Below are 55,558 nucleotides of genomic sequence, written 5' to 3' on the forward strand. Positions count from 1 at the left end.
GCGCAAACCGACGGCATTTCGGTGCATGGCGGTTTCTTCCTCGGGCCGCGCAGTTTTTATGAACGCCTGCGCGAGTTGCCGCAGAGTAAGCGGCTCGAATTCAACATGACGCGCATCAGCTACATCAACGAACTCTACGGACAGGAAGAGCTGAAGCGCTTGCAGCGGCTCGATGCGCGGTTCATCAACACGGCGTTCACCATGACGTTACTCGGCGCTGGCGTGGCCGATCAGCTGGAAGACGGGCGCGTGCTCAGTGGCGTAGGCGGGCAGTACAACTTCGTTGCCCAGGGCCATGCACTGGAAGGGGCGCGATCAGTGTTGCTGCTGCGCAGTTGGCGTGAGTCGGGCGGTGAGGTCAGTTCCAACATCGTCTGGGAGTACGGCCATTGCACGATCCCGCGACACCTGCGGGACATCGTGGTCACCGAATACGGCATCGCCGATCTGCGCGGCAAGACCGATGCGGCGGTGATCGAAGCATTGCTGAACATCAGTGACTCACGCTTCCAGGCGGGACTGATTGAACAGGCGCAGAAGGTCGGCAAGTTGCCGAGGGATTTCCGTCTCGATCCGCGATTCTCGGACAACAGTCCTCAGCGTTTGCAGGCGATTCAAACACGGCACGCGCATTTGTTTGCGGAGTATCCGTTGGGTTGTGATTTCACCGGAGTGGAGCGGGATTTGTTACGGGCGCTGAACTGGCTCAAGAGCAAGTTCAAGCTGAGTGAGGTTCTGGAGTTGGGGAGGGCCGCGCTGGATGCGCCGGAACCTTCGGCCTTTCCTGAGCATCTGGAGCGCATGCGGCTGACGAGCCCTCAAGGGCTGAAAGAAGATCTGTATCAGCGTTTGCTGCTCACCGGCCTCAAGGCCACTGCGCAATAACCAGGAACGACGATCCCCTGTAGGAGCTGGCTTGCCAGCGATGAGGCCATAACATTCAACATGTATGTTGGCAGTTACACCGTCATCGCTGGCAAGCCAGCTCCTACAGGGATCACAGCGTTACTCGATGAAGGTTACAACGCCATCCTTCAGCGACTGCACGCGTGCCAGCGACTCAACGCGATAACCCTGCGCATCCAGCTCCGCACGACCACCCTGGAACGACTTCTCGATCACGATCCCCAAACCGGCCACGGTCGCGCCGGCCTGTTTGATGATCGAAATCAGCGCCTGGGACGCCTTACCGTTAGCCAGGAAGTCATCGATGATCAGCACGCGGTCGCTGCTGGTCAAGTGACGCGGGGAGATGGCCACGGTGCTTTCGGTCTTCTTAGTGAACGAGTAAACGGTCGCCGACAGCAGGTTTTCGGTCAGGGTAAGGGATTGTTGTTTGCGGGCGAAAATCACCGGCACGCCGAGGTTCAGGCCAGTCATGATCGCCGGGGCGATGCCCGAGGCTTCGATGGTGACGATCTTGGTGATGCCCGAATCCTTGAACAGCGCGGCGAATTCGTCACCGATCAGCTTCATCAGGGCCGGGTCGATCTGGTGGTTCAGAAAGGCGTCGACCTTCAGGACCTGATCGGAAAGCACGATGCCTTGTTCGCGGATTTTCTGGTGCAGTGCTTCCATGAAGCTTTCCTCTACTGGCGCGAAATGCGCCTAGCTTGTCAAAGGTTGTTAGTTTGAAAATGCTTTGATTAAAAAGTGCTCAATTCTAGCGCTTTAACATCGCGCGTATATCGGCCAATGCACTATTGCCGCGAACGGCTTTGACTTCGGTCGGGGTGTCGTCGTTGCCTTCCCAGGCCAGGTCGTCCGGCGGCAGTTCATCGAGGAAGCGGCTCGGTGCGCAGTCGATGATCTCGCCGTACTGCTTGCGCTTGGCGGCGAAGGTGAAGGCCAGGGTCTGGCGCGCGCGGGTAATGCCCACGTAGGCCAGGCGGCGTTCTTCTTCGATGGTGTCGGCTTCGATGCTGGAGCGGTGCGGCAGGATTTCCTCTTCCATGCCCATGATGAACACGTAGGGGAATTCCAGGCCCTTGGACGCGTGCAAGGTCATCATCTGCACGCCTTCGGCGCCGTCTTCCTCTTCTTGCTGGCGCTCGAGCATGTCGCGCAGGACGAGTTTGCCGATGGCGTCTTCGACGGTCATCTCGCCTTCTTCGTCCTTCTCCAGGGTGTTTTTCAACGCCTCGATCAGGAACCAGACGTTGCCCATGCGGTAGTCGGCAGCCTTGTCGCTGGAGCTGTTGGTGCGCAGCCAGTTTTCGTAGTCGATGTCCATGACCATGCTGCGCAGCGCCGAAATCGGGTCTTCACCGGCGCACTGCTCGCGGACCTTGTCCATGAAGCGCTTGAAGCGCGACAGGCGATCGGTGAAGCGCGAGTCCAGGTGCTCGCCCAGCCCGATTTCGTCGGTGGCGGCGTACATCGAGATCTTGCGCTCGGTGGCGTAGTTGCCGAGTTTTTCCAGCGTCGTCGAACCGATTTCCCGGCGCGGGACGTTAATCACCCGCAGGAAGGCGTTGTCGTCATCCGGGTTCACGATCAGGCGGAAGTAGGCCATCAGGTCTTTCACTTCCTGGCGGCCGAAGAAGCTGTTGCCGCCAGACAAACGATACGGCACCTGGTGATGTTGCAATTTCAGCTCGATCAACTTGGCCTGGTAGTTGCCGCGATAGAGGATCGCAAAATCGCTGTAGGGCCGGTCTGTGCGCAAGTGCAGGCTGAGGATTTCCACGGCGACGCGCTCGGCTTCGGCGTCTTCGTTGCGGCAGCGGATCACGCGGATCTCATCGCCGTGGCCCATTTCACTCCACAGCTGCTTTTCGAATTCGTGGGGGTTGTTCGAGATCAGCACGTTGGCGCAGCGCAAGATGCGGCTGGTGGAGCGATAGTTCTGCTCCAGCATCACCACTTTCAAGGACGGGTAGTCGTCCTTGAGCAGCATCAGGTTTTCCGGGCGTGCGCCGCGCCAGGCGTAGATCGACTGGTCGTCGTCGCCCACCACGGTGAACTGGTTTCGCTTGCCGATGAGCATTTTCACCAGCAGGTACTGGCTGGCGTTGGTGTCCTGGTATTCGTCGACCAGCAGGTAACGCACCTTGTTCTGCCACTTTTCCAGAATGTCGGCGTGTTCTTCGAACAGTTTTACCGGCAGCAGGATCAAGTCGTCGAAGTCCACCGCGTTGAACGCCTTGAGCGTGCGCTGATAGTGGGTGTAGACGATGGCAGCGGTCTGCTCCTTGGGGTTGCGCGCATTTTCCAGGGCCTGGGCTGGCAGGATCAGGTCGTTTTTCCAGGCCCCGATCATGTTCTTGATCTCGTCGACGCCGTCGTCGCCCGAGTATTCCTTCTGCATGATGTCGGTCATCAGGGCCTTGACGTCGGTCTCGTCGAAAATCGAGAAACCGGGTTTGTAGCCCAGCCGCACGTGCTCCTTGCGGATGATGTTCAGGCCCAGGTTGTGGAAGGTGCAGACCGTCAGCCCGCGGCCTTCACCGGCGCGCAGCAGGGTGCCGACCCGCTCCTTCATCTCCCGCGCAGCTTTGTTGGTGAAGGTCATGGCGACGATGTACTGGGCGCGGATGCCGCAGTTCTGGATCAGGTGGGCAATCTTGCGCGTGATCACGCTGGTCTTGCCGGAGCCTGCACCGGCGAGCACCAAAAGAGGGCCGCCGACGTAGCTCACGGCTTCTTGCTGCCGGGGATTGAGTCGGGACATAGGTAAATTCAGGAGTCAGTCACGAAATGGGCCGGCATTTTAACAGGCTCAGCGAATTGTGCTGCTCTGTCCGACTTGTGACGCACAACGCTATCTATATTTGCCGGTTTTGATACTTTCACGCAGGATGCGCAATGAATTTACGGCAAATGTTCGTAATTCCGGATACAAAGGTCTCGTTTGATAACTGATGTCATTGTCATTAGTTATCGGCACGGCATAATGCCGGTCGCCTACATCTTTGCAGAGTCTAGGGAGCTAGCTTGTCTACGCCTGTCGAACCCTTGCGTTTGCTGCTACTGGCCGAAGAGCCAGCGTGGGCAGCGTTGTTGCGCGAGTGTCTGGCTCCGATGGGGAGCTCGGCCGTGCTCATCAGCGCGCCGAGTTGGGAGTCGGTCAGCAGTCTGTTTGATGACAACCGCAGCGCGGTGTTGTTGACGATCCCGGCCCTTCAGCCGGCGCCGGGCCGTTGCTGCCTGCCAACGGTGTTGTTGCTCGAGCATGAGCCGCAGTTCCCGCCTGACGGTGTGAGCGACTGGCTGGTTCGCGACCACCTCGACCCGGGCATGCTTCGCCGGTGCCTGCGGCATGTGCGTGAGCGCGGCGTGCTGGAAACCACTCTGCAACGCCTGGCCGAGCAAGACCCGCTGACCGGCATCGCCAACCGTCAGGGTTTCCAGACCTTGCTGACCGCGCGGCTGGCAGAAAACGAGGGGCGCGGCCTGGCGCTGGGCCACCTCGATCTCGACAACTTCCGTCACGCCAACGATGCCCTCGGCCACCAGGCCGGTGACCGCTTGATCCTGCAAGTGGTCGCGCGGCTCAAAAGCCAGCTGGAGGCCGGCGATCAACTGGCACGACTGGGCAGCGATGAATTCGCCTTGCTGATCGACACCCGCCGAGCCCCGCAGCGCGCCGAGTGGATGGCCGAACGCATTACCGAAGCGCTGGCCGAGCCTTATTGGGTCGATGGGGAAAGTCTGTTGATCGGCTCCAGCCTCGGCATTGCCCACGCCCGTGCCCAGGCTGGCGCCGATCCGTTGATGTGGCACGCGCACATCGCCATGCAGCAAGCCAAGAGCACCCAGGGTTGCACCTTTCACATCTTCAACGAACGCATCAACCGCAATGCCCGTAGCATCGCCGATCTTGAAACCGAGCTGCGCCGGGCGTTACGCCGCGATGAGCTGGAGCTGCATTACCAGCCACGCCTGAACCTTGAGGACGGGCAAATCGTCGGCCTCGAAGCCTTGGTGCGCTGGCGTCACAGCGAGCGCGGCTTGCTGCCGCCAAGCGAATTCGTGCCGCTGGCCGAACAAAGCGGCTTGATCGTGCCGCTCGGCTACTGGGTGATTTCCCGAGCCTTGCGCGACATGCAGGCGCTGCGCGAACGCGGTCTGCCGCCGTTGCACATGGCGATCAACCTGTCGTTCCGGCAGTTTCAGGACAGCCAGTTGCTCTCGACCCTGAGCCGGCTGATTGCCGAACGGGGCGTGGAAGCGCAGTGGCTGGAATTCGAACTGACCGAAACCGCGGTCATGCGCCGCAGTGATCTGGTCAAGCAGACCATGGACGCCCTCGGGCGCCTGGGCGTGCGCTTCTCTCTCGATGACTTCGGTACCGGGTTCTCATCGTTCGTGCACCTCAACAGCCTGCCGATCACCTTGCTGAAGATCGACAAAAGCTTTGTCGGCGGCATGGAGCAACGCGAAGAGAATCGCAAGCTGGTCCACGCGATGATCAACCTGGCGCACAACCTCAATCTTGAAGTTGTCGCCGAAGGGGTGGAAACACCGGAGCAGTTGGATCTGCTGCGCGGGTTTGACTGCGATCAGGTGCAGGGTTACCTGATCAGCAAACCGTTGCCGTTGGCGGAATTGGTGGAATACCTGACGTTTGGCAGCAGTCAGCAGCCAGCGCTGGAAATCGTCGGCTAAGCCCCGCAAACCACCTGTAGGAGCCGGCTTGCTGGCGATGATGGCCTGACAGCCAGCAATGATGTGACGGTCAGGTCGCTATCGCTGGCAAGCCAGCTCCTACAAGGACTTCATTGAGGCCGAATGGCTTCGAATCGGCCTGACGCCGGCTCTCGCCGAATCATCCGCTTCATCTTCCATTCAAACGCCAACGTCAGGCTCACCGCCGCGAAGGCCAACCCCAGTGCCAAACCCCACCAGACGCCTGTCGGCCCCCAGTTCAAATGGAACGCCATCCACCACGCCGCTGGCGCGCCAATCAGCCAATAGCAACCCAGACCAACCAGGAACGTGGTCTTGGCGTCCTTGAGTCCGCGAATGCAGCCCATGGCGATGGTTTGCGTGCCGTCGAACAGCTCGAACCATGCCGCCACCGCCAGCAGGCTCACCGCCAGGTTGATGACCTCGCGAAACGCCGGATCATCGTGATCGAGGAACAAGCCGATCAACTGATTGGGCAGCAGCCAGAACACCATGGCAAAGCACAGCATCGCGGCCGCGCCGAAGGCGATGCCGACACGTCCGGCCAGCCGCGCGTCCAGCAGTTGCCCGGCGCCGTAGTGCTGGCCGATGCGCATGGTGATCGCGTAGGAAATGCCCGCCGGGACCATGAACGCCACTGAGACGATTTGCAGGGCGATCTGATGTGCCGCCAGTTGCGTACTGCCCATGGTGCCCATGCACAGCGCCGCGAACGCAAACAGCCCGACCTCCACCGCGTAAGTGCCGCCGATCGGCAAGCCCAGGCGCCACAACTCCTTCAGGTATTGCCGGTTAGGTCGCGACAGGCCCTTACGCAGCGGATAGGCGTCATAGGCGGGATGCCGACGAATGTGCCACGCCAGCGCCAGTGCCATGAGATTGGCCACGATCGCCGTGACCAGGCCGATGCCCATCAAACCGAGCTTAGGCAGGCCGAACATGCCGGTGATCAACGCATAGTTGAGCAGGAAATTGGCCACCGTACCGCCCAGGCTGATGACCATCACCGGTGTCGCGCGACCGATGGCGCTGGTGAAACCACGCAAGGCCATGAAGCTCAGGTAGCCGGGCAGGGCGAACGGCAGGAAGATCAGGAACTGTCCGGCCGATTGCACGTTGCTCTCGGTCTGGCCGAACAGCAGCAACACCGGTTTCAGATTCCACAACAGCAAACCGGCCACCAGCGCCATTAACCACGCCAGCCACAGTCCGGCCTGGGTTAACCGGGTCGCGCCGACAATGTCGCCCGCGCCCTGACGGATCGCCACCAATGTGCCGACCGCAGCAATCACGCCGATGCAGAAAATCGACACGAACGAATACGTCGCCGCGCCGAGTCCACCGCCAGCCAAGGCTTCGGGACTCAGGCGCGCCATCATCAAAGTGTCGGTGAGGACCATCAACATGTGCGCCAACTGCGAGGCAATCAACGGCCCCGCCAGCCGCAGGATGGCCCAGAGTTCAATACGCGCTGGATGCTGCATGATCATCACGCTCGAATGTCAGAGAGAACAGGAAAGCGTCGATTCTCGGCGCTCTGCGGGGTTTGCACAAAGGGATAAAAAGGATAGGTGGCATGAGTCAAACTCATGCTGGCGAGATTCTGCTAGGGTGACGCCATTGCGCTATAGGAACTTTCCCAATGTCACGTCGGCTTCCTCCCTTATATGCCCTTCGCGCATTCGAAGCGGCGGCGCGGCACAGTTCATTCACGCGCGCCGCCGAAGAGCTGTCGATCACGCAAAGTGCGGTCAGTCGACATATTCGTACACTCGAAGAGCATTTTGCCTGCCGCTTGTTTCATCGCAGTGGCCGCAATCTGCAACTGACCGAGTCGGCCCGGATGTTGTTGCCGGGCATTCGTGAGGGCTTCACCGCGCTGGAGCGGGCTTGTAATACCTTGCGCGCCGAAGACGACATCCTGCGCATGAAAGCCCCGTCGACCCTGACCATGCGCTGGCTGCTTGCGCGCCTCAGTCGCTTCCGTCATTTGCAGCCGGGCAATGAAGTGCAATTGACCAGCGCCTGGATGGATGTCGATTCGGTGGATTTCAATGATGAGCCGTTCGACTGCGCGGTGTTGTTGAGCAACGGACATTTCCCGCCCGACTGGGAGGCGAGTTACCTGTTCCCCGAGGAGTTGATCCCGGTGGGTGCGCCCAATCTGCTGAACGATCAGCCTTGGGACGTGGCGCGTCTGGTGAACACCGAACTGCTGCACCCGACTCCGGACCGCCGTGACTGGCGCAACTGGCTGGAGCGCATGGGGCTGGCCGAGCAGGTGTCGCTCAAGGGTGGGCAGGTGTTCGACACGCTTGAATTGGGGATGATCGCCGCGGCCCGAGGCTACGGCGTGTCCATGGGGGATTTGCTGATGGTGGCGGAGGATGTGGCACAGGGGCGTCTGAGTTTGCCGTGGCCGACCGCCGTTGCCAGCGGTGAGAAATATTACCTGGTCTGGCCGAAAACCCGTCCTGGCGGTGAGCGGATGCGCCGCCTTAGCGACTTCCTGCAAAACGAAGTGAGGGCCATGGAATTGCCCGATGTCGAGCGCTTGAGCTGAAACGATGAACCCGCCGCAGTAGCGGCCTTGAGCCATATCCCGGTTAAATGCTCAAGTATTCCCGCCAGCCGCCGAATATCTGCACATGGAACCTTCGTGCAGGTTCGACGTTTTCCCATTATTAGAAAATTAATGCTGAGTGTGCGCTGAGATCAGGATGATCCGGTTGCTCGGCCAGGAGCTGTCATGTCTCAACCTCGTGCCCGGATCGCTTCACAGCTAGGTCTTGCGCTTGCCGTGATACTGGCGATCGTCATCAGCGGCAGTACCTTGTTCGCCCTGCGCTCGCTGGACACGGCCAATCTGGCCACTCGCGAAGAGCATCTGGCCAGTGAGGCCCGGTTGTTGGCCGATCAATTGAGCACCTTTCACGGCACCCTGCGTGAAAGCACCCAGCGCCTGGCCGGGCTGTTTGAAAAGCGCTTCAGTGCCGGTTTGAGTGTGCACCCGGAAGAGCCGGTGGCTGTCGCGGGTACGCAGACCCCGGGTCTGCACCTGGGCAGCGAAGTGCTGAACAACAATTTCAACGAAGTGGACCAGTTCAAGCAGATGACCGCCGGTGTGGCCACGGTGTTCGTGCGCAGCGGTGAGGATTTCATCCGGGTCAGCACCAACGTCACCAAGCAAGACGGCAGTCGTGCCATCGGCACTGTGCTCGATCATGCGAATCCGGCCTACGCCCGATTGATGGCGGGGCAGAGTTACGTGGGTCGGTCCCTGTTGTTCGAACGCTTCTACATGTCGCAGTACACCCCGGTGCGTGACAGCAGCGGCAAAGTCTTTGCGGTGCTGTACGTAGGTTTCGATTACACCGACGCGCAGAATGCCCAGTTCGAAAACCTCAAGCGCTTCCGCATCGGCCAGACCGGCTCTCTGGCGTTGCTGGATGAGCAAAATAAATGGCTGGTCCCGATTGCTGGTGTGCAGGCGCTGGATCAAGCGGTCCCGGCCGTTGTGGCGCTTGCGAAGACCCCGGGCAAGGGCAGTTTCTGGAGCGACACGTCGCAAGACTTCTACAGCATTGCCGTGCCGTTCGAAGGCGGGCCGTGGTCGGTGGTGGCAAGCATGCCGAAGACCGAAATCAGCGCTGTGACCTGGAGCGTCGGCATTCAGCTGGCCATCGGCAGTCTGTTGGCGATGTTGATCGCGGTCGGTTCTGCGGTCTGGCTGCTGCGCAGCAAATTGGCACCGCTGGGTGATCTGGTGCGTCAGGCCGAAGCCTTGGGCGCCGGTGATTTGAGCGTACGCCTGAGCGTGTCGAGCAATGATGAAATCGGCCAGTTGGCCCGAGCCTTCAACCAGATGAGCCAGGCGTTGTCGACCATGGTCGAGCACATCCGTACCGCTTCGATGGAGGTCAATAGCCGCGCCCAGGCCTTGTCCGGTTTGTCAGGCGGCGCTTATGAAGGGATGGAGCAGCAATCCGGCGAAATCACCAGCATGGCGGGCGCTGTGGAAGAGTTCAGCGCGACTTCCCTGAACATCGCCGACAACATGGGCAGCACCCAGCGTCTGGCCCAGGAAAACGCCCAACAAACCCAGATCGGTCGTACCTCTATGGACGAAGCATCTTCGTCGCTGGAGCAAATTGCCGGGGCGTTGAACAGCACGGCGACGGTGATCAACACCTTGGGGCAGCGCTCCCAGGAAATCGGCGGCATCGTCGGCGTGATCACCTCGATTGCCGAACAGACCAATCTGCTGGCGTTGAACGCTGCGATTGAAGCGGCCCGCGCGGGTGAACAGGGGCGCGGTTTCGCCGTGGTGGCTGATGAAGTACGCAACCTGGCGTCCCGCACTCGTCAGGCGACTGATGAAATTTCCGGCATGATCCAAAGCATCCAGCAGGAAACCGGCAACGCCATCAGCACCATGGAGCAGGGCAACGTGCTGATGCAGGAAGGTCTGTCACGCAACGCCAACGTAGCTTCGGCACTGGCGCGGATCGATGAGCAAAGCCGTTCGGCCGGTCAGCAATTTGCGGCGATCACCACCGCGACCCAAGAGCAAAGCAGCACCGCGACGTTGCTCAGCAGCAACCTGCAGAGCATTGCCCTGGCCAACAGCGAGCAGCGTGAGGTGGTTTCCAACCTGGCCGTCACCGCCAAGGAACTGGAAAAGCTGGCTGCGGATTTGCGTTCTGAGGTTGACCGGTTTCGTTGAAATGTTGTGGATTATTGATACACGCAGAGGTCTTCACTGGAGTCGATCTCTCCCCATTCTCCTGTGTAAGAAAGAGCCTCAATCGGCACTCGGCCCGCATTGATGACACGCTGCAAGGTGTTGGTCATGTGCATGCTGTCACGCTGCTGCTGGGTCAAGCCTGCGCGCAGGCGAACGACTTCAGCCCACCCTTCAGGAGTGAATCGTAACAGCCCCATGTATTGGCCTTGGACTTCGTCCACCGAGTGTGGCTTGTTGCCAATTTCAGCCAGTGTGTTGGCAGCGGTGAGGCGGAATGTTTCGGCATCCAGCAATGGATCGCCGAAACGCTCCGTCCATAACTGCAGCCAGTTGGGATCGTAAGTGACGGCCAGCGATGCCGTGCTCGCCATCAACGACTGGACGGCCACCGGGCTGTAGAAAATATCCGAGTAACTGACGATGCATGGCTGGCCCTCAAGCCAGGACTCGGCACAGGCTAGCGACGACACCATATTGGTGTCTGCCCAGCGTGAATTATGAAACTCGCCCAGGCCGCGGTCTGCCAGCAGTTCACGTTTATAGCCTGTCACCACGGCGATGTCACTGATGCCCGCCGCACGCAGCGATTCTAACTGCCACTCCAGCAAGGGTTTGCCGCGCAATTGCACAAGACACTTGGGGCGCTCGTCCGTGAGGCTTTTCATGCGACTGCCACGCCCGGCAGCCAGAATAATGGCTTTCACAACAATTCTATCCTGTGAGTTCTTGAGTGGAATTGGTGATGTTGAACAACTGCTGGATACGCTCAATATCGTGCGCGGCAAAAGCGGTTTCGCGCTCTGGGTGCCACATCCAGCCTTGCCAAGGCAGGTGAAGGTGTCTGATCGCTTCGATCTCGCCGTCTTCGCTTCGTGCCATCACTTCAAAACCTTGCGGACAATTCTCAAGGGCGAAACCGTGATAGCTATTGACCTCGGACACGATCAACCCTGATAACCGGTGCCGGGTGCGCACATGCCCTGTCACCGGTTTCAACCCGCTACCTGACCAGTGGGCCAGCATCTGCATGCCCCGGCAGATCCCCAAAACTGGCAGATTGCGTGTACGCGCGTGGTCGAGCATCCTGCTTTCAGTCTGGTCGCGGGCCGGGTATTGACCGATGTCATTGCCCCCTGAAAGAACAACTGCTTGCGGCGATACTGCTGCCAGCCAGTGATCCAGCTCATCCGGCGATTGCCGGCTTAAGCCGTTGGGTACCGGCACGGGGATGAGGCCTGCCGCCAGCAAAAAACCGCTCAGGCGCTGGTCCAGTGCATCACGGGTTTCACCGCGCTCCGGGTGAGTGTCCACGCGTTGGCTGACAGCGACTATTTTCACGACATCATCTCCACCCTGCGGCCCGGGCAGTCCAGGTGCAGGAAGTCCGCCGTCGACCAGCGACGGTAGAGTACCTCGCCTGCACCAATGACCGCTGGCAGTCCAAGTTCGCCAGCACGTATTGCCATGTGCGAATTGGCCCCACCCCACGCGGTGATCAGTCCGGCAATCGGGTACGCAAACAACCAGTCGAAGCCTGGGTCCGCATTGGGGATGCAGACAATCGCCCCGGCGAGTTTTTGCCGGTCATCGCACTGCACCACGGGCGCGGTCACCCTCTTTTGAGTGATGAAATTGGGTGCCGTTTCTGGCCACTCGAAACTCCAGACATCCTCGGGGCAGGTAATGACCGGCGGCAAAGAGACTTTGAGTGTCTCTGCGTAACGAGCCTTGCCTTGCTCGATGCTGCGCAACAGCACTTCTTTCGGATCCGCTGCCGCAACGTGCAACTCCTTGAAGGCGCTGATATCGCAATAGGCCAGGTCTTCTCGGTCAATCCCATGTTGAGCACCCACCTGAGCAATCAGCGCCAGCGCGTCCGAGAGATTGCGCGTGAAGTGAAATTTGGCCAGCTCGCGCAGTTCGATGCCGTTTTGCAGGAAGTCCAGCAGACCCACCGGATCAGGCTGCAGGCCATGGACCTCAAGCAACTGCACGATCTCGCGCATCTGTGGCAGCGTCAGAGAAAAGGGTCGAACGGGTTCTGGTGCAGCTGGGCTTTGAGTCCAGTCGAAATAGAGCTCGGGAGCCTCATCGTAGCGAGGCGAGAGGATGTCGTAGGTGCCCGGTCGCAAATGCCCGTAGCGCGCCAGGAATGTTGTCTTGTCGAGGGTGGCGCGGTCACGTGCCAGCTGACCGCTGACGGTGGAAACACCCGCCATGAACGCATCGTAATCAGCTTGCGAGAATACGCCGACGCTGACCAGCGATCTGAGCATCTGTACCGCCACGAAGCCTGCACGTGCCAGGCCAGCAAAGGGCAGGGTGCCGTAACGTTTGGCATCTTCCAGTAGCCAATAAATGCGCTCCAGCGGATCAGCGTTGGACGCCAACAGTGCCTCGCGGCGGGCGTTGAGTACGTCAAGCTTGTTCGCGTCGCTGCGCCACAGACCATCCTTGGGATGAACGATCCGATTGGTCAACTTGCGCAAACTGGTGCTGATGGCTTCCAGTTCGTGATCGAGAAAACCTGCACTGCGCAAACGTTCCAATTGCTGCGACAAGTCCAGGGTGTAGCAGGAGTAAACAATCTCGAACTCCACCTTGTCGTGTAATGTCGGTTCAGCCAGCAACCGATCAATGTAGTAATCGACCAGGCGTCCGGCCAATCCTTCATCGAGGTCCGCCGGAATGAAGGAGTTGAACGACAGGCGCACATCGATATAAGGCAGGCCGAAAAAATGCGGCATCAGTGGAAAGCTGCGCAAGTTACGGTAGCCATAGTTGTGACGCTGGTAGGCCCAGATCGAGTCTGTGACCAGATCCCGATATAGCGAAAGCGCCAACGGTTTTGGGCGGATACCGATAATTTCTGCCGGGTTCCAGTCGGGCATCACGCCATACACTGTGCGCTGGCCGATCAGGAAAGGATGTGGCCGCATGCCGCGTTCCACTTTGCTCTGAATACTCTCGAGCCGGGCAAACTGCGTTGTTGCAGACTCAGGCCGCGAGGGCAGGATCAGGGGGCGTGCCTGGAGCAGCCACAGTGTCTCGCCTTCGGTTTCGGTTGTGACCGCGAATTCGCAATCAACGGGCTCGTCTCCGAACAGGTCCAGCAGCTCTTCGAGCAAGGCAACTACGGGGGCGAGGGACGCTGGTGGTGAAACCCTGCTGTGCGCCGCCTGCTGCCAGAGCCGCCCACCCATACCGCCAGTGACCGCTGCCGTGTCGCTGCCTTCCGACCAGTTCACTATCCGATACGGAGCGCAGGTGTTGGGGTCATGGGAAAAGGCAACACCTGAACGCGCTACGTTGCCTAACATCGGCTGAATCAGGATCTCGTCTGTAAGGTGCACATCTCCATAACTGGCGATGACCTGTTCGATCGCGGATATCAAGCCCGCCTCATCGACGTTCGGCACCGATAGGAAAGCACCGGCGAAGGACGCCTGGGCGCTGTCCTCGCGCCCGCAACTGGAGCGTACGATCCAGGGGGCGACAGGCAGTTGTCTCTGAATATCCCCCACACAGGCGCGCTGATCCATTCGCCAATCCGCCACAGTGAACGACAGCAGTGGAGCAATGCGCGCCGACGCAAGCCGCCCTTGAAGGCTGGACAGGGTGCCGGCCTTCGTTGAGAAATGCAGGGCCATTAGGCGTTATCTCAGTTGAGCGACCCAGATGTTTGTCGAGTACGGAATCTGGATTGATGGCGTCTGAAGGCTTTGCAAGTAGTCGTCAATCGCGTCAATCACTTCGTGGAAACGCGCGCCGGCCTGACGTTCCAGCGTGGCGTGAGACCGCCAGGCTTCAAGGCACTCTGCAATGGATTGCTCGTGAATGACTCGCGCATCCAGGTGAACAACCGGACCGAACAGTTCGCTGGCATCGATCACGGCAGTCTGATCTTCACGACGAGTACCGTAGCCATAACCGGCTACTCGCTCTTTGATGATGGCCTCGATACGGGCCTGGATCGGGTCGTCGAGGTGACGATGGTTCCACATGCAGGCGAACCAGCCACGTGGCTTGAGAATACGTGATGTTTCCTTGAGGGCCTGTTGGCGGTCGCAGACATTGAAGGAACTGCCGAACGTGACCATGTCAAACGCTTGAGACGATTGCCCAGTGACCTCACCGGTACCTTCATGCCACTTCACGTTGCTCAACTCGGCGGTGCGCTTGATGCCATTGGTGCGCATCGCGTCGTTCGGTTCCACCGCGATGACATCCAGGCCGCGAGCGGCCAACATCAGCGTCAAGTGCGCAACACCGGCACCGACATCGCAGAACTTGTCGCCTTTTTGGGCACCTGCGATCGACAACATGGCGTCAATGGCGGCATCGGCGTAGTCAGGGCGCTTGAGGTAAGCATCGGCCAGCGTGGTGTAGTCCCATTCGGTTTTCATACAATGTTCCTTCTATGAATTTGTTTGACTAAATAATCCGCCAGGCTCTGGCTGGAGCGTTCTGGATCGAACTCAACCAGGCAGTCTGCTTCTAGCGGTTCATCAATGACCAGATCAAGTCCGGCAACGTTGTGTAGTTCACCTGCATCGAACCGACGGTAGATTCCCTTGGGATCGCGCCGACGCAACTCCTCTACGGGTACCTTCAGATAGACCTCGAAGTAACCTGGCAGGTGGGCGCGGTTCCACTCGTGAACCTCACGAAACAGCGAAATTGTGCCAATGACCACGGTCTGCCCCTGCGCAGCGAGCATTCTGCATAGCCGGGCATACTGCATCGCAAGGGCCAGGCGACCTTCACGGCCGTGGTTTTGTGAGTTATTGGCGGCTGCACCAAATACCTCGCGCAGCTCGTCTCCATCCAGCAAGACCACTGATTGGCCGATGCCACGTAGCTTGGCAACGAGCTCCTCGGCCAGAGTCGACTTGCCCGCACCCGAAAGGCCTGTAATCCAGACTACCTGTCCACCCGACTCGCGTTTCATATCGTTCTGACTTGTGTTCGATGTGAGTATGTCGGCAGGCTGAACCATTGCATGAGGTTCAGCGTGCACTATTTACTGTTGATCTCGATCAACGGTATGGCCAAAAGAGTTGATCATGGAACCGTAGAATTTCGACGCGTGCCGATATTCAACCAAATCTCTTAACATCTCTTTAGGGCATGGCAGGTCGCTGAATTGCGATTGGTAGAACTTCTTGTAAATAGAGTGGCTGTCCTCGGCACTCAGCAGGCTGAGCCCAAGGGCTAGATCTTTGAGTTCTTCGCTGTTTTTTGCGATGGGCAACAAGTTGTCCAGTTCCTTTAGCCAGACGTCAACTATGGGGTTGTTTTCGTCCGTAGGTGGAACGTAATAAATAGGTAGTTTGCCCGAGCTGAGCATGAATGAAACACCGCCAGTCGAGGCATCCGTGATGATGGTGTCGCATTTCTGGTAAAAGTCTTTACTGCTCGTTCCTGGTTCATCGATAGTGACCCATTCACAAGTGGAAAGCTGGTCGCATAAACTTTTTACAACCGGGTGTTCAATGTCAGTCATGTACGGACGCAAAATGAATCTGGCATGAGGGAGTTGCGACTTGACGGTATTCAGAACGGTTTGCAGGTTTTCATACAGGGTTGCATTCGTGGGGCAAATGCCAAGTTGAGTTGGCAGCAGTCCTATAACATGTTCATTGGTGGTTTTCTTGACCGATGGGAAAACATCGATGAACTCAGCGATTTTTATCGGGCGCGTCGGGATCGGGCTTGTTGTGCGCAGGTCCGAGCGTAATCCTATTCCGTCAGGTATCGAAGCTTTCAGTGATTTCCTGGCGCGTCTGTAAAGCTGCAGCCCTGTACTGGTCAAATGACAGGCCGATCTGGACGGCGAAACAATAGCGTCCCAATAGGCAGTCAGTTCAGCATAATAGTAGGGGTCTTTTGCCGGCATTCCGACATTGCCATGACTGATGAAAACACCAAAGTTTGAATCGTCAAGAAAGCGTCCGATCCAGGCATCGTTCGATATGACGACTTGTGATTCCAGGCTTGCAATGAATTCTACATCAACTTCGGTGACAGGAAAGTTGAGAAAGTCTTCTGCTTCTTGTTTGCTTAGTCCGGTTCTATTCGTTTGAAGTACGATGCAGTTAAAGTCATTGCGAAGAGCATCGAGTGCGGGAATAAGATACTCGAGATAGGTCTTTCCGCCACTAATGACGTTGCTGATTAGATAAATATTGTTCATGAGGAAGGCGTTCTTATTGAAATTTGCCTGGGCAAATCCGGTATAAAGTTAACAAGTGCGTGAAGAAAAAATCACATGATATCCTGTTGCACTTATCATAGTTAAGTCCGTCGTAGTCGCTGGATAATCTGCTACGTACGGTGGGTAAAAGAAATTTTATTCATTGTAAGTTAGCCCTTCCTATATACGTGTTGGTAAGTTCTGTGTCTTGGATAAACAGTATTCAGTCTTGATGACAAACGTCACCGTTATATCACAGTTTGGCCAATGGCTATTAGCGGCTGGGGGGGTATTTCTGTGGGTGCGGGTGTCGTACGGTGAGCCTCGTCATTGTGTCCCCGGACGATATTGCAGTGCCTCAGCCAGGTGGTCACGAGTGATTGCATCACGCTGCTCAAGGTCGGCCAGTGTCCGCGCAACTTTGAGCAGTCGATGAGCCGAGCGCAGTGACAAGGTCAACCGCTCACACGCCGATTCCAGCCATTTCTCGTCGGCTGTGGATAACTTGCAGTGCCGACGCAGCCCTGGTAAATCCAGGAAGGCATTCGCGCAACCCTGACGTCTCTGCTGGCGTTCCCGGGCATTGGCAATCAGCGCCGTAGCACTGGCGCTGTCATCGCCGGGTGTCGAAACAGGGTTCAGCGCCGTGGGCTCTCGAGCGACGGTCAGGTGCAGGTCGATACGGTCCAGCAGCGGGCCCGATAGTTTGTTGCGATACCGCTGCACCTTGTCCGGTGTACATGAGCACTTGCCGCTCGGTTCTCCAAGATAGCCGCAGGGGCATGGGTTCATTGCCGCCACCAACTGAAAGCGCGCTGGAAACCGTACACGGTCTTTAGCCCTTGAGATTACGATATGCCCCGATTCCATCGGTTCCCTGAGTACCTCAAGTACCTTTCGATCAAACTCCGGCAACTCATCGAGAAACAGCACGCCGTGGTGGGCGAGAGTGATTTCCCCGGGTTGCGGTTTCGAGCTGCCGCCAACCAGCGCAGGACCAGATGCCGAGTGGTGCGGTTGCCGAAAGGGACGCTGCGGCCAATGGCTCAACGGCGCACAGCTGGTGACCGATTGAATTGCCGCCACTTCCAGAGCTTCGCTTTCGCTCAGCGGTGGCAGCAATCCTGGAAGGCGACTCGCCAGAAGCGTCTTGCCCGTTCCGGGAGGTCCGCAGAACAACAAGTTGTGCGCCCCCGCAGCAGCAATCAGCAACGCCCGTTTGGCGGCTTGCTGGCCTTGTACTTCATTCAGGTCGGGATAGGGCTTGCTGGCGAGTATCAATCCATCAGAAATGTAGGGCTCGACCGGAGTGTGCCCATTGAAATGGGCCACAGCTTCCAACAGATGATCCACCGCAATCACCTTCAACCCCGATGCCAGGCACGCCTCCTCGGCATTCGCCCGCGGCACCATCAACGAACGCCCGGCCTTGCGCGCCGCCAACGCCGCCGGCAACACACCACGCACGGCCCGCACAGCACCTGACAGCGCCAACTCACCCAAACATTCCACATCATCGAGCGTCAGCGTCGGCACCTGCACACTGGCGGAAAGAATCCCCAACGCAATCGCCAGATCGAACCGCCCACCGTCCTTGGGCAGATCTGCCGGTGCCAGATTCAACGTGATCCGCCGCGCCGGAAATTGCAGCCCCGAATTGATGATCGCACTGCGCACCCGATCCTTGCTCTCCTTCACCGCCGCTTCGGGCAGACCGACCATGGTCAGCGATGGCAAGCCGTTGGCCAGATGCACTTCAACCGTAACGGCGGGCGCTTCCACGCCGACCTGGGCGCGGCTGTGGACGATGGAGAGGGACATGGTCGTTCCTTGAGATGACGTGGGGACCGCTTCCTGCGGGTTTTTCAAGGGTAGTCGGGGGAGGAGATTTTGGCGGGGTGGTGGAGGCGGCAAACCTTCACTGGATGTTGCAGTTACTAAACGCGCAGGAGCCGGCTTGCTGGCGATGGCGACAGAACAGTCAACATCGTTGTTGAATGATCAAGCGCGATCGCCAGCAAGCCGGCCCCTACAGTTATACGGTTTCTGCTGGTGGATTCAGCTTCGCTTCCAGCTCCGCCACTTTCGCCTCAAGACTTTCCAATCGCGCCCGAGTACGCGCCAATACAACCATCTGACTATCGAACTCTTCCCGACTCACCAGATCCAGTTTGCTAAAGCCGCTCTGCAGCAACATTTTGAACTGGCTTTCAATTTCTGCTTTCGGCAGTGGAGTGTCGCCGCTGAAGAGGCGGGAGGCGGTGCCGGTCAGGGCGTCGAGGAAGTCTTTAGGCGCGAGCATGAGGGAATGTCCTGGTAGCAATGGCGGGCAGTGTATCACGCAGTGTCTATAGTCATTTTCGCAGGCAAGGGATGCACGCTTTTCGCGCATGTGGACGGACGGCGTCGCACCGTTGTTGTGCGTATCGTGTCGAGTGTTGTTGCGAAGACGTGGGCATTAGCGGGCAAGGGGTTGAAATCAGTGAAAATTCTGGAGATGGCAAGCTTTCTGCTTAGACCCTCATGACCCATGCACTGATGCAGTCGCTGTGACGAATGCAGTGCGCCAAGCGAAACGCGGGGAGTGTTTTGCAAGGAGCGGTTAGCTGGCGTCGGACGGGCAGGTAAGGCCGACGATGCGTTACAAAGCCAGGCACTGCGCTTAGACTTGAGACGGGTTTGTTTTCCTGGGGCAAGTCCACCAATTCGGGAGAGAGTTTTCATGAAGCTAGTCACTGCCATCATCAAGCCGTTCAAGTTGGACGACGTGCGCGAGTCGTTGTCCGAGATCGGCGTGCAGGGCATTACCGTCACTGAAGTCAAAGGCTTCGGTCGGCAGAAGGGTCACACCGAGCTGTACCGCGGCGCGGAGTACGTGGTCGATTTCCTGCCAAAGGTGAAGATTGATGTCGCCATTGACGACAAGGATCTCGACCGGGTTATCGAGGCGATAACCAAGGCCGCCAACACCGGCAAGATCGGTGACGGCAAGATCTTCGTGGTCAATCTGGAACAGGCGATTCGCATCCGTACCGGCGAAACCGATACCGACGCAATCTAAGCCGCCACAAACCCAACGCCCCAGGAGAAAACAATATGACTCTGCGTAAATCCGCAGGGCTAGGAGCCCTGTTGTCCATCGTAATGCCCAGCCTTGCTTTGGCGGCAGACGAAGTGGCGGCCCCAGTCCTCAACTCCGGCGACACCGCCTGGATGTTGACCTCGACAGCCCTCGTGCTGTTTATGACCATTCCAGGCCTCGCGCTGTTCTACGGCGGCATGGTTCGGTCGAAAAACATTCTTTCCGTGATGATGCAGTGCTTCGCCATTACCGGTCTGATCAGCATCCTGTGGGTCATTTATGGCTACAGCATCGCGTTCGACACCACGGGCATGGAGCAGGGCGTCGTCAACTTCAACTCGTTCTTCGGCGGCATGGGCAAGGCGTTCCTCGCCGGTGTCACGCCAGCCAGCCTGACCGGTCCTGCGGCGCTGTTCCCTGAGGCGGTGTTCATCACCTTCCAGATGACGTTCGCCATCATCACTCCAGCGCTGATCGTTGGTGCCTTTGCCGAGCGGATGAAATTCTCCGCGATGCTGATTTTCATGGGCATCTGGTTCACCCTGGTGTATGCGCCGATCGCGCACATGGTCTGGTCCGGCAACGGCGGCCTGATGTGGGACTGGGGCGTGCTGGACTTTGCCGGCGGCACCGTGGTGCACATCAACGCTGGTGTGGCCGGTCTGATCGCCTGCCTGGTACTGGGCAAACGCAAAGGCTTTCCGACCACCCCGATGGCCCCACACAACCTCGGTTACACCCTGATGGGTGCTGCGATGCTGTGGGTTGGCTGGTTCGGTTTCAACGCCGGTTCCGCTGCCGCAGCCAACGGCACTGCCGGCATGGCGATGCTGGTCACCCAGATCGCTACCGCCGCTGCTGCATTGGGCTGGATGTTCGCCGAGTGGGTCACCCACGGCAAGCCAAGCGCACTGGGTATCGCTTCGGGCGTGGTTGCAGGCCTGGTCGCAATTACTCCGGCTGCCGGTACTGTAGGTCCGATGGGCGCTCTGGTAATCGGTCTTGCCGCTGGCGTGGTGTGCTTCTTCTGCGCGACCACCCTGAAGCGCAAACTCGGCTATGACGATTCCCTGGATGCCTTCGGCGTACACGGTATCGGCGGTATCCTCGGCGCGATCCTGACCGGTGTGTTCGCTGCACCGTCTCTGGGTGGCTTCGGCACCGTGACCGACATCGCCGCACAAGTCTGGATTCAGTGCAAAGGCGTGGGCTTCACGGTGATCTACACCGCGATCGTCACTTACATCATCCTCAAGGTCCTCGACGCTGTGATGGGCCTGCGTATCACCGAAGAAGAAGAGGCTGTCGGTATCGATCTGGCGCTTCACAACGAACGCGGCTACAACTTGTAAGTACGCGCATAAAAAACTTGCCCGGCTTGCCGGGCATTTTTTTGTCTGGAATTTGTCATCAAAGGAAGCGCTGAAAGGTTTTTTCTTACAGCTTTTACGACGTTAGCGACGAGTGTTTTTGTGCCGCCAATGGCTTACAGGATAGAAGGAATATTAGGGCCTTTGTTTTTTTCCTGAGCGCGCTAGAATGCGCCCCGAACGTGCGGAGAACTGTATGTGGCAACAGACTCTGATTACCCTGCGGGCGAGGCCCCGGGGCTTTCATCTGGTAACGGACGAGTTACTCGCCGGCCTGCCTGAACTCAAGGCGTGTCGGGTCGGTCTGTTGCATTTGTGGCTGCAGCATACCTCGGCGTCGTTGACCATCAACGAGAACGCCGATCCGGCGGTACGTCGCGACTTCGAACGGTTTTTCAATCGTCTGGTCCCACAAGGAACAGACGGCTATGAGCATAACGACGAAGGCCTGGACGACCTCCCGGCGCACTTCAAGGCCAGCGTACTTGGCTGTCAGCTCAGTTTGCCGATTTCGGCGGGCCGACTGGCGTTAGGCACCTGGCAAGGCGTTTATCTGGGCGAGCACCGTGATCATGGCGGTGCTCGTAAAGTCCTCGCCACCGTGTACGGTGAAGGGGCGTAACCGCTGGTCAGCAGCGGTTGTTGATTTTTTTCCGGCAGCCTTCGACAGAGGGCAAAGCTGGGCTATAACTAATCTGCTTTTCGCAAGTCATGAGGTAGAACATGAGCGACGATGATCTGGAAAACGACGACCTCGAAGTAGGCGACGACGACGAAACCGAAGAAGGTCTGGAAGCAGCGGCGGAAGACGTCGCTGAAGACGACGGCGGTGAAGCGCCCGTTCCGACCGCCAAAGGCAAAGCCAAGGCTGCGGTATCGGTCGATGAGCTACCGAGTGTCGAAGCCAAGAACAAGGAACGCGACGCCCTGGCCAAGGCCATGGAAGAGTTCCTGGCTCGTGGTGGCAAGGTGCAGGAAGTGGAGGCCAACGTGGTCGCCGATCCGCCCAAGAAGCCGGATAACAAGTACGGTAGCCGGCCTATCTAAGCCCGCTGCCTGCCTGCTGAAAAAGCCCGCCGTCGCTGCGGGCTTTTTCATGCCTGGAGCAATGTTCCAGGGCGATGTGCAATCCACTGTAGGAGCCGGCTTGCCGGCGAAGGGGCCCTTGAGCCTTGTGCGGTACTTGCGGCCGCTATCGCTGGCAAGCCAGCTCCTACAGGGGTTGTGGTGATTTTTTGGTTTTGGGTCAAGCCGCGCCCGCGTTCCACCGTGCCAGCAACGCCGGCAATTCGGTCAGGCTGCGAATCTGCGCATCCGGCAAGCGCTCCGCTTCCCAGGTCTTGCCCGCCGGATTGAACCAGATCGCGCGCAGCCCTGCCTGCTGGGCGCCGGCAATGTCATCACCCGGATGATCGCCGATATGCACCGCCGTTCCGGCCGTCGCGCCACCACGCTGCAACGCCTCATGAAACAGGCGCGCATCCGGCTTGCCGACGCCGATGTCTTCGGCGCACAACGCAAACTTGAAGTAGTCCGCGAGCCCCAGCCGTCGCACATCGGCATTGCCGTTGGTGACTACGCCGAGGGTGTAGTGGTTGGCCAGTGTTTCCAGGGTCGGTTGCACCTCCGGAAAGATTTCCAGTTGATGCCGGGCGTGTAGAAAGACTTCGAAACTCCGCTCAGCCAGGTCCGACGCTTCGGCGTGGGCGTATCCGGCTTCTTCCAGTGCCTGGAACAACACGCGGCGTCGCAGTGCGCTGATACGGTGCTTGAGGTTGGGCTCGATACTCAGGATGCGTTCACGGATGGCCCACAGGTGCTCGACCGGCACCGCGCCCAAATTGGGGGCATGTTCAGTCAGCCATTCACGCAATACGGCTTCGGCGCTGACGATCACCGGGGCGGTGTCCCACAGGGTGTCATCGAGGTCGAAGGTGATCAGTTGGAGAGTCATGAATCATCGCCTTTAATGCGTTTGGCCCGTGGGTGGGCGCTGTCGTAGACGCTTGCCAGATGCTGGAAGTCCAAGTGGGTGTAGATCTGGGTGGTCTTGATGTCCGAGTGGCCGAGCAATTCCTGCACCGCGCGCAGGTCCTGCGAGGACTCCAGCAAGTGGCTGGCGAAGGAATGCCGCAACATGTGCGGGTGCAGGTTTTGTCCCAGTTCGCGTGCGCCCGCAGCTTTAACCCGCAGTTGGATTGCCCGTGGCCCTAGACGTCGGCCTTGCTGACTGACAAACACCGCGTCGTCTGCGGGGTTGGCCATGGCGCGCAAGGGCAGCCACAGTTCCAGCGCCTCGCGGGCTTTTTTGCCCACTGGCAACAGGCGGGTCTTGCTGCCCTTGCCGAGCACCTGGACCATGCCGTCCGCCAAATCAAGCTGATCGAGATTGAGCCCGGTCAGTTCCGACAGGCGCAGCCCGGAGGAGTAGAACAGTTCGAGGATCGCCTGATCCCGGCGCGCGAGAAAGTCATCCTCCACGCCACCTTCAAGCAATTGCAGCGCACGGTCGGTGTCGAGGGTTTTCGGCAGGCGGCGTTCGCCCTTGGGCGGTGCCAGGCCGTTGGCCGGATCGTGATCGCACAGGCCTTCGCGGTTCAAATAGTGATAGAGCCCACGCACCGCCGACAGCAGCCGCGCCAGGCTGCGCGACGATTGGCCCTGTGAATGCAGGCGGGCGATCAGGCTGCGCAAGCGCTGGATGTCCAGGGCGGCCCAACTGCCGATGTTCTGTTTGACGCACCAGCCCAATACTTTGTCGAGGTCGCGGCGGTAAGCCGAAAGCGTGTGCGGCGACACCTGCCGCTCACTGCGCAGGTGTTCGCAGTAAGCGTCCAGTTGCCGTTCCATGATCAGCGTACCGAGCGCAGGGAGCTATTGACCCGTGGCAACACGCGGCCCATGACTTCGGCGATGTAGCTGAGGAACAACGTACCCACCGAACTCTTGTATTGCTGCGGGTCACGGCTGGCGATAGCGAGGATGCCGTGAATGCCCTGATGGCTGATGGCGACGACAGCGGTGGAGCCGATTTGCTTGCGCTGTTCTTCGCCGAACAGGAAGTCCAGTTCGTGCTCGCGCAAGCTGCCGCTGACACTTTTGTCCTCCAGCAACAGGCCGCCGATGGCTACCTGCGCGTCGGCGTGGGTTACCCAGCGGCCGACCGGCATGGCGTTGTCGCCAAGCAGGATGAGGCTGACGAAGGGCACCTGGAAGTCTTGGCGCAAACTGTCTTCGACGCACATCACTACGTCTTCCAGGGTGGCGGCGTCCATCAGCGCGAGTATCAGGCGGCGGGTCTTTTCGAACAGGCGGTCGTTGTCGCGGGCCACGTCCATCAAGTGCGAGAGGCGATGACGAAGCTCGATGTTGCGGTCGCGCAGGATGGTCATCTGCCGCTCCACCAGCGACACGGTGTCGCCGCGTCGGTGGGGAATGCGCAGGGCCGGAAGCAGTTCTTCGTGCTCGACGAAGAAATCCGGATGAGCCTCCAGGTACGCGGCAATCGCCGCCGCCTCCAGGCTCTCGGACGGCGATTCGTCGGACTGTCGGGCGGGTACCTGAGGCTTATCGGTCATGGTTTTGGCTCACTCAAAGACGTACTTGTCCTTCATATACACGGACCGCCGGGCCGGTCATCAACACCGGTTGGCCTGGGCCTGCCCATTCAATGGACAGACGCCCGCCAGGCAGGTCGATCAACAGTGGCGAATCCATCCACCCCTGGCTGATCGCAGCGACTGCCGCGGCGCAGGCGCCGGTGCCGCAGGCCTGGGTTTCCCCGGCCCCGCGTTCCCAGACGCGCAACTGCGCACGGCCCCGATCGATGACCTGGAGAAAACCGACATTGACCCGCGCCGGGAAGCGCGGGTGATGTTCGATTTTCGGCCCCAGCTCATGCACCGGTGCGTTGTTGATATCGCTGACCCGCAGTACCGCATGGGGGTTGCCCATGGACACAGCGGCCAGTTCGACCGGCGCGCCGTCGACGTCGATCTGATAATTCAACGCCTGTTCAGGCGCCTGAAACGGAATATCGGCCGGCACCAGGCGCGGTGCGCCCATGTTCACGCCGATCTGCCCGTCGCTGCGTACATCCAGTTCGATGATGCCGCTCTTGGTTTCGACGCGGATCTGCCGTTTCGCGGTCAGGCGCTTGTCGAGCACAAAGCGGGCGAAGCAGCGCGCACCGTTGCCGCACTGTTCCACTTCCGAGCCGTCGGAATTGAAGATCCGATAACGGAAATCCACGTCCGGGTTACTCGGCGCTTCGACAATCAGCAATTGGTCGAAACCGATGCCAGTGTGTCGGTCACCCCAAAGCTTGGCGTGCTTGGGCAGAATATGCGCGTGCTGGCTGACCAGGTCGAGGACCATGAAGTCATTGCCCAAGCCGTGCATCTTGGTAAAACGCAGCAGCATGGTTTTACTCCGGCAGCAGGCTTTCGCCAGCAAACAACTCGGCTACCGTCTCACGGCGACGCACTTCAAATGCCTGATCACCGTCCACCAACACCTCGGCGGCACGGCCGCGGGTGTTGTAGTTGGAACTCATGACAAACCCATAGGCGCCCGCCGAATGCACGGCCAGCAGGTCACCTTCTTCCAGGGCCAGTTCACGGTCCTTGGCCAGGAAGTCGCCGGTCTCGCAGATCGGGCCGACGATGTCGTAGGCACGGCCAGCGGTGTTGCGCGGGCGCACGGCGGTGACGTCCATCCAGGCTTGATACAGCGCCGGGCGGATCAGGTCGTTCATGGCGGCGTCGACGATGGCGAAGTCTTTGTGTTCGGTGTGCTTGAGGTACTCGACCTGCGTCAACAGCACACCGGCGTTGGCCACGATAAAGCGGCCCGGCTCGAACACCAGTCCCAGGTCGCGACCGTCGAGACGCTCACGCACGGCCTTGATGTAGTCGGCAGCCAATGGCGGCTCTTCGTCACGATAGCGAACGCCCAAACCACCACCGAGATCGATGTGACGCAGGTAGATGCCGCAATCGCCGAGGCGGTCGACCAGGCCCAGCAGGCGGTCGAGGGCGTCGATGAACGGCGGCAGGGTGGTCAGTTGAGAACCGATGTGGCAATCGACGCCGACTACTTCGAGGTTCGGCAATTGCGCGGCACGCACGTACACGTCTTCAGCGTCGGCGATGGCGATGCCAAATTTGTTCTCTTTGAGACCAGTGGAAATGTACGGGTGAGTGCCGGCATCGACGTCCGGGTTCACGCGCAGCGAAATCGGTGCGCGAACACCCAGCTCGGCGGCGACCACTTGCAGGCGTTCCAGCTCGTCGGTGGATTCGACGTTGAAGCAGTGAACGCCGACTTCCAGGGCGCGACGCATGTCGTCACGGGTCTTGCCAACGCCGGAGAACACAATTTTGTCGGCGCTGCCGCCAGCGGCCAGTACGCGTTCCAGCTCGCCACGGGAGACAATGTCGAAACCGGCGCCAAGACGCGCCAGGACATTCAGTACACCCAGGTTGGAGTTGGCCTTGACTGCGAAGCAGACCAGATGCGGCATGCCGGCCAGCGCATCGGCGTAAGCCAGGTATTGGGCTTCGATGTGCGCGCGCGAGTAAACGTAGGTCGGTGTACCAAAGCGCTCGGCAATGGCAGACAGGGCAACACCTTCCGCGAACAGTTCACCGTCACGGTAGTTAAAAGCGTCCATGAGGTTCCCTTATTGGTAGACGTCGTGCTTGTGTGCCTTGGACGGCTGCTTCTGCGAGGACTGGGCCTGCTCTGCAGGGTCCTGGTCTTCGTCGGGCAGGTACAACGGGCCTTTTTGACCGCAGGCCGACACAAGGCAGGCAACCGCGAGGAGCGCAGCAAGGGAAGAGATCAGGCGCTTCATGGCGAAATCCTTGAAAATGCATTAATTGCGCCGGAGTATACCGGCCACCCGGCAGCTTGCCTATGCAACGAACCGCCCGTCCGGCGGGCCTTGGCTCTTTGCTGAACGTCTCGGGTCGAATACTGCAACCCCTGTGGGAGCGAGCCTGCTCGCGATGGCGTAGTGTCCGTCAACATAGATGTTGAATATGATGGACTCATCGCGCGCAGGCTCGCTCCCACGGTTTTCTGATCTGTAGGAAGGGTCCATTATCGTTATCCTTTGCAATCAGCGGGGCTCGCCCGTATCTTGCGGCGCTTGAGCCTGATCAGACACTTTTTGAGGTTGCCGTAATGAGTTTGTCCGAAGCCCGTTTCCACGATCTGGTCGATGCCACCCAGCAAACACTGGAGGACATCTTTGACGACAGCGACCTGGACATCGATCTCGAAAGCTCGGCCGGTGTGCTGACCGTCAAGTTCGAAAACGGCACCGCGCTGATTTTCAGTCGCCAGGAACCATTGCGGCAGTTGTGGCTGGCAGCGGTGTCCGGTGGTTTCCACTTCGACTACGACGAGGAAAGCGAGCGCTGGATGTGCGACAAGAGCGAAGAGCAACTGGGCGAGATGCTTGAGCGCATCGTCAAGGAACAGGCTGACGTCGAACTCGATTTCGAAGGCCTGTAACGTCGTGACCCAGTCAGCCCCTGTTCGCCCCCCGAAGCCGCTTTACAGCAACGTCAGCCCGGCCGTTCCTTCGCCGTGCAGCGGTGTGTGTCGGCTGGATGAGCAGAAGGTCTGCCTGGGCTGTTTCCGTCATGTCGAAGATATTCGTGAGTGGCGTTCGGCGGACGACGAACGACGTCGGGTCATCTGCGCCCAAGCCCAAAAACGCCGATCTATGTAGGAGCTGGCTTGCCAGCGATGGCGGCCGGGAGGGCGCCGCACGGTTTCGAATCCTATCGCCAGCAAGCTGGCTCCTACATGGAATGCGCACTGTCTGGTAGCGGCTTGTATATTTTTTGAGCTGTGTTAGTGTCCGGGTACGCCTCAACCCATCGAGGCTTGTGAAAACCCCGCCTTTTTTGGCGGGGTTTTGCTTTTTTCGTGCAGAAGAAAGGAGTCTGCCCTGATCATGACCGCACCTTCCATCACTCTTACCCGTCTGGACGTACAGCGTCTGGAGCGTCTGATCGACAGCCTGGATGACACGCTGCCGGGCGTTATCGCGCTGCAAACCGAGCTAGATCGCGCCGATACACTGGTCGGCCACGATGAAGTGCCCGCCGATGTCGTGACCATGAATTCCCGCGTGCACTGCCGTGAAGAAAGCAGTGGCAAGGACTATCACCTGACTCTGGTTTATCCGAAGGATGCCAACGCCGACGAAGGCAAGGTCTCGATTCTGGCGCCGGTGGGCAGTGCGCTGTTGGGCCTGAAGGTTGGCCAGCACATCGACTGGCCGGCACCGGGTGGCAAGACCCTGAAACTGACCTTGCTGGAAGTCGAATCGCAACCGGCCCATGGCGGCGACTTCCCCGAGTGAGGACCGCTCAGACCTGCTCGAGCGCCTCGTTCAATGCGCGCTCCAGGTCGGCCTTGTACCGCAGATACAAATTGCTCGAACTCTGCCCATCACCGATCAGGCCCGACAGGTCTAGGTCGGTGATGTAGCAGCGGTAGCGCTCGGTTTCGCGGCGCTGCTCGATGATCTCCCGGGCGACCACACTGAACAGTTGGTCGCCATGTTCCAATTCTGAAAATTCCCGCTGATTGCAATACAACGTGACCTGCACCGTGCCCGGTGCGGATTTTCCGACGATCGCCTGTACGTCGTAGAACGGTTTGTTGACGGGGTTCTGCGGAGCCGGCCTGACCTCGACCCGACGAGCCCGGCTGGAGCCGGATGGCAACAGTTGGTAATACAAAGTCTCCAGGTTCAGCGTGGGCGTTGCGTCCATTGGCAACAACGCGTCGCGGCGGTAATGGATCGACTGCAGGAATCGCTGCAACGGAACCAGCAGGCCTTGCTCGTCATGCCAGGGCAAGCGCTGCTGCCACAAGGCATTGAATTCGTCGAGTACGTACAGATCGGCCTGGTCTTCGTTGATTCGATAGAACACTTGAATACAGCCCGGCTGGCCCATGGGCAGTAGCAGCGCCAGGTCATGGTCTTCCAGCGCCATCGGATCCAGGTGCAGCGGGCTGTAACGGGCCTGTTCTTCACCCAGGTAATCGAACAGCGCCGGCAGGGTGGCAAGGGCGACGTGGTTGACCTGGCCGGGCACCAGCTCCAGCACGTGGTAATGCTGCTGGACCTGAATCAGATAGCGGTAATTGAGTTTGCTCAGCAGCAGGTTCTGCGCAATGTCGAGGATCCCTTCGACCCGCTGGGCGATGAACTGCGCGCGGTTGTGGCAGAAGCAGCGTACGCGCAACCAGGGTTGTTGCGGCCCGCTCGGCAAGTTGTTGAGATAGTCACGCACGCAGTCGAGCAGGGCGTGCGGACCGTCGAAGTGATTGACCAGCACCTCGTTCCAGCTATTGAGCGTGACCTGATCCAGGGTCAGCACCAGGTTCTCCCTGACGCCGGCGTAACTCAGTGAGTCGGTGCGCTCCGTGGTCATCAGGATGTTCAGGTCACGGTGGTGCTTGAGCGGGTCGACACCGACGTTGACCAGAATCAGCACGTTGCCAGGCACGGCGGCACGTAGCAGCGGCTCCTCCGCGACGGTCGGCAGGGGCAGGGGAATACTCTGTTGCAGGCTGCCGAGCAGGTTGAACAGTTCGAACTCGCTCAAGTCGCTGCTGCCGGGGTGCAAGGCCAGGCGGGTGCTGCTGTCGATCACGCCGTTGCGGTGGCACCAGCTGAGCAGTTCGAGCAACTGGCGGCTGCGTTTGATCGGGGCGAAATGCTCCCACTCAAGGGCGGTCAGGCTGCCGTTGTACAAGCCCCACTGACTTTGTGTCGGCTCCTTTTTGTTCGGCGCATGCACCAGCGTCAGCGTGTCTTCGGCCAGGTCCTGGGCAATGCCCGGGTTGATGAATTCGACCTTGTCCGCCTTGCGCTCAAAGGCCGCGTACAGGCGTCGACCCAGCACACTGAGGTCGCGTTTGTTGATCAGGCTTACGGTCTGTTCATTGCGGGCAAACTGAGTGAGGAAGTGGTAGCTGTAATTCAGCTCGTTGACCAAGGCTCGGCGCTCCGAACTGACCTGGCGGACTTTCCATTGGCTGCGGCTGTCGAGCAGGGCCAGTTGCCGCTGGTCCCACTGCCATTCTCGGGCCAGGCGTTCAAGCAAATCGCGTTGCCAGCTCTGGGTGCGACCGCCGCTGCCAGTGAGCTTGCGATTGACCTTCAGGTACAGCGCGCGTCGCACCAGTTCCAGGCGTTCCGGCTCGTTACGGGCGATGAGATACTCCTCGATGCGCCGGTAAACCACGACATATGGGTCCAGCTCGTCAAGGTCGAGCCGGTTGGCGAACACGGCTTGTTTGAAGCGCAGGCTCAGGCACTGGACCCTCGGGAGTTCACTGGCGTAAACCTCGGTCAGCAACAGCTTGAGCACTGATTTGTACGGTGACTCGATGCCTTTGAACAGCTGCCAGAGCCCCGCACCGATAAATTCACCAGGCGGAATGAACGCCAGGTTTCCGAGGTCCAGGCTTTCGTCAGCACGGATGAAGCGCTTGGACAGCAGTGTGTGGGTGTAGCGGTCGTAATTCGCTTCTTCATAAACCGGCACCAGCCACCAGATCGGCGTGCGCCCGGCCAGCCAGATCGCAGTGCGGTAGAACTCGTCCAGCAGCAGATAGTGCTGGGTCGTCCCGCAGTTTTCGGTGCTGAGTTGATTGTCGCGCTCGCCCAGGACGAAGCGCGCCGGATCGATCAGGAAGAAATGCGCCTCCGCCCCCTGGCTGGCGGCCCAGTCTTCCAGCAACTGGCACTTTTTACGCAGCTCGGCCAATTCCTGCTCATTCAAATCGGGCGCGTGACAAACCCACACGTCCATGTCGCTCTGGTCCGCCTGGGCCAGCGTGCCGAGGCTGCCCATCAGGAACAAGCCGTGAATCGGGCGTGGCGGATTGCTGCCGTGGCGCGGCTTGTAGGAAAACGAGCGGGTCAGGCGCTGGGCTTCGGCGAGGACACTGGCGTCGGGTTCGTAGCTCGACAGCCCGGCCGGCGTGCTGCCGGAAACGTAACCCGGCAACAGCGGATGATTGACGTGGAAAAACAGCGGGAGGAGGTTCAGCACCCCTTGCTGGCGGCTCGACAACCCTTCCATGGCGCGCGCCATGCGGCCTTCGTTGAGCTTCAGGAAGCGCGCACGCAGTTGGCTGAGAACCTTGCGGTCGATTCCCTCGTCCAGGTCGGGGCGAATTTCGTGGGTGCGGGTCATGTCAGCTCAAACCGGCTCGCAGGGGCTCGGAATCGGGGTTCTCGGGGTGAGGGGAGTGTAGCGCCTCGGGCCCGGGACTTTCAGGCTGATTTTGTTTTTCTGGCGTCAGATTTTTACCGCGTGGCGACGGCGGCCAACAGAAGGTGCCCGCGGAAATCCCGGGTCTGGGGTTCCCGTGGGCGATGCGGTGAAACTCAGGCTGTTTCCTGGACGCTCAAAATGGTCAGCACGGTCTGCACGTTTTGCGCGGCGTCACGACCCAGGCTGGTCAGGTAACCACCATCGGGCTGGTCGATCAGTTCTTTTTCATGCAGGCGTTTGGCAGCGGCGATGTGTTTCGGGGCAGCGGTCTGATGAATTTTCAAACCTTCCTGGGAACTGTCCAGGTTGAAGAGTGCGAGGACTTCCAGTTCGGCAACCAACTCAGGGGTAAGCGACATAAGGACTCCAGACTTTCTAGGAATTGGACGACAGCGCCCCTAAGGTGAGCCGACTTGCGCGGCATGTCCAGTGCTCGCGGCAGGGTTTTTTCGCCATGGGATGCGTTCCCCGGGTGAGTGCTGCGGCAGCGGGGTGGAATCAGTGTAGACCGCAAAAAAAAGATCGCAGCCTTCGGCAGCCTCAACATGGAATGCGATCCCTGTAGGCGCTGCCGAAGGCTGCGATCTTTTGATCTTTTACGCTTCGAACTTACTTCTTTTCGGGCGGCAATTCTGGCAATGCGCGCAGTGCAGCCTCATACCATTCGGTATTGAACGCGCGGTCTTCTTCGAGGATTGCGTCGATTTCTACCGCTAAAACGTGAGCCATCAGGTTGAGGATTTCCTCTCGCTCGTAACCCACTAGTGTCAGCTTGTTAAAGGTCGCCTTGGCGGCCGGCGGGTTGTCGCTTTCGATCTGGTTTTCGATGGCTTCGATCAGCGTGTTCTCGGTGAACTCTTCTTCGTCGCTGTCGATATCTGTTGGCTCGCTCATGGCAGGCTCCTCAAGGAAAGGCGGCCAGTTTACCTGCATTCAGCCCGGTGATGCTGCTGGCAAGAACCGTCCCGACGTTCTATAAAAGGCACTGCCAACCCCTGCACGGCCTGGAGGCTTTGTGATGCTCAAGCTTTATGGATTTTCGGTCAGCAACTACTACAACATGGTCAAGCTGGCGCTGTTGGAGAAGGGACTGCCGTTCGAAGAAGTAACGTTTTACGCGGGTCAGGCTCCTGAAGCGTTGGCCATCAGCCCCCGTGGCAAGGTGCCGGTATTGGGTGTCGAACAGGGTTTCGTCAACGAAACCAGCGTGATCCTCGAATACATCGAACAAAGCCAAAAAGGCACGCCGCTGCTGCCGAGCGATCCTTTCGAACGGGCGCAGGTGCTGGCGCTGGCCAAGGAAATCGAGCTGTACATCGAGTTGCCGGGCCGGGCTTGCTACCCCGAAGCATTTTTCGGCATGACGCTGCCTGATGCGATCAAGGAAAAGACCAAAACCGAATTGTTGCTGGGTATTGCTTCCCTGGCCAGGCACGGCAAGTTCAGCCCGTATGTGGCAGGCGACAGTTTGAGCGTGGCGGATCTGTATTTTCTGTACAGCGTGCCGCTGGCCTGTGCCGTGGCGAAAAAGCTGTTTGATATCGACCTGTTGGCTGAGCTGCCGGCGGCCAGGGCGCTGCTGGAGCGCCTGGAGAAAAACCCGAACGTGCAGCGGATTGCGGCGGACAAGGAAGCGGCAATGCCGGCGTTTATGGCGATGGTCGCGTCCAAGAAGTAGTTGCGGAGGCGTCTGACGGGTGTGATCAGTACGTGTCAGGAGATTCGCAAACTCTTGTCCCACATTGCCCACACCCAAGTCGGGCAACACCTTCAGGCGATTTCGTCGTACGTGGTAATAACCAAAATCTTCCCCGGGTCTGGACAGTGTTTACCTTGAGCATCGAATCGCTTTCCCATCAGGAAGCGACGTGGTCAAGGAGACCCGGTAATGTTCAAGCTTTATGGTTTTGCGGCGAGTAACTATTTCAATATGGTCAAGTTGGCACTGCTGGAAAAGGGCGTGTCATTTGAAACCGTACCGTTTCACGGTTGCCAGAATCCGGACATTCTCGCTGTCAGCCCCCGTGGGAAAGTCCCGGTCCTGGAGACCAGGCAGGGCTTTTTAAGCGAAACGGACGCTATCCTCGACTTCATCGAAGAAACCCAGCCGGGCAAGGCGCTATTGCCGACCGACCCGTTTGCGCGGGCAAGTGTTCGAGCGCTGGCCAAGGAAATCGAGTTGTACATCGAGTTGCCGGCGCGTGTTTGCTACGTCGAAGTGTTTTTCGGCGGCAGACCGACCCCTGAGGTGCTGAAAGCCAAGGCGCAGCGGGATCTGATCAAAGGGTTTACGGCCTTGAAGCAGCGTGCGCGGTTTGCGCCGTACGTGGCAGGTGAGCATTTCACGCTTGCCGATTTGTATTTTCTTTACAGCGTTGATCTGGCCGCGGACGTCGGAAAGCGCTTGTTCGACATCGACTTCCTGTCCGACATGCCAGGTGCCAAGGCTTTGCTGGAACACTTGGGCGAGAACCCGAACGTGAAAAAAATCGCCGCTGACAGACAGGCCCAAGCACCTGCTTTTCTGGAGCGTGTGCGAGCAGTAGGGAATTCGAATCGTTGAGAGGGAAAGCCCGATGGTTTTGGCCATCGGGCTTCAGGTAACGATGTCGTCTTAACGGCTGGCGAGCAGCGCCTGACCGCGAACCACAGCGGCCTTCACCTGCGCTGGCGCAGTTCCGCCGATGTGGTTACGGGCATTGACCGAACCTTCCAGGGTCAGCACCGCGAACACGTCCTGGTCGATCTGGTCGCTGAACTTGCGCAGTTCTTCCAGGCTCATCTCCGCCAGGTCCTTGCCGCTGTCCACGCCGTACTTCACGGCATGGCCAACGATTTCATGGCAGTCACGGAACGGTAGGCCGCGACGCACGAGATAGTCAGCCAGGTCGGTGGCAGTGGAGAAACCGCGCAGGGCCGCTTCGCGCATTATCGCGTGCTTGGGCTTGATCGCCGGGATCATGTCGGCAAAGGCACGCAGCGAGTCGCGCAGGGTGTCGGCGGCATCGAACAACGGTTCCTTGTCTTCCTGATTGTCCTTGTTGTAGGCCAGAGGCTGGCCTTTCATCAGGGTCAGCAGGCCCATCAGGGCGCCGAAAACACGGCCAGACTTGCCACGCACCAGTTCCGGTACGTCCGGGTTTTTCTTTTGCGGCATGATCGAACTGCCGGTGCAGAAACGGTCCGGCAGATCGATGAACTGGAACTGCGCGCTGGTCCACAGCACCAGCTCTTCAGAGAAGCGCGACAGGTGCATCATCGCGATGCTGGCGGCCGAGCAGAATTCGATGGCGAAGTCGCGATCCGACACGTTGTCCAGCGAGTTGCCGCCCACTGCATCGAAGCCCAGCAGTTGTGCGGTGTATTCGCGGTCGATCGGGTATGTGGTGCCGGCCAGCGCGGCGCTGCCCAAAGGCATACGGTTGGTGCGTTTGCGGCAATCGACCAGGCGCTCGTAATCACGGCTGAGCATTTCGAACCAGGCCAGCATGTGGTGCCCGAAGGTCACAGGCTGCGCGGTTTGCAGGTGGGTGAAGCCCGGCATGATGCTGCCGGACTCGCGCTCGGCCTGTTCCAGCAAGCCTTTCTGCAGGCGGGTGATTTCGCTGAGGATCAGGTCGATTTCGTCCCGCAGCCACAGGCGAATGTCGGTGGCGACCTGGTCGTTACGGCTGCGGCCGGTGTGCAGCTTTTTGCCGGTTACGCCGATGCGGTCGGTCAGGCGTGCTTCGATGTTCATGTGCACGTCTTCGAGGTCGATGCGCCAGTCGAACTGGCCGGCCTCGATTTCACCCTGGATGGTCTTCAGGCCATCGATGATGCTGTCGCGCTCGGCATCGGTCAGCACGCCCACCTTGGCCAGCATGGTGGCGTGGGCGATCGAGCCCATGATGTCGTGGCGATACAGGCGCTGGTCGAAGGTGACGGAGGCGGTGAAGCGGGCGACGAAGGCGTCGACGGGTTCACTGAAGCGGCCGCCCCAGGACTGATTGGTCTTGTCAGTGCTCATGAATTCGCTCGTATCGGCTGAAAAAAGATGGCGTTGAAAGCTGCCGCGGATAATAACAGGGTTGCTAATCCTGTCGCTGGCACTGGTCGACTGGTTTTCATTGTTCGGCGTGCCAGAGCCCGTGTGCGAACAATTTGCATAACGATATTTTTCATTTGAGCAATATCGTTCCGGCAACCGTCTACAGTTGGACAGTAGGATCAGCGCACTTCTCGGTGCGCAAGAGGACTATAAGAAGAGGGGTGTTCATATTGCGTATCAGCAAACCCTGTGGCGATGTGTCGCCAAAGCGTGCCTGGGCCGCTAATCGCCCGGCCGATGAAAATTTAGCTGCCCGACCAGCGGCACTTTTTGACGCTCGCGCTAGTCTTAGCGTGGATCGCGGTGACAGACGTCACTTCCCCTGTCTACGCTATCCTTGTGCGAGACTCACGCAGGAATCCAGCGCAATATGAATGTCCTGATCGTTGATGACGACCCCCTTGCCCGCGAGCGCCTGAGCCAAATGGTTGGCGATCTCGAGGGATACAGCGTCCTGGAGCCTAGCGCCACGAACGGCGAAGAGGCGTTGGCACTGATCGACAGCCACAAACCGGATATCGTCCTGCTCGATATCCGCATGCCGGGCCTTGATGGCCTGCAAGTGGCGGCGAGATTGTGCGAACGCGAAACCCCGCCCGCCGTGGTGTTTTGCACGGGTCCCGATGAATTTGCCGTGGAAGCCTTACAGGCCAGCGCCGTAGGCTATCTGGTGAAACCTGTGAGAACTGAACATTTACATGACGCATTAAAGAAAGCCGAGCGCCCCAATCGTGTCCAACTCTCGGCGCTGACCCGACCTGCTGCTGAAAGCGGCAGTGGCCCACGCAGCCATATCAGCGCCCGAACCCGAAAGGGCATCGAGCTGATTCCGTTGGATCAGGTGGTTTACTTCATTGCCGATCACAAATACGTGACCTTGCGCCACGAGAGCGGCGAAGTGCTGTTGGATGAACCGCTCAAGGCCCTGGAAGACGAATTTGGCGACCGCTTCGTGCGCATCCACCGCAACGCACTGGTCGCTCGCGAGCGCATCGAACGGCTGCAACGAACGCCACTCGGGCATTTCCAGCTGTTCCTCAAAGGCCTGAACGGTGACGCCTTGATCGTCAGCCGGCGCCATGTAGCCGGCGTTCGGAAAATGATGCAACAGCTTTAATTCGCTGGTCGCAGGCGATTATCACACCCGATTGCCGGAGTTCCGGGGCCAGGGAGGCCGAGCAGTATCTGATACAAGTCAAAGTGGATTTGGCTGAGCTGTTATTATCCGTCGTATCTATTCAGTACGGATTGATCCATGTCCTCTCGCGAAATCCGCATCGCCACCCGCAAAAGTGCCCTGGCCCTGTGGCAGGCCGAATACGTCAAAGCCCGCTTGGAGGAGGCCCATCCAGGTCTGCTCGTGACCCTGGTCCCGATGGTCAGTCGCGGTGACAAGCTGCTCGACTCGCCGCTGTCGAAAATCGGCGGCAAGGGCCTGTTCGTCAAGGAACTGGAAACCGCGCTGCTGGAAAATGAAGCCGACATCGCCGTGCATTCCATGAAAGACGTGCCCATGGACTTCCCCGCAGGTCTCGGTCTGTTCTGTATTTGTGAGCGCGAAGACCCGCGCGATGCGTTCGTCTCCAACACCTACGCCAGTCTGGATGAGTTGCCGCAAGGCAGCATCGTCGGCACGTCGAGCCTGCGCCGTCAGGCCCAGTTGCTGACCCGTCGCCCCGACCTGGAAATCCGTTTCCTGCGCGGCAACGTCAACACTCGCCTGGCCAAGCTCGATGCCGGCGAATACGACGCCATCATCCTCGCGTCCGCTGGTTTGATTCGTCTGGGCTTTGAAGATCGCATCACTTCGGCCATCAGTGTCGACGACAGCCTGCCGGCCGGTGGCCAAGGCGCCGTGGGTATCGAATGCCGAACCGCCGACAGCGAGATTCACGCACTGCTGGCGCCGCTGCATCACCAGGACACCGCCACTCGCGTGACTGCCGAACGTTCACTCAATAAACACCTCAATGGCGGCTGCCAAGTGCCAATCGCCTGCTACGCCGTGCTTGAAGGCGAGCAGATCTGGTTGCGTGGCCTGGTGGGTGATCCGAGTGGTGGTTTGTTGCTCAGTGCGCAGGCCCGTGCACCACGTGCCGATGCCGAGGGGCTGGGTGTGCAAGTGGCCGAAGATCTTTTGAGCCAGGGCGCCGATGACATTTTGAAGGCGGTGTATGGCGAGGCTGGTCACGAGTGACGAGCTGGCGCCTGCTGCTGACGCGTCCGGCGGATGAGTCGGCGGCGCTGAGCAGCGTTTTGTCCGGGCAGGGGATATTCAGCAGCAGCTTGCCGCTTTTGGACATAGCGCCGATCCCCGTGACTGACACAATGCTCGGCGTGATTCGCGACCTGGATCGTTACTGCGCAGTGATTGTGGTCAGCAAGCCGGCAGCCCGGATCGGCATCGACCTGCTCAATCAGATGGGGTCGAGCTTACCGCGTGTGAAATGGTTCAGCGTTGGTGCGGCGACGGCGCAGATTCTCGAAGATCACAGGCTGGAGGTAAGCTTCCCGGCGGAAGGCGATGACAGCGAAGCCTTGCTTGAACTTGCAGCATTGCGCGAGGCTGTCGCCCGGCCTCATCCGCGTGTGCTGATCATGCGCGGAGAGGGTGGGCGCGAGTTGTTGGCGGAGCGCTTGCGCAAGCTAGGTGCTAGTGTCGATTATCTGGAGTTGTATCGCCGCGAGCTGCCGCAGTACCCGCCGGCAACGTTGCCGGACCGGATCAGGGCGGAACGCCTGAACGGGCTGGTGGTCAGCAGTGGACAGGGTTTTGAGCACCTGCACCAATTGGCAGGCGATGCCTGGCCGCAGTTGGCACAGTTGCCGTTGTTTGTACCAAGCCCCAGGGTTGCCGAGCTGGCACGTGCCGCCGGTGCCCGCACAGTTGTGGATTGCCGCGGCGCCAGTGCCGCGGCTTTGCTGACGGCGTTACGGGAGCATCCCGAGGCCGTTCTCTAATGCAAAGGATGGATACGTGAGCGAAACAGCCTTGCCTAAAGATGACGTCCAGCCAGTGCTCGATGCGCCGGTTGAAACTCCACCTCCTGCCGCAGAACAGCGCAAAGGCAATGGGCTGGCAATCGCCGCGCTGCTGCTCGGGGCTGCCGGCGTCGCCGTCGGCGGGTGGGGAGTCTGGCAGGTGCGTCACCTGCAAGCGACTAATCAGCAGCAGTTGAGTCAAGTGCAGGCGTTGAGTGACGAGGCGCAAAGTCTCAAGCTCAATGAACAGCGTCTGAGCGCACGCCTGGACCAACTGCCGGCTGCCGATGTGATTGAAGAACGCAGCCGCCTGGTGGCGCAGTTACAGGGCGATCAACAGCGCCTGAATCAACGTCTGGAAACCGTCCTCGGCGCCAGCCGCAAGGATTGGCGTCTGGCCGAGGCCGAGCACTTGCTGCGTCTGGCCAGCCTGCGTCTTTCGGCCTTGCAGGACATCAGCAGCGCCCAGGCCCTGGTCCAGGGTGCCGACGAAATTCTCCGCGAACAAAACGATCCAGGCTCCTTTGCCGCTCGCGAGCAAGTGGCGAAAACCCTTGTGGCCTTGCGCAGCACCGAGCAACCGGATCGCACCGGGCTGTTCCTGCAACTGGGTGCACTGCGCGACCGCGTGACAGGCCTGACCGAGCTGGCGCCGGAGTACAAGGACCGTGGCGAATCCTTGCTAGGCCTGACCGCCGATGGCGACGGTGCCAGTCGCTGGGCGCAGTGGTGGGATCAGATTTCGCGATACATCCGCATCGATTTCAATGCCGATAAAAATGTTCGTCCGCTGCTGGCCGGGCAGAGCCTGAGCCAGGTGCGCCTCGCCCTTAGCCTGGCGCTGGAGCAGGCGCAATGGGCCGCGCTCAATGGCCAGGCAGCGGTTTACTCCCAGGCGCTGGATGAGGCGCGAGACGTGCTCAAGGGTAATTTCAATCCGGACAATCCGCAGAGCAAAGTCATGCTCGAGCAGGTGGCCGAATTGAGCAAGCAGCCCGTCACCGTCGTCACCCCGGACCTCGCCGGCACGCTGAGTGCGGTGCAGGGTTATCTTGAACGACGTAACGTCAATGCCGAGGACTCGATCAAGCCGCTGGCGAAACCTGCCGAGAGCACGACGCAGGAGGTAACGCCATGAAGCGCCTGTATGTGATCGTGTTCCTCGTCATCGCCGCTGCGGCCGCGCTGGGTCTGGCGATTGCCGAGCACGCCGGCTACGTACTGATCGCTTACAAGTCCTTCCGTTATGAGTCGAGCCTGTGGGCCACACTGGCTCTGATAGCCGTGCTCTGGCTGGTGATCTGGGGTATCAAGGCGTTGATCGAACTGGTGATGACATCCAGCGGCGTGGTCAATCCCTGGTCGCGGCGCAATCGCAGCCGTCGGGTGCAGGTGGCAATCGAACACGGTCAGCTGGATCTGGCCGAAGGTCGTTGGGCCAGCGCGCAGCGTCATTTGTCCCGGGCTGCAGAAGCCGAGCACCAACCGTTGCTGTATTACCTCGGTGCCGCCCGTGCCGCGAACGAACAGGGTCATTACGAGCAAAGCGACAACCTGCTGGAGCGCGCTTTGGAGCGTCAGCCCCAAGCGGAGTTGGCGATCGCCTTGAACCACGCGCAGTTGCAGACCGATCGCGGCGATACCGAAGGCGCCCTGGCGACCCTTCAGGCGATGCACGAGCGTCACCCCCATAACGCACAGACCCTGCGCCAGTTGCAGCGCCTGCATCAGCAGCGCGGCGAATGGTCGGCGGTGATTCGCCTGCTGCCAGAGTTGCGCAAGGATAAAGTCCTGCCACCGGCTGAACTGGCCGAACTGGAACGCCGAGCCTGGGGCGAGAACCTGTCACTGGCTGCGCATCAGGAAGCGGACGGCACCGTCGGCCTGCAGTCACTCAATCGCGCCTGGCAGCAACTGACTTCGAGTCAGCGTCAGGAGCCGGCATTGGTACTCGCATATGCTGATCAACTGCGGCAATTGGGCGCTCAGGCCGAGGCCGAAGAGGTCCTGCGCACCGCACTCAAGCGCAACTACGACAGCCATCTGGCGCGCCTTTACGGGTTGGTACGCGGTGCTGATCCGGCACGGCAGCTGCAACTCGCCGAAGGTTGGCTCAAGGATCATCCGGCCGATCCAAGCCTGTTGCTGACACTGGGTCGCCTGTGTCTGCAAAGCAGCCTGTGGGGCAAGGCCCGGGACTATCTGGAAAGCAGCCTGCGTGTGCAGCGCAATCCGGAAGCCTGCGCCGAACTGGCACGCCTGCTGGCGCAGATGGGTGATACCGAGCGCAGCAATCAACTGTTCCAGGAAGGTCTTGGTTTGCTGGACGAACGCTTGCTGGCGGCACCGCTGCCGGTGCCGGTTAATGCCTGAGCTGGGCAGCGACGGGTGACGAAAGTACCCGTGGCGAGGGAGCTTGCTCCCGCTGGGCCGCGCAGCGGCCCCTTGCTGTCCCGTTTTTTCAGTCAATAGGGAAGTTTGATTTCGCGACTGCTGCGCAGTCGAACGGGAGCAAACTCCCCCGCCACAGGCAAGCGTCCTTCACAAAAAATGTGCATTTCATTGTCAGATTTTTCCGTTCGTGGTGCGTCTTCGGCAGAGTCCTACAACGGACTACATCCGATCCTCTAGCTTCTGTCGGGGATTCCCTACACCCCTGCTGAACTGTCCCTGCCGGGCAGCCTTGAAAGGCTGTCGCGCTTTCCTCTACCGTAGCTGTCGGTCTCTTACTGTTACGGAAAAGCCATGTCTTTGGGCTGTTCACGATCCTTGTTCTTCACGGTTTTCATTGCAGGCGCACTGGTCTTGGGCGTGTCCTATTACCTGGAATATGCAGTTGGCCTCAAGCCGTGCGGCTTGTGCCTGGTGCAACGGGTTTGCCTGGCGCTGCTGACAGGTATTTGCCTGGTGGCGTCAGTGCATGGTCCCGGCCGCTTTGGCTCTTTTTTGTATTGGTTGCTGGGTTTATCCAGCAGCCTGGCCGGTACTGCCACGGCGTGGCGACAAGTGCTGCTGCAAAACGATCCAGTGCATCAGCTGGCATCATGCGCGCCCAATCTGGGGGATCTGTTCGCAAGTGCCCCATGGATGTGTGTTGTGCAGCAGATGTTCAAAGGCACCATCGATTGCGCGCAGATCTCCTGGACGCTGTTTGATCTGAGCATCCCGGAATGGAGTCTGCTGTTCTTCGTCGCGATGGTGATTCTGAGTGTTTATCAACTGTTGCGGCTTGTCTGGATCAGCTTTCAGCGACCGCTCAGCGGCGAGTCGTCGCACCGGGCCCTGGTGCGTGATTAAACACTTGTATGAACTTTATCGCCTGCGTACCTTGAAGCCACAGTCGCGCGGGCATAATCTGGCCCGCACGTGTCATTGGAATTATGTTGCTCGATGACGCTCTGCCTGGCCGACTCCTGACTTCAGGATTGCGACGGGTGTAGGGCAGCATGACCCACAAGGGAAGAGAGATCGCCATGCTCGAAAGTTGTCAGAATGCTCAGGAACGTTGGGGTGGAGTACATCTGCTGATCGATCGCTGGTTGCAGGAACGTCACGAACTGGTTCGGGCCTATGATGCTCTCGGCGCCAAGCCCGAGGCGCTGGGTGAAAACCGCAAGCCCTTGCTGGAGTTCTGCGGCGTGCTGGTCGACTACGTGTCTGCCGGGCATTTCGAGATCTACGAACAGCTCACCGGGGAAGCCAAGGCTTTCAATGACAAGCGTGGTCTGGAATTGGCAGAAACCATCTACCCACGCATTGATGTCATCACCGAGAAACTGCTCGCGTTCAATGACCTGTGCGATGCCGGCAAATGTGTAGCAGAGAAGTTCAAGGAGTTGGGCGGGCTGTTGCATGAACGCTTCGAACTCGAAGACTGCCTGATCGAAGTGCTGCACACAGCTCACAAGGAAGAAGATTCGGTTCAGGCCTGATTCTTCCTTACTGCGGAATCTGAAAACGGTGCGCTTTGCGCGCCGTTTTCGTTTCCGTCGTTCAGCTAGTAGCTCCGCGCAATTCGACTTCAAAGACCAGGGGTGTGAACGGCGCGATCAAGTCGCCCGCACCGTCGGCGCCATAGGCTTGTGCCGATGGAATCACCAGTTTCCATTTTGCGCCGACCGGCATCTGCTGCAATGCGGTACGCCAGCCGCTGATCACGCTATCGAGACTGAACCATTGCGGCTGGCTGTTCTGGTCGAACACGGTACCGTCAGGAAGACGTCCGATGTACAGCACTTGCACCTTGCCATTCGGTCCTGCCTTGGCGCCGTTACCAGGCACTAATTCTGTCAGCAGTATTCCGTCCGCCAGTTCACGAACACCGGGTTTGGCTTTTTCGGCGGCGAGAAAACGTTGTTCGTTTTCCAGCGCCAGTTCGCTTTGCGGCGCGGGCGATTGCATCGCACTCCGGGCTTCGTGCTCGTTCAGGATCTGTTCGATCTGCTCGTCCTTCAACGCCAGAGGCTTGCCTTGATAAGCTTGCTGCAAGCCTTCGACCAGCGCTTGAAGTGGCAGGTCGGGAACCTCTTGGCGCAAGCGTTCGCCGAGGCTTGCACCCAGGCTGTAAGCGAGATCGTGAGCGTCATTTTCCGGCGTTCTTTCAGCAGCGTTAGCCGCGGAAAAAACCACGCACAGCGATAAAAAAAAGTAGCGCGACATGGGCACTCTCCAACCTGGGATGCGGGCGATTATGCCAGTGGGAATGCGTTCAACGGTGAACTGCTTTTGCGCAAGCGCAGAACATTTTCACTTCGTTGCAACGCAACGCTTTCGATACTGTCAAGATGCCCTAGCGGCGGTAGCAGCAGAGGTCTAGTATGAGCCGCACCCACGTCAGCCAGGAGGTAAACCATGTCGGCCACCAAGAAGCCTGTAAATACCCCGTTGCACTTACTTCAACAACTCTCGGGCAGCTTGCTCGAGCATCTGGAAACCGCTTGTTCCGAAGCCTTGGCTGATGCTGAAAAACTGCTCGCCAAACTGGAAAAGCAGCGCGGAAAAGCGCAGGAAAAATTGCACAAATCCCGCACAAAATTGCAGGACGCTGCAGCGGCCGGCAAGGCCAAGGCACAAGCCAAAGCCAAGGACGGAGTGAAGGATCTGGAAGACCTGCTTGATGCCCTTAAGGAGCGTCAGTCGGACACTCGCGGCTACATTCTGCAACTCAAGCGCGATGCTCAAGAAAGCCTGAAACTGGCCCAGGGCATCGGTCGTGTACAAGAGGCTGTCGGCAAGGCGTTGTCCCTGCGTTCGGCCAAGCCTGCTGCGACCCCTGCGAAGAAGGCCGCTGCCAAACCGGCTGCTGCAAAAGCACCGGCCAAGCCTGCCGCCAAACCTGCCGCCAAGGCACCGGTGAAAGCCGCAGCCAAACCTGCTACAAAACCTGTGGCGAGAAAACCAGTCGCGGCCAGCGCTGCCAAACCGGCTGCCAGAACTGCAGCAGCCAAACCCGCTGCCAAGCCAGCCGCTGCCAAAACAGCAGCCGCCAAACCGGCCGCGAGAACTGCTGCTGCGAAATCCGCCGTGGCGAAAACCGCAGCTGCCAAACCAGCCGCAAAACCAACGACCAGAACTGCCGCAGCTAAACCTGCTGCCAAGCCGGCCGCCAAACCTTCCGCTGCTAAAACGGCTGCCAAGCCAGCTGCAAAATCAGCCGCTAAACCAGTGGCAAAAGCTGTAGCCAAACCAGCCGCAAAACCGGCTGCTAAAACTGCTGTTGCCAAGCCAGCCGTTGCTGCGAAACCTGCTGCTGCCAAGACAGCTGCCGCCAAACCAGCCACCGCCGCCAAACCTGCCGCAGCGAAACCAGCAGCCAAACCTGCCGCTGCGAAACCTGCCGCGAAACCTGCTGCCAAACCGGCCGTGAAAAAACCAGCCGCTGCTGCCAAGCCGACTCCGGCACCTGCTGCCAAGCCCGCCACGCCAGCGCCATCTGCATCGGCTGCTCCTGCGCCGACAGCAACAACCTCGACAGCTACCACTGCGCCAACGCCAGTTGCGCCGTCGAGCACCAGCACCTCCCCAACCAGCGCTTCCTAAGTGCCGGATACCGCGACGCGCAGCTGATGCAGCGCGTCGCGGTCCAGGTGAACGGCGCCCGCCGCTACGCCTTCCAGCCAGACCGTAAGATCGGTCGCGTCCTCTTGCGGCCAACCTTCCGCCGATCGCTCCAGTCGTAACAACAGATTCCGCTCGGCTTCCAGTTCCAGTGTCTTCACCTGTTCGCGCAGCGCATTCAGTTCGGCATCCTGCGTGGCGAGGGCTTTCCATTGCGTGCGCAATGCGCGCAACGGCTGCACGACATCGACGTCCCACGGCTCAGTCACGTCGCGAAGTTGCTTCAAGCGTTGTTCATTACAGGCCGTTCCCCGTTGACCCAACCATGCTGCGCACAGCAGCAGGCACACATTGACGCCGCCCGACTGCAATTGCAGACACGCCTTTTCAACGCCCGGATGGGCATAAGTACTCAGGGAAAAGCTCCACAGGTCAGAGGACATAGTGCTACTCGCGCCAGTTGCGAGCGAAGCTGGTAGACTCCGCCGCCATTATGATTCGACTTCAGAACCTGACTTTACAGCGTGGCCCGCAACGTCTGCTAGAAGACGCCGAGTTGACGCTGCACGCCGGCCAGAAAGCCGGCCTTATCGGTGCCAACGGCGCCGGCAAATCGAGCCTCTTCGCCTTGCTTCGGGGCGAACTGCACCCGGACTCGGGTGATTGCTTCCTGCCGGCCGACTGGCGTATCGCCCACATGCGCCAGGAGGTCGACACGCTCGAACGCCTGGCGGTCGACTACGTGCTTGATGGCGACCTGCGCCTGCGTCAAGTGCAACGCGAGCTGGCAGCGGCCGAAGCGGCCCATGACGGTGCCGCACAGGCACGTCTGCACTCGGAACTCGACAGCGCCGACGGCTACACCGCCGACGCCCGCGCCCGCAAGTTGCTGGCCGGTCTTGGGTTCACCAACGAGCAGATGGATCGTCAGGTCGGGGATTTCTCCGGCGGCTGGCGGATGCGTCTGAACCTGGCGCAAGCCTTGATGTGTCCATCGGACCTTCTGCTGCTCGACGAACCGACCAACCACTTGGACCTCGACGCCATCATCTGGCTGGAAGAGTGGCTCAAAAGCTACCCCGGCACCTTGATGCTGATTTCCCACGACCGGGATTTCCTCGATGCCGTGGTCGATCACGTGGCCCACGTCGATCAGCGCAAAATCACCCTGTATCGCGGTGGCTACAGCGCTTTCGAACGTGCCCGCGCCGAACGTCTGGCCCAGCAACAGCAGGCCTACGAGAAGCAGCAGGCGCAACGTGCGCACATGGAAAGTTACATTGCCCGTTTCAAAGCCCAGGCGACCAAGGCTCGTCAGGCGCAAAGCCGGATCAAGGCCCTGGAACGGATGGAAGAGCTGACCGCGGCTCACGTCGATTCGCCGTTCGATTTCGTCTTCCGCGAATCGCAGAAGATCTCCAGTCCGCTGATCGACCTGTCCGACGCGCGCCTGGGTTACGGCGAGCGAACCGTGCTGGAGAAGGTCAAGCTGCAACTGACCCCTGGCGCGCGGATCGGTCTGCTCGGTCCAAACGGTGCGGGTAAGTCGACCCTGATCAAAAACCTCGCCGGTGAGCTTGAGCCGCTGGCAGGCCGATTGACCCGTGGCGAGAACACCGTGGTCGGCTACTTCGCCCAGCATCAGCTGGATTCCCTCGACTCGAAGGCCAGCCCGTTGCTGCACTTGCAGCGTCTGGCGCCAACCGAGCGTGAACAAACCCTGCGCGACTTCCTCGGCGGTTTCGACTTCCGTGGTGCGCGGATCGACGAGCCGGTGCTGAACTTCTCCGGTGGTGAAAAGGCGCGTCTGGCGTTGGCGTTGATCGCCTGGGACCGGCCGAACCTGCTGCTGCTCGACGAACCAACCAACCACCTGGACCTGGAAATGCGCCTGGCACTGACCATGGCCCTGCAGGAATTCAGTGGCGCGGTACTGGTGGTCTCCCACGATCGCCATTTGCTCAAGAGCACCACCGACAATTTCTACCTGGTGGCGGACGGCAAGGTCGAAGAGTTCGACGGCGATCTCGACGATTACACCCGTTGGCTTGTGGAGTACCGCCAGCGCAATGCGCCGGTCAGCAACACGCCGGTCAACCCGGACAAAACCGACAAGAAAGCCCAGCGTCAGGCCGCGGCAGCACTGCGTCAGCAACTGGCGCCGCACAAGCGCGAGGCTGACAAGCTCGAAGCCGAACTGGGCAAGCTCCACGAGAAACTGGCGAAGATCGATGCCAGCCTCGGCGACAGCGATATCTACGAACCGGCGCGCAAGAACGAATTGCGTGATCTGCTGGCCGAACAAGCCAGGCTGAAGGTGCGTGAGGCGGAGCTGGAAGAAGCCTGGATGGAAGCTCTGGAACTGCTGGAGAGCATGCAGGCGGAGCTGGAGGCGCTGTCCTGATGGACGCGTTCAAGCTGCCGTTACCGGCGATGTGGGTCGAGCCGATCTGGCTCGGCGTGCAAATCCTGCTGATTCTGTTGGCCGGTTACATCGCCCAGCGTTTTGTTGCCAAATGCCTGACCCGTCTCGGTGAGCGTTACCCGTTTCCACCGCAATTGCTGATGCCGCTTCGCGGTGGCTTGCGTTGGCTGATCATGGGCAGTGCGCTGATTTTCGTATTGGAGCGCCTTGGGGTTTCGGCCACGGTGCTCTGGACGGCATTGTCCGGTTTTGTTGCGGTGGCGGCAGTGGCGTTCTTCGCCATGTGGAGCGTGCTCTCCAATTTGCTCTGCGCCATCCTGATTTTCACCGTCGGACCGTTTCGCTTGGGTGATGTGGTCGAGTTGGTGGACACCACCGACAAGCCCGGCGTCAAAGGCCGGGTGATCGCGATCAATTTGCTGTACACCACGTTGATCGAGGCCGAAGAGCTGGGTACGGGCAGCGCCATGGTGCAAGTGCCCAACAGCCTGTTCTTCCAGCGCTCGGTACGGCGTTGGCGCGGGACCGATGTGTTTCCTTCGAGCGGGTTTGAGAAATAAGCCAACTTTAGGCGCTTAAAGATCGCAGCCTGCGATTTTTTGCTTTTGGCTGTTAGCAGTCGTCATGACCTACAAAAAATCGGTAGTCATCGGCCCAAAGCCGCATTAGCTTAGACGTCTGTCACGAGTTTGAGTCGAGGTGTGCAATGGAGCTTCAAACATGGCTGGCATTTTTCGCCGCCTGCTGGGTGATCAGCCTGTCCCCCGGTGCCGGCGCCATTGCGTCGATGTCCAGTGGTCTGCAATACGGTTTCTGGCGCGGCTACTGGAACGCCTTGGGCCTGCAACTGGGCCTGGCGGTGCAAATCGCGATTGTCGGCGCCGGTGTTGGCGCCATTCTCACAGCATCGGCCAGCGCTTTTTATGCGATCAAATGGTTCGGTGTGGCGTACCTGGTTTATCTGGCGATCAAGCAGTGGCGTGCGCTGCCCAGCGACATGAGCGATGACGCCGCGGTGCGTCAGATTGGCAAACCGATGGCTTTGGTGTTTCGTGGCTTCCTGGTGAACATCAGCAACCCCAAGGCGCTGGTGTTCATGCTGGCGGTGCTCCCGCAATTCATCAATCCCCACGCGCCGCTGCTCATTCAGTATGTGGTGATCGGGGTAACGATGATCTGCGTCGACCTGATCGTCATGGCCGGTTATACCGGGCTGGCGTCGAAGGTGCTGCGCCTTTTGCGTACACCCAAGCAGCAGAAACGCATGAACCGCACGTTTGCGGGGCTGTTCATTGGCGCGGCGGCGTTCATGGCAACCTTGCGCAAAGCCGCGGTATAGAACCGTCGGACAGAAAAAGGCGACCTCTTCCGGTCGCTTTTTTCGTTTATGGCCTGCCGCGAATCCATAACAAAGCTTGAGTGAAAGTCATTGGGAGGGAACAATATGTTACTTCGTGTTTCCAATTGAGATTCATTCATGATTGCCCCGTCCCGTTTCCTGGCCTGGCTGATAGCGCCGGTGTTTGCCCTGTGCAGTTTTAATCTGCTGGCCGACACGGTGGAAGGCGCACCGCAAGCGCTGCACTTGCTCGATTACATCGGTGCGGACTACCCGGAAGCGGTGCAGGCAGGCAAGGTCGTCAACGAATCCGAATACCGCGAGCAGCTGGAATTCGCTCAGGCGTTGCAAGGCCTGGTGGCTGCCATGCCGGCCAAACCGGAAAAGCCAGCGCTTGAGCAGGGCATCAGCCAGCTGCGCGAGGCGCTTACCGCGCGTCAGGACGGCGCGGACGTCGCCCGGCAGGCGCGGCAACTCGGCGCGAAACTGGCCGTTGCCTATGAAGTCAGCCAGGCGCCGATCATTACCCCGGATCCGACTCGAGGTGCGCCGCTGTACGCCCAGCATTGCTCGGTATGCCATGGCGACATGGGCGCTGGCGATGGCCCGGCGGGTGTCGGTCTGACACCACCGCCGGCCAATCTGCGTGACAACGCACGGCTGGATCACCTGAGCCTTTACGCGATTTACAACACCGTAGGCCTTGGCGTCGAAGGCACCGATATGCCAGCTTTCGGCGATCAACTGGATGATCGTCAGCGTTGGGACCTGGCGACCTACATCGCGAGCTTCAGCGCCGATCCAGCGACCGCCAGCGGTGACAAGACCTACAACATTGCTGACCTGGCCCGTCAGACCCCAGCAGAAGTGCAGGCTACCGACGGACCGCAAGCGGCGGCCATTTTCCGCGCACAACGGGCGCAGCCGCCGCAGGTCAAGCGTGGTCCGGCGCAGTTGCTCGATTACACCGCTGCCACCCTCGATAAGAGCATCGCGGCCTACCGTTCCGGTGATCACGATCAGGCCTATGACTTGTCGGTAGCGGCGTATCTGGAAGGTTTCGAACTGGTCGAAAGCTCTCTGGACAACGTCGACGCCAACGTGCGTAAAGACACGGAAAAATCGCTGATGGCTTATCGTCAGTCGTTGCAGGACGGATTGTCGCTGGAGCAGGTCGAGCAGCGACTCAACGACGCCAAGGCCAAGTTGAAAACGTCCGCCGAGTTATTGGGCAGCGACGGCTTGAGCTGGTCCCTGAGCTACATCTCCGGCTTGCTGATCTTGCTGCGTGAAGGACTGGAAGCGATTCTGGTGCTGGCGGCGATTCTCGCGTTCCTGCGCAATACCGGCCAGCAATCGGCGGTGCGCAGCGTCAACGTCGGTTGGGGCCTGGCGCTGTTGGCCGGTCTGGCGACCTGGGCGCTGGCGGCCTATGTGATTGATGTCAGCGGCTCGCAGCGCGAATTGCTGGAAGGCGCGACGGCGTTGTTCGCCAGCGTCATGGTGTTGTGGCTGGGCGTCTGGATGCACGACCGGCGTCACGCCGCGGCCTGGCAGGATTACATCAAGAGCAGCCTGGTGGGCGGTGGCGGGCGCTTTGGCTTTGCGATCCTGGCGTTTTTCTCGGTGTATCGCGAGCTGTTCGAAGTGATCCTGTTCTACGAGACCTTGTGGTTGCAGGCCGGTCCTGCTGGCCATGATGCGGTGCTGGCCGGGGGGGCGACGGCGCTGGTGTTGTTGGTCGGTCTGGCCTGGGTGATCCTGCGCGGCTCGGCGAAACTGCCGCTGGCGCTATTTTTCAGCATCAACGCTGGTTTGCTGTGTGCGCTGTCGGTGGTGTTCGCCGGGCATGGCGTGAAGGCGCTGCAAGAAGCCGGGATCTTCGGCACGCGGCCGGTGCCGTTCTTTGAGTTCGACTGGTTGGGGATTCATGCGGATGCGTATTCGTTGAGTGCCCAGGCTGTGGCGTTGTTTGCGATCATCGTGCTGTACAGTCGTAGTCGCATGGCGGAGAAACGGCGTGTGACGGCTTAACAGCATTCGCTTCGCTCATAATCGCGGGCAAGCCCACTCCTACAGGTTCAGCGCTAACCTTGTAGGAGCGGGCTTGCCCGCGATGCTTTTAACGGAGGAAACCTGATGCGTGTCTGGATCGATGCCGACGCCTGTCCACGGGCGGCCAAGGATCTGGTGGTGAAATTTGCCCTCAAGCGACGGTTTGAAGTGGTGCTGGTGGCCGGGCAACCGCAGATCAAACCTGGTCTGGCGCTGGTGAAGCTGATCGTGGTGCCGAGCGGCCCGGATGCGGCCGACGACTATTTGGTGGAGCATGCGGTCCCCAGTGAGTTGGTGATCTGCAGCGATGTGCCGCTGGCCGACCGCCTGGTGAAGAAGGGCGTGGCGGCGCTGGACCCACGGGGCAAGGAATTCGATGCGCAGAACATGGGCGATCGCCTGGCCGTGCGCAACCTGTTCACTGACCTGCGTGAGCAGGGCCAGATGAGCGGCGGACCGGCGCCGTTTGGCGAGCGGGAGAAGCAAGCGTTTGCCAATGCGCTGGATCGGATTCTGACGCGGCTGACGCGCAACGCCTGAACGACACGCGATCCCTTGTAAGAGCTGCTTGCCAGCGAAAGCGATCGGAGATTCAACACCTGCGTTGAAGGGTATGACGCCATCGCTGACAAGCCAGCTCCTGCAGTAAGGGTGTTATTCGTCGTTTTCGTGAGTCAGTTCAAGCACGCGGTCGACCAGTTTGTTGATGCCGGACGCCGCTTCGCTGATGGATTGCGCCAGCATGTAGGCAGGGGTCGTCACCAGTTTGCGTGCCTTGTCTTCGACAATGTCACTGACCGCGCATTCCTTGTGGGTGGCGCCCATCTTGTTCAAGGCAGCTGAGGTCTCTGCATCGTTGCCGATGGTGCAGGTCACGCCCGGTCCGTAGATCTTTGCCGCCAGGGCTGGCGAGATGCAGATCAGCCCGACTGGTTTGCCGGCCTCGGCAAAGGCTTCCGTCAATGCCAGCACGTCCGGTTGCACGGTGCAGCCAGTGCCTTCGACGGCGAAATTGGAAAGGTTTTTGGCGGATCCGAAACCACCGGGAACGATCAGCGCGTCGAACTCCTCGGCGTCTGCTTCGCGGATGTCCTTGACCTCGCCACGGGCAATACGCGCCGACTCCACCAGCACATTGCGCGACTCGGGCATTTCTTCACCGGTCAGGTGATTGATCACATGCAATTGCGCGATATTCGGCGCGAAACACTGCACCTGAGCGCCACGCTGGTCCAGACGCAACAAGGTAATCACGCTTTCGTAGACCTCGGCGCCGTCGTACACGCCACAGCCGGAAAGGATCACTGCAACTTTTTTGCTCATGGGCTTTTTCTCCAGATTCATGGCGTTAAATGTCCACTAATTTGTCACTCGTTGCCATAGGGTTAATTCGCGACTACACATAGCATCTGTCCTCAAGATTCCGATCAGGGCGCGTCATGGACTTCATTCTGTATGCGGTGCCGTTTTTCTTTGTGCTGATAGCCGTCGAACTGCTGGCCGACCGTTGGCGCGGGGTGAGCAACTATCGGGTGGCAGACGCGATCAACAGCATCAGCACCGGCGTGTTGTCGACCACTACGGGCCTGCTGACCAAAGGCGTGGGGCTGGTCACTTACGCGTTTGCCCTGAAGCATCTGGCGCTGTTCGAGCTCTCCGCCGACAGCGTGTGGGTGTGGATTTTCGCCTTCGTCCTTTATGACTTCTGCTACTACTGGCTGCACCGCATGGGCCATGAGCGAAACATCCTCTGGGCCGCGCATTCGGTGCATCACCAGAGCGAGGACTACAATCTCTCCACCGCCCTGCGCCAGACCAGCACCGGGTTTCTGTTGAGCTGGATTTTCTATCTGCCCATGGCCGTTGTCGGCGTGCCGCTGCTGGTGTTCGTCAGCGTTGCCGCGCTGAATCTGCTGTATCAGTTCTGGGTGCATACCCGGCACATTCCCAAGCTCGGCTGGTTCGAGTGGTTCTTTGTCACACCGTCCAATCATCGGGCTCACCATGCACAGAACGCTCTCTACATGGATCGCAACTACGGCGGGGTGTTCATTATTTGGGACCGTCTATTTGGCTCGTTCCAGGAAGAGGACGACAACGAACCGGTGATTTTCGGCGTGACCACGCCGCTGGCGAGCTGGAATCCGATTTGGGCCAACGTGCAGTTCTACGCGCAGTTGTGGGCGGATGCCCGGCGTACCGAAAGCACCTGGGACAAGCTGCGGATCTGGTTCATGCGCACCGGGTGGCGCCCGGCGGACGTGGCGGCGAAATACCCGATGAACAAACCGGACCTGAGCCAGTTCCGCAAATTTGAAGTGCCGTTGGACGGGCGTCAGCAGCTTTACGTCGCGTTGCAGTTCTGCGTCTACATTGCGCTGGGCAGCTATTTGATGAACCTGGAGTCGAGCCTGCCGACCGGCGCCCTGGTATTGGGCTGGAGTGCGGTGGCACTGGGTTTGTTTGTATTGGGCGTGGCCCTGGAGAATCGCCCGTGGGCGTTGAAGCTGGAGCTGCTGCGGCTGGCGTCGAATGTGCCGCTGGTGTGGCTGGCACCGCTGGTGGGGCTGTGGCCGGCCAGCGCGGCGGCCTGGGTCGGCCTGCTCAGTTACAGCTTGCTCAGCGGGATCGGTCTCTACTGCTGCAGAAACCGATTCACTCGGCTGGCGTCTTAGGTTCGCCGATATTGGCCTGTTGCGCTTTCAAGGCTTGCTCATCGGCGTAGATCTTCTTGGCCAGGCGGGCATTTTTGAAGCGTCTGCGAAGCCAAAGGCCCAGGCCTAGAACGAGGAGCGCGCCGAGCACCCACAGCTCGTACTTCTTGATGCTGCCGAGCATGCCTTCCAGCACCGCGCCGAAATGATAGGCGGCGGCCGCCAGTGCGGTGGCCCAGATTGCCGCACCAATGCCGTTGAGCAGCAGGTAGCGACCCGGTGGATAGCCCGACAGGCCGATGGCCACCGGCATCACCGTGCGGAGTCCGTAAACAAAGCGGAAACTCAGCACCCAGATGTCCGGGTGCTTGCGAATGTGTTCCAGCGCCCGGTCACCCATCATCTGCCAGCGCGGTTTGCGCGCCAGCAACTTGCGCCCGTGCTTGCGTCCCAGGAAGTACCACAGCTGATCGCCGGCATAACTGCCGCAGAACGCCACGACCACCACCAGGTTAATGTCCATGTATCCGCGGAACGCGAGGAAGCCTGCGAGCACCAGAATGGTTTCGCCTTCGAAGAACGTGCCGAGAAACAAGGCAAAGTAGCCGAAGTCATGCAGAAGTTGTTGGAGCATTGTCTGGGTGCTGGCGAAATGAACGCGCAGCCTAACCCTTCGTACACATTCAGGAAAGTGTCCAAATGTGTCTCGACGTGAACATTTCCTACAAGGACAATGGAATGCGGCTACCTGTCGCAGCGTGCACATAACTGTCACACGTTCGTCATAATGGCCGCTTATAACTGTTACGCTCGCACGCCAGCGGGCTCAGGAGTCTGCCGTGAGCTTTACCCCCGCCAACCGTTTGTTCCCTGCAACCCGCCTGCGCCGTAATCGTCGCGATGATTTCTCGCGTCGTCTGGTCCGTGAAAACGTATTGACCGTCGACGACCTGATCCTGCCGGTGTTCGTGCTGGACGGTGAAAACCGTCGTGAAGCGGTCGCTTCGATGCCAGGCGTCGAACGCCTGACCATCGACCTGTTACTGGAAGAAGCGGGCAAGTGGGTCGAGTTGGGGATTCCAGCGCTGGCGCTGTTCCCGGTGACGCCGCCGGAGCTCAAGTCGCTGGACGCCGCTGAAGCCTGGAATCCCGACGGTATCGCCCAGCGTGCCACCCGCGCCCTGCGTGCGCAGTTCCCCGAGCTGGGTGTGATCACCGACGTCGCGCTGGACCCGTTCACCACCCACGGTCAGGACGGCATTCTCGACGAAGAAGGCTACGTACAAAACGACATCACCGTCGACGCACTGGTCAGGCAAGCCCTGTCCCATGCCGAAGCCGGCGCTCAGGTGGTGGCCCCGTCGGACATGATGGACGGGCGTATCCAGGCTATCCGCGAGGCCCTCGAAGTCGCCGGTCACGTCAATGTGCGGATCATGGCCTACTCGGCGAAGTACGCCAGCGCCTATTACGGCCCGTTCCGCGACGCAGTCGGTTCGGCGCTGAACCTGGGCAAGGCCAACAAGGCCTCCTATCAGATGGACCCGGCCAACAGCAACGAAGCCCTGCACGAAGTGGCGGCTGACTTGTCAGAAGGCGCGGACATGGTCATGGTCAAGCCGGGCATGCCGTATCTGGACATCCTTTGCCGGGTCAAAGAAGAATTCAAAGTGCCGACTTTTGTTTATCAAGTCAGCGGCGAGTACGCCATGCACATGGCCGCGATCCAGAATGGCTGGTTGAGCGAAGGGGTTATCCTCGAATCCCTGACCGCCTTTAAACGCGCAGGCGCTGATGGCATCCTGACGTACTTTGCCGTTCGTGCCGCTCAATTGTTACGAGAGCAAAAATAGCCCTCCCAGGAACATGTGATGAATACCGAAGGACTCACTGAAGTTGCCGTAAAAGACGCTCAACCTGTGGTGGAGCAAATCGCCGAAACCCCACCGGAGCTGGAGCCTGCTCCCCCGGCGGCGGTAACCGAGCCCGCCCCGGCGGCGCCAGCGATCGCCATTCCCGGCCTGGATGACAGCAGCCTGTACATCCACCGCGAGTTGTCGCAACTGCAGTTCAACATCCGCGTGCTGGAACAGGCGCTGGACGAGTCCTATCCGTTGCTGGAGCGGCTGAAGTTTCTGCTGATCTTCTCCAGCAACCTGGACGAGTTCTTCGAAATTCGCGTGGCCGGCCTGAAGAAACAGATCACCTTCGCCCGTGAACAGGCTGGTGCCGATGGTCTGCAACCGCATCAGGCGCTGGCCCGCATCAGCGAGCTGGTACACGGTCACGTTGACCGCCAGTACGCGATCCTTAACGACATTCTGTTGCCGGAACTGGAAAAACATCAGGTCCGCTTCATCCGTCGCCGGCACTGGACGACCAAGCTCAAGACTTGGGTCCGCCGCTACTTCCGCGACGAAATCGCCCCGATCATCACCCCGATCGGCCTCGACCCGACGCACCCGTTCCCGCTGCTGGTGAACAAGAGCCTGAACTTCATCGTCGAGCTTGAAGGCATCGACGCCTTCGGTCGCGATTCCGGTCTGGCGATCATCCCGGCCCCGCGCCTGCTGCCGCGGGTGATCAAGGTTCCGGAAGAGGTCGGTGGGGCTGG

The 55,558-nt window shown here is 59.6% G+C and carries 54 protein-coding genes (2 of these 54 running past the window's edge); 29 read left to right on the forward strand and 25 right to left on the reverse strand.

Annotated elements, in window-relative coordinates:
• On the forward strand, positions 1-885 hold the 3' end of the coding sequence (locus ABVN21_RS24050; RefSeq protein ID WP_339552562.1) for an acetyl-CoA hydrolase/transferase C-terminal domain-containing protein. It extends 1,038 nt beyond the left edge of the window; only the last 885 of its 1,923 coding nucleotides appear in the window; its start codon lies off the left edge, out of view; the stop codon is at positions 883-885.
• 120 nt (positions 886-1,005) lie between these two features.
• On the opposite strand, the gene ABVN21_RS24055 is transcribed toward ABVN21_RS24050, so the two are convergent.
• Complete coding sequence (locus ABVN21_RS24055) at positions 1,006-1,578, reverse strand: xanthine phosphoribosyltransferase (protein WP_123434901.1); 573 nt, start codon at positions 1,576-1,578, stop codon at positions 1,006-1,008.
• Between the two features lie 85 nt (positions 1,579-1,663).
• Entirely contained in the window at positions 1,664-3,673 is a 2,010-nt protein-coding gene (gene rep / locus ABVN21_RS24060) for a DNA helicase Rep (RefSeq protein ID WP_274073705.1), read from the reverse strand.
• 263 nt (positions 3,674-3,936) lie between these two features.
• Here rep and ABVN21_RS24065 point away from each other — a divergent pair, with 263 nt between their 5' ends.
• The gene (locus tag ABVN21_RS24065) at positions 3,937-5,610 is read left to right on the forward strand and encodes a bifunctional diguanylate cyclase/phosphodiesterase (RefSeq protein WP_339552563.1); all 1,674 of its coding nucleotides are present in this window, start codon (positions 3,937-3,939) and stop codon (positions 5,608-5,610) included.
• A 110-nt stretch (positions 5,611-5,720) separates the two neighbouring features.
• On the opposite strand, the gene ABVN21_RS24070 is transcribed toward ABVN21_RS24065, so the two are convergent.
• Complete coding sequence (locus tag ABVN21_RS24070; protein WP_339552564.1) at positions 5,721-7,115, reverse strand: NorM family multidrug efflux MATE transporter; 1,395 nt, start codon at positions 7,113-7,115, stop codon at positions 5,721-5,723.
• Between the two features lie 158 nt (positions 7,116-7,273).
• Here ABVN21_RS24070 and ABVN21_RS24075 point away from each other — a divergent pair, with 158 nt between their 5' ends.
• Together ABVN21_RS24075 and ABVN21_RS24080 are read left to right on the forward strand one after the other, a co-directional pair.
• Positions 7,274-8,194, forward strand: a complete 921-nt coding sequence (locus ABVN21_RS24075) for a LysR substrate-binding domain-containing protein (protein WP_339552565.1) — start codon at positions 7,274-7,276, stop codon at positions 8,192-8,194.
• A gap of 186 nt (positions 8,195-8,380) precedes the next feature.
• Positions 8,381-10,357: a methyl-accepting chemotaxis protein gene (locus tag ABVN21_RS24080; protein WP_339552566.1), complete on the forward strand. Its 1,977-nt coding sequence runs from the start codon at positions 8,381-8,383 to the stop codon at positions 10,355-10,357.
• Positions 10,358-10,368: 11 nt separating this feature from the next.
• Here ABVN21_RS24080 and ABVN21_RS24085 read toward each other — a convergent pair whose 3' ends face one another.
• The 8 genes from ABVN21_RS24085 to ABVN21_RS24120 all read right to left on the reverse strand — a co-directional run bounded on the left by ABVN21_RS24085 (position 10,369) and on the right by ABVN21_RS24120 (position 18,876).
• On the reverse strand, positions 10,369-11,082 hold the full coding sequence (locus ABVN21_RS24085) for a phosphocholine cytidylyltransferase family protein (RefSeq protein WP_339552567.1): 714 nt from the start codon (positions 11,080-11,082) through the stop codon (positions 10,369-10,371).
• Positions 11,083-11,089: 7 nt separating this feature from the next.
• A complete protein-coding gene (locus ABVN21_RS24090; RefSeq protein ID WP_339552568.1) occupies positions 11,090-11,716 on the reverse strand; it encodes a gamma-glutamyl-gamma-aminobutyrate hydrolase family protein in 627 nt (208 codons plus the stop codon).
• Positions 11,713-14,028: a PEP-utilizing enzyme gene (locus ABVN21_RS24095; RefSeq protein WP_339552569.1), complete on the reverse strand. Its 2,316-nt coding sequence runs from the start codon at positions 14,026-14,028 to the stop codon at positions 11,713-11,715. The genes ABVN21_RS24090 and ABVN21_RS24095 overlap by 4 nt, the downstream gene beginning before the upstream one ends.
• Before the next feature lie 6 nt (positions 14,029-14,034).
• On the reverse strand, positions 14,035-14,784 hold the full coding sequence (locus tag ABVN21_RS24100; RefSeq protein ID WP_339552570.1) for a methyltransferase domain-containing protein: 750 nt from the start codon (positions 14,782-14,784) through the stop codon (positions 14,035-14,037).
• Positions 14,781-15,377, reverse strand: a complete 597-nt coding sequence (locus tag ABVN21_RS24105; protein ID WP_339552571.1) for an adenylyl-sulfate kinase — start codon at positions 15,375-15,377, stop codon at positions 14,781-14,783. The genes ABVN21_RS24100 and ABVN21_RS24105 overlap by 4 nt, the downstream gene beginning before the upstream one ends.
• Before the next feature lie 24 nt (positions 15,378-15,401).
• A complete protein-coding gene (locus tag ABVN21_RS24110) occupies positions 15,402-16,574 on the reverse strand; it encodes a hypothetical protein (RefSeq protein WP_339552572.1) in 1,173 nt (390 codons plus the stop codon).
• 327 nt (positions 16,575-16,901) lie between these two features.
• Positions 16,902-18,395 (reverse strand): YifB family Mg chelatase-like AAA ATPase, encoded by a 1,494-nt coding sequence (locus ABVN21_RS24115; RefSeq protein WP_339552573.1) that lies wholly within the window; start codon positions 18,393-18,395, stop codon positions 16,902-16,904.
• Between the two features lie 214 nt (positions 18,396-18,609).
• Complete coding sequence (locus tag ABVN21_RS24120; RefSeq protein WP_339552574.1) at positions 18,610-18,876, reverse strand: accessory factor UbiK family protein; 267 nt, start codon at positions 18,874-18,876, stop codon at positions 18,610-18,612.
• A gap of 420 nt (positions 18,877-19,296) precedes the next feature.
• Here ABVN21_RS24120 and glnK point away from each other — a divergent pair, with 420 nt between their 5' ends.
• From glnK to sutA, 4 genes are all read left to right on the forward strand, one after another.
• Positions 19,297-19,635: a P-II family nitrogen regulator gene (glnK, locus tag ABVN21_RS24125; RefSeq protein WP_002555808.1), complete on the forward strand. Its 339-nt coding sequence runs from the start codon at positions 19,297-19,299 to the stop codon at positions 19,633-19,635.
• A gap of 35 nt (positions 19,636-19,670) precedes the next feature.
• On the forward strand, positions 19,671-21,008 hold the full coding sequence (locus ABVN21_RS24130; RefSeq protein ID WP_339552575.1) for an ammonium transporter: 1,338 nt from the start codon (positions 19,671-19,673) through the stop codon (positions 21,006-21,008).
• Positions 21,009-21,222: 214 nt separating this feature from the next.
• Positions 21,223-21,648 (forward strand): secondary thiamine-phosphate synthase enzyme YjbQ, encoded by a 426-nt coding sequence (locus tag ABVN21_RS24135; RefSeq protein ID WP_339552576.1) that lies wholly within the window; start codon positions 21,223-21,225, stop codon positions 21,646-21,648.
• Between the two features lie 101 nt (positions 21,649-21,749).
• The gene (gene sutA, locus ABVN21_RS24140) at positions 21,750-22,073 is read left to right on the forward strand and encodes a transcriptional regulator SutA (RefSeq protein WP_192416627.1); all 324 of its coding nucleotides are present in this window, start codon (positions 21,750-21,752) and stop codon (positions 22,071-22,073) included.
• A 199-nt stretch (positions 22,074-22,272) separates the two neighbouring features.
• Here sutA and ABVN21_RS24145 read toward each other — a convergent pair whose 3' ends face one another.
• From ABVN21_RS24145 to ABVN21_RS24170, 6 genes are read right to left on the reverse strand one after another with little or no spacing between them, the layout of a single operon-like run.
• Positions 22,273-22,980, reverse strand: a complete 708-nt coding sequence (locus ABVN21_RS24145; protein WP_339552577.1) for an HAD-IA family hydrolase — start codon at positions 22,978-22,980, stop codon at positions 22,273-22,275.
• Entirely contained in the window at positions 22,977-23,876 is a 900-nt protein-coding gene (xerC, locus tag ABVN21_RS24150) for a tyrosine recombinase XerC (protein ID WP_339552578.1), read from the reverse strand. The genes ABVN21_RS24145 and xerC overlap by 4 nt, the downstream gene beginning before the upstream one ends.
• Positions 23,877-23,878: 2 nt before the next feature.
• Positions 23,879-24,604, reverse strand: coding sequence for a DUF484 family protein (locus tag ABVN21_RS24155; protein ID WP_339552579.1), 726 nt, complete (start codon positions 24,602-24,604; stop codon positions 23,879-23,881).
• A gap of 13 nt (positions 24,605-24,617) precedes the next feature.
• Positions 24,618-25,448, reverse strand: a complete 831-nt coding sequence (gene dapF / locus ABVN21_RS24160) for a diaminopimelate epimerase (RefSeq protein ID WP_339552580.1) — start codon at positions 25,446-25,448, stop codon at positions 24,618-24,620.
• Positions 25,449-25,452: 4 nt separating this feature from the next.
• On the reverse strand, positions 25,453-26,700 hold the full coding sequence (lysA, locus tag ABVN21_RS24165) for a diaminopimelate decarboxylase (RefSeq protein ID WP_339552581.1): 1,248 nt from the start codon (positions 26,698-26,700) through the stop codon (positions 25,453-25,455).
• Positions 26,701-26,709: 9 nt separating this feature from the next.
• A complete protein-coding gene (locus ABVN21_RS24170; RefSeq protein ID WP_034147687.1) occupies positions 26,710-26,883 on the reverse strand; it encodes a lipoprotein in 174 nt (57 codons plus the stop codon).
• 332 nt (positions 26,884-27,215) lie between these two features.
• Between ABVN21_RS24170 and cyaY the strand changes: the two genes are divergently transcribed.
• The 3 genes from cyaY (at position 27,216) to rnk (ending at position 28,407) form a co-directional block, all read left to right on the forward strand.
• A complete protein-coding gene (cyaY, locus tag ABVN21_RS24175) occupies positions 27,216-27,548 on the forward strand; it encodes an iron donor protein CyaY (protein ID WP_339552582.1) in 333 nt (110 codons plus the stop codon).
• A 4-nt stretch (positions 27,549-27,552) separates the two neighbouring features.
• Positions 27,553-27,768: a DUF1289 domain-containing protein gene (locus ABVN21_RS24180; protein ID WP_339552583.1), complete on the forward strand. Its 216-nt coding sequence runs from the start codon at positions 27,553-27,555 to the stop codon at positions 27,766-27,768.
• Between the two features lie 228 nt (positions 27,769-27,996).
• Positions 27,997-28,407: a nucleoside diphosphate kinase regulator gene (rnk, locus tag ABVN21_RS24185; RefSeq protein WP_339552584.1), complete on the forward strand. Its 411-nt coding sequence runs from the start codon at positions 27,997-27,999 to the stop codon at positions 28,405-28,407.
• A gap of 7 nt (positions 28,408-28,414) precedes the next feature.
• Here rnk and ABVN21_RS24190 read toward each other — a convergent pair whose 3' ends face one another.
• From ABVN21_RS24190 to ABVN21_RS24200, 3 genes are all read right to left on the reverse strand, one after another.
• Positions 28,415-31,261, reverse strand: coding sequence for a class I adenylate cyclase (locus tag ABVN21_RS24190; protein WP_339552585.1), 2,847 nt, complete (start codon positions 31,259-31,261; stop codon positions 28,415-28,417).
• A 194-nt stretch (positions 31,262-31,455) separates the two neighbouring features.
• Positions 31,456-31,701 (reverse strand): TIGR02647 family protein, encoded by a 246-nt coding sequence (locus ABVN21_RS24195; RefSeq protein WP_034147682.1) that lies wholly within the window; start codon positions 31,699-31,701, stop codon positions 31,456-31,458.
• A gap of 250 nt (positions 31,702-31,951) precedes the next feature.
• On the reverse strand, positions 31,952-32,236 hold the full coding sequence (locus tag ABVN21_RS24200) for a hypothetical protein (RefSeq protein ID WP_008024357.1): 285 nt from the start codon (positions 32,234-32,236) through the stop codon (positions 31,952-31,954).
• Positions 32,237-32,360: 124 nt separating this feature from the next.
• Between ABVN21_RS24200 and ABVN21_RS24205 the strand changes: the two genes are divergently transcribed.
• Complete coding sequence (locus tag ABVN21_RS24205) at positions 32,361-33,020, forward strand: glutathione S-transferase (protein WP_339552586.1); 660 nt, start codon at positions 32,361-32,363, stop codon at positions 33,018-33,020.
• A gap of 210 nt (positions 33,021-33,230) precedes the next feature.
• A complete protein-coding gene (locus ABVN21_RS24210; RefSeq protein ID WP_339552587.1) occupies positions 33,231-33,905 on the forward strand; it encodes a glutathione S-transferase in 675 nt (224 codons plus the stop codon).
• 51 nt (positions 33,906-33,956) lie between these two features.
• Here ABVN21_RS24210 and argH read toward each other — a convergent pair whose 3' ends face one another.
• Complete coding sequence (gene argH, locus ABVN21_RS24215; RefSeq protein WP_339552588.1) at positions 33,957-35,351, reverse strand: argininosuccinate lyase; 1,395 nt, start codon at positions 35,349-35,351, stop codon at positions 33,957-33,959.
• Between the two features lie 451 nt (positions 35,352-35,802).
• Between argH and ABVN21_RS24220 the strand changes: the two genes are divergently transcribed.
• The 7 genes from ABVN21_RS24220 (at position 35,803) to rsd (ending at position 42,346) form a co-directional block, all read left to right on the forward strand.
• Entirely contained in the window at positions 35,803-36,549 is a 747-nt protein-coding gene (locus ABVN21_RS24220) for a LytTR family DNA-binding domain-containing protein (RefSeq protein ID WP_339552589.1), read from the forward strand.
• A gap of 138 nt (positions 36,550-36,687) precedes the next feature.
• Positions 36,688-37,629, forward strand: a complete 942-nt coding sequence (gene hemC / locus ABVN21_RS24225) for a hydroxymethylbilane synthase (protein ID WP_339552590.1) — start codon at positions 36,688-36,690, stop codon at positions 37,627-37,629.
• Positions 37,626-38,393: a uroporphyrinogen-III synthase gene (locus ABVN21_RS24230; RefSeq protein ID WP_339552591.1), complete on the forward strand. Its 768-nt coding sequence runs from the start codon at positions 37,626-37,628 to the stop codon at positions 38,391-38,393. Before hemC ends, ABVN21_RS24230 begins: the two co-directional genes overlap by 4 nt.
• Before the next feature lie 16 nt (positions 38,394-38,409).
• Positions 38,410-39,552 (forward strand): uroporphyrinogen-III C-methyltransferase, encoded by a 1,143-nt coding sequence (locus tag ABVN21_RS24235; protein WP_339552592.1) that lies wholly within the window; start codon positions 38,410-38,412, stop codon positions 39,550-39,552.
• Positions 39,549-40,787: a heme biosynthesis protein HemY gene (locus ABVN21_RS24240; protein WP_339552593.1), complete on the forward strand. Its 1,239-nt coding sequence runs from the start codon at positions 39,549-39,551 to the stop codon at positions 40,785-40,787. Before ABVN21_RS24235 ends, ABVN21_RS24240 begins: the two co-directional genes overlap by 4 nt.
• 372 nt (positions 40,788-41,159) lie before the next feature.
• Entirely contained in the window at positions 41,160-41,711 is a 552-nt protein-coding gene (locus ABVN21_RS24245; RefSeq protein ID WP_339552594.1) for a disulfide bond formation protein B, read from the forward strand.
• A 176-nt stretch (positions 41,712-41,887) separates the two neighbouring features.
• Complete coding sequence (rsd, locus tag ABVN21_RS24250) at positions 41,888-42,346, forward strand: sigma D regulator (protein ID WP_339552595.1); 459 nt, start codon at positions 41,888-41,890, stop codon at positions 42,344-42,346.
• 61 nt (positions 42,347-42,407) lie between these two features.
• Here the strand turns inward: rsd and ABVN21_RS24255 are convergent, their stop codons facing one another.
• On the reverse strand, positions 42,408-43,073 hold the full coding sequence (locus ABVN21_RS24255) for an FKBP-type peptidyl-prolyl cis-trans isomerase (RefSeq protein WP_339552596.1): 666 nt from the start codon (positions 43,071-43,073) through the stop codon (positions 42,408-42,410).
• Positions 43,074-43,265: 192 nt separating this feature from the next.
• Between ABVN21_RS24255 and ABVN21_RS24260 the strand changes: the two genes are divergently transcribed.
• Positions 43,266-44,453 (forward strand): AlgP family protein, encoded by a 1,188-nt coding sequence (locus tag ABVN21_RS24260; protein ID WP_339552597.1) that lies wholly within the window; start codon positions 43,266-43,268, stop codon positions 44,451-44,453.
• On the opposite strand, the gene ABVN21_RS24265 is transcribed toward ABVN21_RS24260, so the two are convergent.
• Complete coding sequence (locus tag ABVN21_RS24265) at positions 44,450-44,914, reverse strand: TIGR02444 family protein (protein ID WP_339552598.1); 465 nt, start codon at positions 44,912-44,914, stop codon at positions 44,450-44,452. The two genes, ABVN21_RS24260 and ABVN21_RS24265, sit on opposite strands and share 4 nt — an antisense overlap.
• Positions 44,915-44,964: 50 nt before the next feature.
• Between ABVN21_RS24265 and abc-f the strand changes: the two genes are divergently transcribed.
• From abc-f to ABVN21_RS24290, 5 genes are all read left to right on the forward strand, one after another.
• Positions 44,965-46,875 carry a ribosomal protection-like ABC-F family protein gene (abc-f, locus tag ABVN21_RS24270; protein ID WP_339552599.1) on the forward strand — a complete coding sequence of 637 codons (1,911 nt, stop codon included), beginning with the start codon at positions 44,965-44,967 and terminating at the stop codon, positions 46,873-46,875.
• Complete coding sequence (locus tag ABVN21_RS24275) at positions 46,875-47,456, forward strand: mechanosensitive ion channel family protein (protein ID WP_339552600.1); 582 nt, start codon at positions 46,875-46,877, stop codon at positions 47,454-47,456. The genes abc-f and ABVN21_RS24275 overlap by 1 nt, the downstream gene beginning before the upstream one ends.
• A gap of 146 nt (positions 47,457-47,602) precedes the next feature.
• A complete protein-coding gene (locus ABVN21_RS24280) occupies positions 47,603-48,235 on the forward strand; it encodes a LysE family transporter (RefSeq protein WP_339552601.1) in 633 nt (210 codons plus the stop codon).
• 138 nt (positions 48,236-48,373) lie between these two features.
• The gene (locus ABVN21_RS24285) at positions 48,374-50,269 is read left to right on the forward strand and encodes an FTR1 family protein (RefSeq protein WP_339552602.1); all 1,896 of its coding nucleotides are present in this window, start codon (positions 48,374-48,376) and stop codon (positions 50,267-50,269) included.
• Positions 50,270-50,374: 105 nt separating this feature from the next.
• Positions 50,375-50,830 (forward strand): YaiI/YqxD family protein, encoded by a 456-nt coding sequence (locus ABVN21_RS24290; RefSeq protein ID WP_339552603.1) that lies wholly within the window; start codon positions 50,375-50,377, stop codon positions 50,828-50,830.
• Positions 50,831-50,944: 114 nt separating this feature from the next.
• Here the strand turns inward: ABVN21_RS24290 and elbB are convergent, their stop codons facing one another.
• A complete protein-coding gene (elbB, locus tag ABVN21_RS24295) occupies positions 50,945-51,613 on the reverse strand; it encodes an isoprenoid biosynthesis glyoxalase ElbB (protein WP_339552604.1) in 669 nt (222 codons plus the stop codon).
• A 116-nt stretch (positions 51,614-51,729) separates the two neighbouring features.
• On the opposite strand from elbB, the gene ABVN21_RS24300 reads away from it, so the two are divergent.
• Positions 51,730-52,965 carry a sterol desaturase family protein gene (locus ABVN21_RS24300; protein ID WP_339552605.1) on the forward strand — a complete coding sequence of 412 codons (1,236 nt, stop codon included), beginning with the start codon at positions 51,730-51,732 and terminating at the stop codon, positions 52,963-52,965.
• On the opposite strand, the gene ABVN21_RS24305 is transcribed toward ABVN21_RS24300, so the two are convergent.
• Positions 52,946-53,578, reverse strand: coding sequence for a DedA family protein (locus ABVN21_RS24305; RefSeq protein ID WP_339552606.1), 633 nt, complete (start codon positions 53,576-53,578; stop codon positions 52,946-52,948). The two genes, ABVN21_RS24300 and ABVN21_RS24305, sit on opposite strands and share 20 nt — an antisense overlap.
• 205 nt (positions 53,579-53,783) lie before the next feature.
• Between ABVN21_RS24305 and hemB the strand changes: the two genes are divergently transcribed.
• Positions 53,784-54,797, forward strand: coding sequence for a porphobilinogen synthase (hemB, locus tag ABVN21_RS24310; protein ID WP_339552607.1), 1,014 nt, complete (start codon positions 53,784-53,786; stop codon positions 54,795-54,797).
• A gap of 18 nt (positions 54,798-54,815) precedes the next feature.
• Positions 54,816-55,558, forward strand: the beginning of a protein-coding gene (gene ppk1 / locus ABVN21_RS24315) for a polyphosphate kinase 1 (RefSeq protein ID WP_339552608.1). It continues 1,480 nt past the right edge of the window; the window shows 743 of its 2,223 coding nt (coding positions 1-743); its start codon is at positions 54,816-54,818; the stop codon falls past the right edge of the window.

The sequence above is a fragment of the Pseudomonas sp. MYb327 genome, assembly GCF_040438925.1.
GTDB lineage: Bacteria > Pseudomonadota > Gammaproteobacteria > Pseudomonadales > Pseudomonadaceae > Aquipseudomonas.

What these genes read in the sequence shown, in the direction of transcription:
- ABVN21_RS24240 (WP_339552593.1), top strand. Translation starts at nt 39,549, where the DNA reads ATGAAGCGCCTGTATGTGATCGTGTTCCTCGTCATCGCCGCTGCGGCC.
- ABVN21_RS24195 (WP_034147682.1), bottom strand. Translation starts at nt 31,701, where the DNA reads ATGTCGCTTACCCCTGAGTTGGTTGCCGAACTGGAAGTCCTCGCACTC.
- ABVN21_RS24055 (WP_123434901.1), bottom strand. Translation starts at nt 1,578, where the DNA reads ATGGAAGCACTGCACCAGAAAATCCGCGAACAAGGCATCGTGCTTTCC.
- rep (WP_274073705.1), bottom strand. Translation starts at nt 3,673, where the DNA reads ATGTCCCGACTCAATCCCCGGCAGCAAGAAGCCGTGAGCTACGTCGGC.
- ABVN21_RS24290 (WP_339552603.1), top strand. Translation starts at nt 50,375, where the DNA reads ATGCGTGTCTGGATCGATGCCGACGCCTGTCCACGGGCGGCCAAGGAT.
- ABVN21_RS24255 (WP_339552596.1), bottom strand. Translation starts at nt 43,073, where the DNA reads ATGTCGCGCTACTTTTTTTTATCGCTGTGCGTGGTTTTTTCCGCGGCT.
- ABVN21_RS24245 (WP_339552594.1), top strand. Translation starts at nt 41,160, where the DNA reads ATGTCTTTGGGCTGTTCACGATCCTTGTTCTTCACGGTTTTCATTGCA.
- ABVN21_RS24280 (WP_339552601.1), top strand. Translation starts at nt 47,603, where the DNA reads ATGGAGCTTCAAACATGGCTGGCATTTTTCGCCGCCTGCTGGGTGATC.
- ABVN21_RS24135 (WP_339552576.1), top strand. Translation starts at nt 21,223, where the DNA reads ATGTGGCAACAGACTCTGATTACCCTGCGGGCGAGGCCCCGGGGCTTT.
- ABVN21_RS24120 (WP_339552574.1), bottom strand. Translation starts at nt 18,876, where the DNA reads ATGCTCGCGCCTAAAGACTTCCTCGACGCCCTGACCGGCACCGCCTCC.
- lysA (WP_339552581.1), bottom strand. Translation starts at nt 26,700, where the DNA reads ATGGACGCTTTTAACTACCGTGACGGTGAACTGTTCGCGGAAGGTGTT.
- ABVN21_RS24155 (WP_339552579.1), bottom strand. Translation starts at nt 24,604, where the DNA reads ATGACCGATAAGCCTCAGGTACCCGCCCGACAGTCCGACGAATCGCCG.
- rnk (WP_339552584.1), top strand. Translation starts at nt 27,997, where the DNA reads ATGACCGCACCTTCCATCACTCTTACCCGTCTGGACGTACAGCGTCTG.
- rsd (WP_339552595.1), top strand. Translation starts at nt 41,888, where the DNA reads ATGCTCGAAAGTTGTCAGAATGCTCAGGAACGTTGGGGTGGAGTACAT.
- abc-f (WP_339552599.1), top strand. Translation starts at nt 44,965, where the DNA reads ATGATTCGACTTCAGAACCTGACTTTACAGCGTGGCCCGCAACGTCTG.
- ABVN21_RS24105 (WP_339552571.1), bottom strand. Translation starts at nt 15,377, where the DNA reads ATGGTTCAGCCTGCCGACATACTCACATCGAACACAAGTCAGAACGAT.
- ABVN21_RS24075 (WP_339552565.1), top strand. Translation starts at nt 7,274, where the DNA reads ATGTCACGTCGGCTTCCTCCCTTATATGCCCTTCGCGCATTCGAAGCG.
- ABVN21_RS24110 (WP_339552572.1), bottom strand. Translation starts at nt 16,574, where the DNA reads ATGAACAATATTTATCTAATCAGCAACGTCATTAGTGGCGGAAAGACC.
- argH (WP_339552588.1), bottom strand. Translation starts at nt 35,351, where the DNA reads ATGAGCACTGACAAGACCAATCAGTCCTGGGGCGGCCGCTTCAGTGAA.
- ABVN21_RS24260 (WP_339552597.1), top strand. Translation starts at nt 43,266, where the DNA reads ATGTCGGCCACCAAGAAGCCTGTAAATACCCCGTTGCACTTACTTCAA.
- hemC (WP_339552590.1), top strand. Translation starts at nt 36,688, where the DNA reads ATGTCCTCTCGCGAAATCCGCATCGCCACCCGCAAAAGTGCCCTGGCC.
- ABVN21_RS24205 (WP_339552586.1), top strand. Translation starts at nt 32,361, where the DNA reads ATGCTCAAGCTTTATGGATTTTCGGTCAGCAACTACTACAACATGGTC.
- ABVN21_RS24200 (WP_008024357.1), bottom strand. Translation starts at nt 32,236, where the DNA reads ATGAGCGAGCCAACAGATATCGACAGCGACGAAGAAGAGTTCACCGAG.
- ABVN21_RS24285 (WP_339552602.1), top strand. Translation starts at nt 48,374, where the DNA reads ATGATTGCCCCGTCCCGTTTCCTGGCCTGGCTGATAGCGCCGGTGTTT.
- ABVN21_RS24300 (WP_339552605.1), top strand. Translation starts at nt 51,730, where the DNA reads ATGGACTTCATTCTGTATGCGGTGCCGTTTTTCTTTGTGCTGATAGCC.
- ABVN21_RS24190 (WP_339552585.1), bottom strand. Translation starts at nt 31,261, where the DNA reads ATGACCCGCACCCACGAAATTCGCCCCGACCTGGACGAGGGAATCGAC.
- ABVN21_RS24170 (WP_034147687.1), bottom strand. Translation starts at nt 26,883, where the DNA reads ATGAAGCGCCTGATCTCTTCCCTTGCTGCGCTCCTCGCGGTTGCCTGC.
- ABVN21_RS24220 (WP_339552589.1), top strand. Translation starts at nt 35,803, where the DNA reads ATGAATGTCCTGATCGTTGATGACGACCCCCTTGCCCGCGAGCGCCTG.
- ABVN21_RS24265 (WP_339552598.1), bottom strand. Translation starts at nt 44,914, where the DNA reads ATGTCCTCTGACCTGTGGAGCTTTTCCCTGAGTACTTATGCCCATCCG.
- cyaY (WP_339552582.1), top strand. Translation starts at nt 27,216, where the DNA reads ATGAGTTTGTCCGAAGCCCGTTTCCACGATCTGGTCGATGCCACCCAG.
- elbB (WP_339552604.1), bottom strand. Translation starts at nt 51,613, where the DNA reads ATGAGCAAAAAAGTTGCAGTGATCCTTTCCGGCTGTGGCGTGTACGAC.
- sutA (WP_192416627.1), top strand. Translation starts at nt 21,750, where the DNA reads ATGAGCGACGATGATCTGGAAAACGACGACCTCGAAGTAGGCGACGAC.
- dapF (WP_339552580.1), bottom strand. Translation starts at nt 25,448, where the DNA reads ATGCTGCTGCGTTTTACCAAGATGCACGGCTTGGGCAATGACTTCATG.
- ABVN21_RS24080 (WP_339552566.1), top strand. Translation starts at nt 8,381, where the DNA reads ATGTCTCAACCTCGTGCCCGGATCGCTTCACAGCTAGGTCTTGCGCTT.
- ABVN21_RS24070 (WP_339552564.1), bottom strand. Translation starts at nt 7,115, where the DNA reads ATGCAGCATCCAGCGCGTATTGAACTCTGGGCCATCCTGCGGCTGGCG.
- xerC (WP_339552578.1), bottom strand. Translation starts at nt 23,876, where the DNA reads ATGGAACGGCAACTGGACGCTTACTGCGAACACCTGCGCAGTGAGCGG.
- ABVN21_RS24100 (WP_339552570.1), bottom strand. Translation starts at nt 14,784, where the DNA reads ATGAAAACCGAATGGGACTACACCACGCTGGCCGATGCTTACCTCAAG.
- ABVN21_RS24210 (WP_339552587.1), top strand. Translation starts at nt 33,231, where the DNA reads ATGTTCAAGCTTTATGGTTTTGCGGCGAGTAACTATTTCAATATGGTC.
- ABVN21_RS24305 (WP_339552606.1), bottom strand. Translation starts at nt 53,578, where the DNA reads ATGCTCCAACAACTTCTGCATGACTTCGGCTACTTTGCCTTGTTTCTC.
- ABVN21_RS24130 (WP_339552575.1), top strand. Translation starts at nt 19,671, where the DNA reads ATGACTCTGCGTAAATCCGCAGGGCTAGGAGCCCTGTTGTCCATCGTA.
- ABVN21_RS24095 (WP_339552569.1), bottom strand. Translation starts at nt 14,028, where the DNA reads ATGGCCCTGCATTTCTCAACGAAGGCCGGCACCCTGTCCAGCCTTCAA.
- ABVN21_RS24145 (WP_339552577.1), bottom strand. Translation starts at nt 22,980, where the DNA reads ATGACTCTCCAACTGATCACCTTCGACCTCGATGACACCCTGTGGGAC.
- ABVN21_RS24115 (WP_339552573.1), bottom strand. Translation starts at nt 18,395, where the DNA reads ATGTCCCTCTCCATCGTCCACAGCCGCGCCCAGGTCGGCGTGGAAGCG.
- glnK (WP_002555808.1), top strand. Translation starts at nt 19,297, where the DNA reads ATGAAGCTAGTCACTGCCATCATCAAGCCGTTCAAGTTGGACGACGTG.
- ABVN21_RS24275 (WP_339552600.1), top strand. Translation starts at nt 46,875, where the DNA reads ATGGACGCGTTCAAGCTGCCGTTACCGGCGATGTGGGTCGAGCCGATC.